The organism is Acidovorax sp. IB03, from assembly GCF_016406015.1.
Classification (GTDB): Bacteria; Pseudomonadota; Gammaproteobacteria; order Burkholderiales; family Burkholderiaceae_C; genus Acidovorax; species Acidovorax temperans.
Genome location: NZ_JAEFCH010000003.1, coordinates 1 through 56,331, shown reverse-complemented (window position 1 = coordinate 56,331; position 56,331 = coordinate 1). Strand labels below are relative to the sequence as shown.

53 protein-coding genes (1 of these 53 only partly in view) are annotated in these 56,331 nt (G+C 62.0%); 21 read left to right on the top strand and 32 right to left on the bottom strand.

Features of this window, described 5'->3' with window-relative positions; all coding sequences use genetic code 11:
• Nucleotides 1–93: the 3' end of a hypothetical protein gene (locus IHV84_RS20715; RefSeq protein WP_338071829.1), read on the top strand. 174 nt of this gene lie to the left of the window's left edge; only the last 93 of its 267 coding nucleotides appear in the window; the start codon falls outside the window, past its left edge; it ends in the stop codon at nt 91–93.
• 148 nt (nt 94–241) lie between these two features.
• On the top strand, nt 242–1,372 hold the full coding sequence (locus IHV84_RS02415) for a branched-chain amino acid ABC transporter substrate-binding protein (protein WP_044394799.1): 1,131 nt from the start codon (nt 242–244) through the stop codon (nt 1,370–1,372).
• Nucleotides 1,373–1,485: 113 nt separating this feature from the next.
• Here the strand turns inward: IHV84_RS02415 and IHV84_RS02410 are convergent, their stop codons facing one another.
• The 3 genes from IHV84_RS02410 to lexA all read right to left on the bottom strand — a co-directional run bounded on the left by IHV84_RS02410 (nt 1,486) and on the right by lexA (nt 3,908).
• Nucleotides 1,486–2,493, bottom strand: coding sequence for a D-2-hydroxyacid dehydrogenase family protein (locus tag IHV84_RS02410; protein ID WP_198845657.1), 1,008 nt, complete (start codon nt 2,491–2,493; stop codon nt 1,486–1,488).
• 122 nt (nt 2,494–2,615) lie between these two features.
• Nucleotides 2,616–3,104 (bottom strand): hypothetical protein, encoded by a 489-nt coding sequence (locus IHV84_RS02405; RefSeq protein WP_198845776.1) that lies wholly within the window; start codon nt 3,102–3,104, stop codon nt 2,616–2,618.
• Between the two features lie 129 nt (nt 3,105–3,233).
• Nucleotides 3,234–3,908: a transcriptional repressor LexA gene (gene lexA, locus IHV84_RS02400; RefSeq protein ID WP_198845656.1), complete on the bottom strand. Its 675-nt coding sequence runs from the start codon at nt 3,906–3,908 to the stop codon at nt 3,234–3,236.
• 84 nt (nt 3,909–3,992) lie between these two features.
• On the opposite strand from lexA, the gene IHV84_RS02395 reads away from it, so the two are divergent.
• Entirely contained in the window at nt 3,993–4,970 is a 978-nt protein-coding gene (locus IHV84_RS02395; RefSeq protein WP_198845655.1) for an asparaginase, read from the top strand.
• Nucleotides 4,971–5,180: 210 nt separating this feature from the next.
• Here IHV84_RS02395 and adk read toward each other — a convergent pair whose 3' ends face one another.
• The 6 genes from adk to IHV84_RS02365 all read right to left on the bottom strand — a co-directional run bounded on the left by adk (nt 5,181) and on the right by IHV84_RS02365 (nt 9,246).
• Complete coding sequence (gene adk, locus IHV84_RS02390; protein WP_044394792.1) at nt 5,181–5,837, bottom strand: adenylate kinase; 657 nt, start codon at nt 5,835–5,837, stop codon at nt 5,181–5,183.
• A 150-nt stretch (nt 5,838–5,987) separates the two neighbouring features.
• Nucleotides 5,988–6,830, bottom strand: coding sequence for a 3-deoxy-manno-octulosonate cytidylyltransferase (gene kdsB, locus IHV84_RS02385; RefSeq protein WP_066699384.1), 843 nt, complete (start codon nt 6,828–6,830; stop codon nt 5,988–5,990).
• Complete coding sequence (locus tag IHV84_RS02380; RefSeq protein ID WP_044394786.1) at nt 6,827–7,009, bottom strand: Trm112 family protein; 183 nt, start codon at nt 7,007–7,009, stop codon at nt 6,827–6,829. Before IHV84_RS02380 ends, kdsB begins: the two co-directional genes overlap by 4 nt.
• A gap of 36 nt (nt 7,010–7,045) precedes the next feature.
• Nucleotides 7,046–8,068, bottom strand: coding sequence for a tetraacyldisaccharide 4'-kinase (lpxK, locus tag IHV84_RS02375; protein ID WP_233099669.1), 1,023 nt, complete (start codon nt 8,066–8,068; stop codon nt 7,046–7,048).
• A gap of 92 nt (nt 8,069–8,160) precedes the next feature.
• Nucleotides 8,161–8,595 (bottom strand): biopolymer transporter ExbD, encoded by a 435-nt coding sequence (locus IHV84_RS02370; protein ID WP_044394781.1) that lies wholly within the window; start codon nt 8,593–8,595, stop codon nt 8,161–8,163.
• Nucleotides 8,596–8,613: 18 nt separating this feature from the next.
• Nucleotides 8,614–9,246, bottom strand: a complete 633-nt coding sequence (locus tag IHV84_RS02365; protein ID WP_044394778.1) for a MotA/TolQ/ExbB proton channel family protein — start codon at nt 9,244–9,246, stop codon at nt 8,614–8,616.
• A gap of 352 nt (nt 9,247–9,598) precedes the next feature.
• Here IHV84_RS02365 and xseA point away from each other — a divergent pair, with 352 nt between their 5' ends.
• Complete coding sequence (xseA, locus tag IHV84_RS02360) at nt 9,599–10,918, top strand: exodeoxyribonuclease VII large subunit (protein WP_198845653.1); 1,320 nt, start codon at nt 9,599–9,601, stop codon at nt 10,916–10,918.
• 188 nt (nt 10,919–11,106) lie between these two features.
• Nucleotides 11,107–11,688 carry a superoxide dismutase gene (locus IHV84_RS02355; protein ID WP_066690166.1) on the top strand — a complete coding sequence of 194 codons (582 nt, stop codon included), beginning with the start codon at nt 11,107–11,109 and terminating at the stop codon, nt 11,686–11,688.
• Nucleotides 11,689–11,772: 84 nt separating this feature from the next.
• On the opposite strand, the gene IHV84_RS02350 is transcribed toward IHV84_RS02355, so the two are convergent.
• Entirely contained in the window at nt 11,773–12,249 is a 477-nt protein-coding gene (locus tag IHV84_RS02350; protein WP_198845652.1) for a DUF192 domain-containing protein, read from the bottom strand.
• A 267-nt stretch (nt 12,250–12,516) separates the two neighbouring features.
• On the opposite strand from IHV84_RS02350, the gene icd reads away from it, so the two are divergent.
• Entirely contained in the window at nt 12,517–13,776 is a 1,260-nt protein-coding gene (icd, locus tag IHV84_RS02345; protein WP_198845651.1) for an NADP-dependent isocitrate dehydrogenase, read from the top strand.
• Nucleotides 13,777–13,953: 177 nt separating this feature from the next.
• On the opposite strand, the gene mmsB is transcribed toward icd, so the two are convergent.
• From mmsB to IHV84_RS02320, 5 genes are all read right to left on the bottom strand, one after another.
• On the bottom strand, nt 13,954–14,835 hold the full coding sequence (mmsB, locus tag IHV84_RS02340; RefSeq protein ID WP_198845650.1) for a 3-hydroxyisobutyrate dehydrogenase: 882 nt from the start codon (nt 14,833–14,835) through the stop codon (nt 13,954–13,956).
• 116 nt (nt 14,836–14,951) lie between these two features.
• Nucleotides 14,952–15,440: a TfoX/Sxy family protein gene (locus IHV84_RS02335; protein ID WP_198845649.1), complete on the bottom strand. Its 489-nt coding sequence runs from the start codon at nt 15,438–15,440 to the stop codon at nt 14,952–14,954.
• Between the two features lie 200 nt (nt 15,441–15,640).
• Nucleotides 15,641–16,807: an acyl-CoA dehydrogenase family protein gene (locus IHV84_RS02330; RefSeq protein ID WP_198845648.1), complete on the bottom strand. Its 1,167-nt coding sequence runs from the start codon at nt 16,805–16,807 to the stop codon at nt 15,641–15,643.
• Between the two features lie 53 nt (nt 16,808–16,860).
• Nucleotides 16,861–17,238, bottom strand: coding sequence for a lysozyme inhibitor LprI family protein (locus IHV84_RS02325; RefSeq protein WP_082758716.1), 378 nt, complete (start codon nt 17,236–17,238; stop codon nt 16,861–16,863).
• A 199-nt stretch (nt 17,239–17,437) separates the two neighbouring features.
• Nucleotides 17,438–18,961, bottom strand: coding sequence for a CoA-acylating methylmalonate-semialdehyde dehydrogenase (locus IHV84_RS02320; RefSeq protein ID WP_198845647.1), 1,524 nt, complete (start codon nt 18,959–18,961; stop codon nt 17,438–17,440).
• A 167-nt stretch (nt 18,962–19,128) separates the two neighbouring features.
• On the opposite strand from IHV84_RS02320, the gene IHV84_RS02315 reads away from it, so the two are divergent.
• Nucleotides 19,129–20,028, top strand: a complete 900-nt coding sequence (locus IHV84_RS02315; protein ID WP_066694741.1) for a LysR family transcriptional regulator — start codon at nt 19,129–19,131, stop codon at nt 20,026–20,028.
• Between the two features lie 40 nt (nt 20,029–20,068).
• Here the strand turns inward: IHV84_RS02315 and IHV84_RS02310 are convergent, their stop codons facing one another.
• The 7 genes from IHV84_RS02310 to dapC all read right to left on the bottom strand — a co-directional run bounded on the left by IHV84_RS02310 (nt 20,069) and on the right by dapC (nt 30,343).
• A complete protein-coding gene (locus IHV84_RS02310) occupies nt 20,069–21,787 on the bottom strand; it encodes a PAS domain-containing sensor histidine kinase (RefSeq protein ID WP_198845646.1) in 1,719 nt (572 codons plus the stop codon).
• An 871-nt stretch (nt 21,788–22,658) separates the two neighbouring features.
• Entirely contained in the window at nt 22,659–24,698 is a 2,040-nt protein-coding gene (locus tag IHV84_RS02305; RefSeq protein WP_198845645.1) for an ABC-F family ATP-binding cassette domain-containing protein, read from the bottom strand.
• 205 nt (nt 24,699–24,903) lie between these two features.
• Nucleotides 24,904–25,812, bottom strand: coding sequence for a 50S ribosomal protein L3 N(5)-glutamine methyltransferase (prmB, locus tag IHV84_RS02300; RefSeq protein ID WP_198845644.1), 909 nt, complete (start codon nt 25,810–25,812; stop codon nt 24,904–24,906).
• Complete coding sequence (dapE, locus tag IHV84_RS02295; protein ID WP_198845643.1) at nt 25,809–27,002, bottom strand: succinyl-diaminopimelate desuccinylase; 1,194 nt, start codon at nt 27,000–27,002, stop codon at nt 25,809–25,811. The genes prmB and dapE overlap by 4 nt, the downstream gene beginning before the upstream one ends.
• Before the next feature lie 39 nt (nt 27,003–27,041).
• A complete protein-coding gene (locus tag IHV84_RS02290) occupies nt 27,042–28,202 on the bottom strand; it encodes a PilT/PilU family type 4a pilus ATPase (protein ID WP_198845642.1) in 1,161 nt (386 codons plus the stop codon).
• Between the two features lie 96 nt (nt 28,203–28,298).
• Complete coding sequence (dapD, locus tag IHV84_RS02285) at nt 28,299–29,132, bottom strand: 2,3,4,5-tetrahydropyridine-2,6-dicarboxylate N-succinyltransferase (protein ID WP_142084204.1); 834 nt, start codon at nt 29,130–29,132, stop codon at nt 28,299–28,301.
• Between the two features lie 5 nt (nt 29,133–29,137).
• Complete coding sequence (dapC, locus tag IHV84_RS02280) at nt 29,138–30,343, bottom strand: succinyldiaminopimelate transaminase (protein ID WP_198845641.1); 1,206 nt, start codon at nt 30,341–30,343, stop codon at nt 29,138–29,140.
• Between the two features lie 167 nt (nt 30,344–30,510).
• Between dapC and IHV84_RS02275 the strand changes: the two genes are divergently transcribed.
• The gene (locus IHV84_RS02275) at nt 30,511–31,998 is read left to right on the top strand and encodes a methyl-accepting chemotaxis protein (protein WP_198845640.1); all 1,488 of its coding nucleotides are present in this window, start codon (nt 30,511–30,513) and stop codon (nt 31,996–31,998) included.
• An 84-nt stretch (nt 31,999–32,082) separates the two neighbouring features.
• Here the strand turns inward: IHV84_RS02275 and rsxB are convergent, their stop codons facing one another.
• The 3 genes from rsxB to IHV84_RS02260 all read right to left on the bottom strand — a co-directional run bounded on the left by rsxB (nt 32,083) and on the right by IHV84_RS02260 (nt 35,517).
• Complete coding sequence (rsxB, locus tag IHV84_RS02270; protein ID WP_198845766.1) at nt 32,083–32,745, bottom strand: electron transport complex subunit RsxB; 663 nt, start codon at nt 32,743–32,745, stop codon at nt 32,083–32,085.
• A 32-nt stretch (nt 32,746–32,777) separates the two neighbouring features.
• Nucleotides 32,778–34,178, bottom strand: a complete 1,401-nt coding sequence (locus IHV84_RS02265; RefSeq protein WP_198845639.1) for a polyhydroxyalkanoate depolymerase — start codon at nt 34,176–34,178, stop codon at nt 32,778–32,780.
• A gap of 265 nt (nt 34,179–34,443) precedes the next feature.
• The gene (locus IHV84_RS02260; RefSeq protein ID WP_198845638.1) at nt 34,444–35,517 is read right to left on the bottom strand and encodes a GTP pyrophosphokinase family protein; all 1,074 of its coding nucleotides are present in this window, start codon (nt 35,515–35,517) and stop codon (nt 34,444–34,446) included.
• 223 nt (nt 35,518–35,740) lie between these two features.
• Here IHV84_RS02260 and IHV84_RS02255 point away from each other — a divergent pair, with 223 nt between their 5' ends.
• Together IHV84_RS02255 and IHV84_RS02250 are read left to right on the top strand one after the other, a co-directional pair.
• Entirely contained in the window at nt 35,741–38,500 is a 2,760-nt protein-coding gene (locus IHV84_RS02255) for an EAL domain-containing protein (RefSeq protein WP_198845637.1), read from the top strand.
• A gap of 88 nt (nt 38,501–38,588) precedes the next feature.
• On the top strand, nt 38,589–39,473 hold the full coding sequence (locus IHV84_RS02250) for a MaoC family dehydratase N-terminal domain-containing protein (protein ID WP_198845636.1): 885 nt from the start codon (nt 38,589–38,591) through the stop codon (nt 39,471–39,473).
• 407 nt (nt 39,474–39,880) lie between these two features.
• On the opposite strand, the gene dusA is transcribed toward IHV84_RS02250, so the two are convergent.
• On the bottom strand, nt 39,881–40,852 hold the full coding sequence (gene dusA / locus IHV84_RS02245; RefSeq protein ID WP_233099668.1) for a tRNA dihydrouridine(20/20a) synthase DusA: 972 nt from the start codon (nt 40,850–40,852) through the stop codon (nt 39,881–39,883).
• A 328-nt stretch (nt 40,853–41,180) separates the two neighbouring features.
• Here dusA and IHV84_RS02240 point away from each other — a divergent pair, with 328 nt between their 5' ends.
• Nucleotides 41,181–41,768: a lysophospholipid acyltransferase family protein gene (locus tag IHV84_RS02240; RefSeq protein ID WP_198845635.1), complete on the top strand. Its 588-nt coding sequence runs from the start codon at nt 41,181–41,183 to the stop codon at nt 41,766–41,768.
• An 87-nt stretch (nt 41,769–41,855) separates the two neighbouring features.
• Here IHV84_RS02240 and IHV84_RS02235 read toward each other — a convergent pair whose 3' ends face one another.
• Nucleotides 41,856–42,308 (bottom strand): Lrp/AsnC family transcriptional regulator, encoded by a 453-nt coding sequence (locus IHV84_RS02235; protein WP_198845634.1) that lies wholly within the window; start codon nt 42,306–42,308, stop codon nt 41,856–41,858.
• Between the two features lie 168 nt (nt 42,309–42,476).
• On the opposite strand from IHV84_RS02235, the gene IHV84_RS02230 reads away from it, so the two are divergent.
• A complete protein-coding gene (locus IHV84_RS02230; protein ID WP_198845633.1) occupies nt 42,477–43,607 on the top strand; it encodes a saccharopine dehydrogenase family protein in 1,131 nt (376 codons plus the stop codon).
• Nucleotides 43,608–43,642: 35 nt separating this feature from the next.
• Here IHV84_RS02230 and IHV84_RS02225 read toward each other — a convergent pair whose 3' ends face one another.
• Nucleotides 43,643–44,278, bottom strand: coding sequence for a GntR family transcriptional regulator (locus tag IHV84_RS02225; protein ID WP_198845632.1), 636 nt, complete (start codon nt 44,276–44,278; stop codon nt 43,643–43,645).
• 131 nt (nt 44,279–44,409) lie between these two features.
• On the opposite strand from IHV84_RS02225, the gene scpA reads away from it, so the two are divergent.
• From scpA to bioB, 7 genes are all read left to right on the top strand, one after another.
• Nucleotides 44,410–46,578, top strand: a complete 2,169-nt coding sequence (scpA, locus tag IHV84_RS02220; RefSeq protein ID WP_198845631.1) for a methylmalonyl-CoA mutase — start codon at nt 44,410–44,412, stop codon at nt 46,576–46,578.
• Complete coding sequence (gene meaB / locus IHV84_RS02215; RefSeq protein WP_198845630.1) at nt 46,575–47,603, top strand: methylmalonyl Co-A mutase-associated GTPase MeaB; 1,029 nt, start codon at nt 46,575–46,577, stop codon at nt 47,601–47,603. The genes scpA and meaB overlap by 4 nt, the downstream gene beginning before the upstream one ends.
• A gap of 46 nt (nt 47,604–47,649) precedes the next feature.
• Nucleotides 47,650–49,182, top strand: a complete 1,533-nt coding sequence (locus IHV84_RS02210; RefSeq protein ID WP_198845629.1) for an acyl-CoA carboxylase subunit beta — start codon at nt 47,650–47,652, stop codon at nt 49,180–49,182.
• Between the two features lie 284 nt (nt 49,183–49,466).
• Nucleotides 49,467–51,515 (top strand): acetyl/propionyl/methylcrotonyl-CoA carboxylase subunit alpha, encoded by a 2,049-nt coding sequence (locus IHV84_RS02205; RefSeq protein ID WP_198845628.1) that lies wholly within the window; start codon nt 49,467–49,469, stop codon nt 51,513–51,515.
• Nucleotides 51,516–51,626: 111 nt separating this feature from the next.
• Nucleotides 51,627–52,097: a VOC family protein gene (locus tag IHV84_RS02200; RefSeq protein WP_198845627.1), complete on the top strand. Its 471-nt coding sequence runs from the start codon at nt 51,627–51,629 to the stop codon at nt 52,095–52,097.
• Between the two features lie 253 nt (nt 52,098–52,350).
• A complete protein-coding gene (locus IHV84_RS02195) occupies nt 52,351–52,554 on the top strand; it encodes a hypothetical protein (protein WP_198845626.1) in 204 nt (67 codons plus the stop codon).
• Complete coding sequence (bioB, locus tag IHV84_RS02190; RefSeq protein WP_198845625.1) at nt 52,551–53,588, top strand: biotin synthase BioB; 1,038 nt, start codon at nt 52,551–52,553, stop codon at nt 53,586–53,588. The genes IHV84_RS02195 and bioB overlap by 4 nt, the downstream gene beginning before the upstream one ends.
• A 54-nt stretch (nt 53,589–53,642) precedes the next feature.
• Here the strand turns inward: bioB and IHV84_RS02185 are convergent, their stop codons facing one another.
• From IHV84_RS02185 to IHV84_RS02170, 4 genes are all read right to left on the bottom strand, one after another.
• Nucleotides 53,643–53,798 carry a hypothetical protein gene (locus tag IHV84_RS02185; protein ID WP_233099659.1) on the bottom strand — a complete coding sequence of 52 codons (156 nt, stop codon included), beginning with the start codon at nt 53,796–53,798 and terminating at the stop codon, nt 53,643–53,645.
• A gap of 165 nt (nt 53,799–53,963) precedes the next feature.
• Nucleotides 53,964–54,317, bottom strand: a complete 354-nt coding sequence (locus IHV84_RS02180) for a carboxymuconolactone decarboxylase family protein (RefSeq protein WP_198845624.1) — start codon at nt 54,315–54,317, stop codon at nt 53,964–53,966.
• Between the two features lie 41 nt (nt 54,318–54,358).
• Nucleotides 54,359–54,550, bottom strand: a complete 192-nt coding sequence (locus IHV84_RS02175; protein ID WP_044394699.1) for a DUF2892 domain-containing protein — start codon at nt 54,548–54,550, stop codon at nt 54,359–54,361.
• Between the two features lie 82 nt (nt 54,551–54,632).
• On the bottom strand, nt 54,633–55,013 hold the full coding sequence (locus IHV84_RS02170; RefSeq protein WP_198845623.1) for a rhodanese-like domain-containing protein: 381 nt from the start codon (nt 55,011–55,013) through the stop codon (nt 54,633–54,635).
• A 103-nt stretch (nt 55,014–55,116) separates the two neighbouring features.
• Here IHV84_RS02170 and IHV84_RS02165 point away from each other — a divergent pair, with 103 nt between their 5' ends.
• Together IHV84_RS02165 and IHV84_RS02160 are read left to right on the top strand one after the other, a co-directional pair.
• Complete coding sequence (locus tag IHV84_RS02165; RefSeq protein ID WP_233099658.1) at nt 55,117–55,482, top strand: helix-turn-helix transcriptional regulator; 366 nt, start codon at nt 55,117–55,119, stop codon at nt 55,480–55,482.
• 102 nt (nt 55,483–55,584) lie between these two features.
• A complete protein-coding gene (locus tag IHV84_RS02160; protein WP_370541163.1) occupies nt 55,585–56,028 on the top strand; it encodes a response regulator transcription factor in 444 nt (147 codons plus the stop codon).
• The last annotated feature ends 303 nt before the right edge of the window (nt 56,029–56,331 follow it).

Sequence of the window (56,331 nt, the reverse complement as noted above, 5' to 3'; positions counted from 1 at the left end):
GTGCTTCCGCGCCTGCGCGAAGAAATCGAATCGGTGGTGCGCCACGCGGTGTACGAAGCCGTTGCAGACGAGCTGGCATCAGGTCAAAAGTGACTTGGCGCAACGGTAACAGGGTAATCCCCTGTGGTTTCGCGCTGCATTTAATCGTGTTCCCTAATGAGCTGGCCTGTAAATTGCGATATGTTTCACTGCGTTGAGACACAAGAACAATTCTCAGCGTTTACCTTTACTGGAGATTGATATGCAATTGAAGTTGAAACTGACCGTGGTTGCTGCTATCGCAGCTGTTGCCGGCGTTGCCTCTGCACAAGAGCAGGTGGTCAAGATCGGTCACGTGGCTCCTGTTTCCGGCGCCCAGGCTCACTACGGCAAAGACAACGAAAATGGCGCCCGCATGGCCATTGAAGAGTTGAACGCACAAGGTGTCACCATCGGCGGCAAGAAGATCAAGTTTGAACTGGTTGCTGAAGACGACGCTGCTGATCCGAAGCAAGGCACTGCCGCCGCTCAGAAACTGTGCGATGCCAAGGTTGCTGGCGTTGTGGGCCACTTGAACTCCGGTACCACCATCCCTGCATCCAAGGTTTACAACGACTGCGGCATTCCTCACGTCACCGGCGCGGCCACCAACCCCAACCTGACCAAGCCCGGCTACAAGACCACCTTCCGTATCATTGCCAACGACAACGCCCTGGGCGCTGGTCTGGCTTTCTACGCTGCTGACACCCTGAAGCTCAAGACTGTCGCCATCGTGGACGACCGTACTGCGTACGGCCAAGGCGTTGCTGACGTGTTCAAGAAGACCGCTGCAGCCAAGGGCATGAAAGTGGTTGACGAGCAGTTCACCACCGACAAGGCCACAGACTTCATGGCCATTCTGACTGCCATCAAGTCCAAGAACCCAGACGCCATCTTCTTCGGCGGTATGGATCCACAGGCTGGCCCTATGCTGCGCCAAATGGAACAGCTGGGCATGGGCAACGTGAAGTACTTCGGTGGTGATGGCGTCTGCACGTCCGAAATCGCCAAGCTCGCTGCCGGTGCCAAGACACTGGCCAACGTGGTTTGCGCCGAAGGCGGCTCTTCGCTGGACAAGATGCCTGGCGGCAAGGCTTGGAAGGCCAAGTACGACGCCAAGTACCCCAACCAGTTCCAGGTGTACAGCCCCTACACCTATGATGCGACCTTCCTGCTGGTTGACGCTATGAAGCGCGCCAATTCTTGGGATCCCAAGGTTTACACCCCTGAGCTGCTGAAGGCCAACTTCAAGGGCGTGACTTCCACGATCCAGTTTGAACCCAACGGCGAAATGAAGAACCCTGCTATCACCCTGTATGTTTACAAGGATGGCAAGAAGACTCCTCTGAACTAAAGCCTGTTCAGCGGTCTCGCTAAAAAGGCCTTCTGCTTGATGAAAGCAGAAGGCCTTTGTTCTTTGCGGTAACTGGTTTCAGTCCGCCACGCAGTGCCTCAGTAGCAGGGCATTTATCGGCGAACTTGCAAAGCCCCAGGGTTGACGATGTTGGTGGGCGTTCCCTTGATGAAGTTCACGACGTTGTCAAAAGCAGCGCCAAAGTACAACTCATAACTGTCTTGCTCAACGTAGCCGATATGCGGCGTGCAAATGCAGTTTTCCAGCCTGAGCAGCGCATGGCCCTGCAAAATCGGTTCACTCTCAAAGACGTCCACGGCGGCCATACCCGGGCGTCCGCGGTTCAGTGCCGCAATCAGGGCATCGGGCTCAATGAGTTCAGCGCGTGATGTATTCACCAGCAAAGACGTGGGCTTCATGCATGAAAGATCTTCGAGCGAGACGATGTTGCGGGTGTCATCATTCAAGCGCAGATGCAGGGAAATAACATCGCACTGGGCAAAAAACTCCTCACGGGTGCTGGCTGCCTGGTAACCATCGGTCAGCGCTTTCGCACGCGAGGCTTCGCGCCCCCAGATTCGGACGTTCATACCAAACGCCCGCCCGTAGCCAGCTACCAACTGACCGATACGGCCATAGCCCCAAATCCCCAGGGTCTTGCCTCGCAATACGCAGCCAATCCCAAAGTTGGGCGGCATGGACGCTGTTTTGAGGCCGGATTGCTGCCATGCTCCATGTTTGAGGTTGGCGATGTAATGGGGTAGGCGACGGCTGGCTGCCATGACCAGAGCCCAGGTCAGCTCGGCAGGCGCTACTGGTGAGCCCACACCTTCAGCGACCGCAATGCCCCGCTCGGTGCAAGCCGTGACATCCACATGACTGCCGATCTTCCCGGTCTGGGCGATCAGCTTGAGTCGAGGGAGTTTCTCTATCAGCTGCCGGGTGATTTGGGTTCGCTCCCGGATCAGCACAATGATGTCTGCGTCCTTCAGCCGTACCGAAAGTTGGCCCAGCCCTTTGACGGTGTTGGTGTAGACCTTGGCTGTGTAGGCGTCTAACCGCGAGGCGCAATGCAGCTTGCGTACCGCGTCTTGATAGTCGTCTAGGATAACGATATTCATCCCGGTATTGTGCCTCGTAGACGCCGCCAATTCCTTGCAGGATGTCGCTTCGCAAGCGCCATATGCAACGTGATGTAGCGGGTTGGCGGGCCATGGCGGCGTGCTCAGTCAGCGCGTTGGCGTCATCCGTACGCCAACGCGGCTTCTCTGGCGGCCATACGGTCCAGTTCGGCACATACGTCTGCCATTCGTCCGGAAATGACCAGCCTGCCGCCATCTTTGCCGCCGCGTGAGTGAACGATTCGAAGAGGCTTGAGGGTCTGCTTTGAGCCTGCGGGGGCATCTCGCTCCGAAGGAGTGGCAAAGAGGTCTGCAGTCTCGCCTTTTTGAATCGGTTTGCTTGCCGCAACGTACAAATGCCGACCTTTGGGTGGCGAAGTTTGCCTGCGGCGAGACACGGTGGTAGCCACAGCGCTTTGGGTGGCTAGGGTTAAGTGCACTTCCGCATGACCGGTGGCGAGTGTGGGCAATGGCTTGGGTGGCGCATCGCCATCAAGCTGCTTGGAAGCGATGCCGATGTGCCGTTTGCTGCCCTTGAGCGACGACAAAAAGCGCGTCACTGCGGCCAGTGGCTTATGGATGGATGCAAGGGGCGTGGTTCCAGTTCCCATGTGAATTCTCCGAAAATCGGTGGACGAACATAGGCAGGATTGAAAACAACAGAATGTCCCAGGGCTGGCGCAAACAAACTTGCTGCGCCAAACGCCCGCCACCTGGAACCTGTGCACTGACCTTGTGCGTTACATCAGCATGGTGTTGCGGATCAGACCTACCGCCAGCCCCTCAATTTCAAACACTTCGCCCGGCTGGACTGTGATGACGGGGTAATCTGGGTTTTCTGGCAGCAGTTCAACGCCTTTGGTGGTGCGCTTGAGCCTTTTCACGGTGACTTCATCGCCCAGACGCGCCACCACGATTTGACCGTTGCGCGCCTCTTTGGTCGCTTGCACTGCGAGCAAATCACCGTCCATGATCCCTGCATCGCGCATCGACATACCTCTGACTTTGAGGAGATAGTCAGGCTTGTGCTGGAACAGGCTGTTTTCCACGCAATAGGTTTGGTCCACATGTTCCTGCGCGAGAATGGGCGAGCCTGCGGCAACGCGTCCGATCAAGGGCAAAAACAATTGGGTTGTCTGCTGCAGGGGGTTGGCAAAGTGTTGCCCACGGGCTGCGTTGATGGCCCTGACGGTGTCATTGCGCAGGCGGATACCACGGGAGGTTCCACTGAGCAGTTCAATGACGCCTTTTCGGGCCAATGCTTGCAAATGCTCTTCAGCAGCGTTTGCGGATTTGAATCCAAGCTCTGTCGCAATTTCTGCCCGTGTGGGTGGGGCACCGGTTCGCGCTATTGCGTGCTGGATCAAGTCCAGAATCTGCTGCTGCCGGGCCGTGAGTTTGGGGTTGTCGAGCATGGCGGTGTGGATAAGGGCGAGGTGGTTGATTACTGTTTTTTAATCCAGTAACTGTATTTTTGACCAGTTTTTTGGAGTGCGCAAGTGAGTAAGCAAAAAATCGTCGTTTTTGGCACGGGTGGCACGATTGCCGGCAAGGCAGCTTCCATGTCTGACAACGTGGGCTACAAAGCTGGTGAGGTCGCGATAGGCGAGTTGTTGGCGAATATTCCCGGCATGCAGGCGGCGTTGCAAGGCCACGAACTGGTTGCACAGCAAGTGGCGCAGATCGATAGCAAGGACATGGGTTTTGACGTGTGGCGTGCACTGGCGATGGGCTGCCGGGATGCGATGGCAGACCCTGACGTGCGCGGTATTGTCATTACCCATGGCACAGACACGCTCGAAGAAACTGCCTGGTTTCTGCAGTGCATCTTGAGCCCCGAGAAGCCCGTGGTGTTGACCAGTGCCATGCGTCCTGCGACGGCTTTGTCGCCCGATGGGCCGCAAAACTTGCTGGACGCTGTGGCTGTCGCCTTGGAGCCAGATGCCAGGGGCGTGCTGGCAGTGGCTGCAGGCACCGTTCATGAAGCGCGCTGGGTTCACAAGGCGTTTCCCTACCGGGTCGATGCGTTCAGTTCTGGTGAGGCGGGGCCTTGCGGGTGGGTAGAAGAAGGCCAGGTGCGCTGGCTGCGGCGCCCCTCAACGCAGGCCAATTCAACCCACACAGCCCTGTTGAATGATCTGCCTGCGGCGCAGGGTTGGCCTTGGGTTGAGGTGGTGCTGAGCGCCGCAGGCTCCAGCGGCCGTGCGGTAGATGCATTGGTAGACGCGCAGGTGAAGGGCCTGGTGGTGGCTTCCACGGGCAATGGATCACTGCACCATGAATTGAAGGACGCGTTGCTGCGCGCAAGTGAGCGCGGTGTTCGCGTCGTCAAGGCAACCCGTTGCGGCCAGGGTCAGTCCTTGGTGGGGGATTTGGGGGACTTCCCCAGCTATGCCGGGCTCTCCCCCATCAAGGCAAGGGTGGCACTGTTGCTTGACTTGCTTGCAGAGCGGGGCGCTCAGAATTCCGGCGTTTGATCTCTGTCGTCACAGGCTGCGCTGTCTCGCTACCGCCTTGTATCTGCTGCTTCGATAGCCGAGGCACTGATGGCAAGAGCACACACCGATTGGGCTGGCTGAACGCAAAAAGCCCCGGCAGGCTGGGTGCCTACCGGGGCTTTTGAGGGGCGTAGTCCAGAGCAATGTGCAGAAGTGCCTGCTGCATCACGCCGGATGGCATGGCAGAACTCAGCTGCTCAGCGCTTCCAGGGCGCGCGCCGTGATTTCTTCGACGCTGCCGGTGCCGCTGATGGCACGGTACTTGGGAGCCAGCGATGGCTCGCTCTTGGCCCAGTTGCTGTAGTAATCCACCAGGGGGCGGGTCTGGTCGCTGTACACCTGCAGGCGCTTCTTGACGGTTTCTTCCTTGTCGTCTTCGCGCTGGATCAGGTCTTCACCGGTGACATCGTCTTTGCCTTCCACCTTCGGAGGATTGAACTTGACGTGGTAGGTGCGGCCACTGGCGGGGTGGGAGCGGCGGCCGCTCATGCGTTCGATGATGGCTTCGAAGGGCACATCAATTTCCAGCACGTAGTCCAGTTTGACGCCGGCAGCCTTCATGGCATCGGCCTGGGGAATGGTGCGGGGGAAACCGTCGAAGAGGAAACCCTTGGCGCAGTCGGGCTGGGCAATGCGCTCTTTGACCAGATTGATGATCAGTTCATCGCTGACCAGTGCACCGGCCTTCATCACGGCATCGGCCTGCAGGCCCAGTGGTGTACCTGCCTTGACTGCTGCGCGGAGCATATCGCCGGTAGAGATTTGCGGGATGCCGTACTTCTGGCAGATGAAGGTGGCTTGCGTGCCCTTTCCGGCGCCCGGCGCGCCCAGCAGAATCAGTCTCATGGAGGTCCTCAAGGTTAGAAATCGTGTGGCACGGCTAGCAGGGGCGCGGTGCGGCGTCCAGGATGCCGTGCTCTTGTGGCGGGCAAGGATAGCATGTGACAGCTTGGCTCTGGCTTACGCTTGGCACTTGCGCCACCCCTTGCACGCGGCTCAGTGGGCTTGGCCCTGCAACGCCAAAATAGCGCGAACTTTTTCGAGGTCTTCGGGGGTGTCCACACCGGGGCCAGGGGCCGAAGCGGCGATATGGACGGCAATGCGGTGGCCATGCCACAGGGCCCTGAGCTGCTCCAGTGCCTCGACAGCTTCCGTGGGCGCCGGGGGCAGCTGCGGAAACTGCCTCAGAAAACCGGCCCGGTAGCTGTAGATGCCGACGTGGCGCAGCGGTGCAAAGCTTGCAGAGGCGCTGCGCACGGCAGGTGCCATCTGTTCTTCATGCCACCAGGCCAGATCGGATTGGTCTCTGGACCACGGGATGGGTGCCCGGCTGAAATAGTGCGCCATGTTGCGGGCGTCCAGCACCACCTTCACCACGTTCGGGTTCAGGTAGTCGGCTTGCGAGGCGATGGCATGCGCGGCCGTGCCCATGCTGGCATCGGTGTGGGCCGACAGCAGCGCCGCCACTTCGTCGATCAACGCAGGATCCATCAGGGGTTCGTCGCCTTGCACGTTGACGACGATGTCGTCACCCTGCAAGCCCAGCTGGGCGCAGGCCTGGGCGAGGCGGTCGCTGCCGCTGGCGTGGTCTTTGTCCGTCAGCAGGGCTTGCACGCCGTGCTGCTGGCAGGCTTGCAGGATGAGTTCGTCGTCTGCCGCCACGACCACGCGCTCGGCCTTGCTTTGCTGTGCGCGTTGTGCCACGCGCACCACCATGGGCAGGCCGGCAATGTCTGCCAGGGGTTTGTTGGGCAGGCGCGTCGATGCCAAACGTGCCGGAATCAGCACGGTGAAAGCCGACGGGCTGGTGGATGCGGGCGGCTTTACGCCGTGGCTCATGCCTCCAGCTCCTCGTCAGTCAGGGTGCGTGCCTCGTTTTCGAGCAGCACGGGAATGCCATCGCGCACAGGGTAGGCCAGACGCGCGCTGCGGGAGATCAGCTCTTGGGTCTCCTTGGCATAGGTCAATGGGCCTTTGGTGACTGGGCATACCAACAGTTCGAGCAGCTTGGGGTCCATGGCGGGCAATTCAGAATCAGACAGGGGGCCATGCGCTCAGCGCGCAGGCGGGGTGGTCGATGATAGCGGCGCTGCAAGCGCCAGCAATTGATCTTTCAGGCCCTGCAAAAAACGCGCGTCCAGCGCTAACTCCAGCGGTACGGCCAGTGCGTCGGGGTGCTTTTTCCAGAGTTTGACGGCGTCTTTTTCAGTGCAAATCAGCACTTCGGCATTGCTGGATAAGCGCGACCAGCTATCAAAATCATAGTGATCTGGCAGGGCTTCTGCCTGTGCCAGCGTCAGGCCGGCTTCCTCCAGCATGGCAAAAAAGGCACCCGGTTGGCCAATCGCTGCCACGGCATGCAGGGGGCGGCCGCGCAGGGTGCTCAGCGCAACGGCTGTGCCGTCTGCCGCCACGGCATGGTCGGCCAGGCGGCGGTGGACGGGAAAGGCTGGAGCCTTTGAGCCGCCCTTGTTGCCACCAGTGGCGGCAGGCGGGGGAGGGGTGTCGCCCGCGTAAAGCACCCAGTCCACGGGGCGCGGCCAGGGTTCGCGCAAGGGGCCTGCGGGCAGTAAAAAGCCATTGCCCGTGCCTTGTGCGTTGAAGATGCAAATGTCGATGTCGCGTGCCAGGGCCAGGTGCTGCAGGCCATCGTCACATACCAGCACGTCGGTGTCCGGGTGCTGCGCCAGCAGCGCACGCGCCGCCTGAATGCGCTGGCGGGCCACGTACACCGGCACTTGGCATTGGGTAGCGATCAGCAAGGGTTCATCGCCGACTGCACTGGCCTCAGCATGGGGCAGCACAGCGCGGCAGTCCGTGGTGGTACGGCCGTAGCCGCGCGATATGACGCCGGGGCGCAGCCCCTGGCTCTGCAGGTAGCGCACCAAGGCCATCACCACCGGGGTTTTGCCCGACCCTCCCGCCACCACATTGCCCACCACGATGACCGGCTTGCCGGGATGCTGGGAACGGAGCGCGCCCATCTTGTAGAGCGCTGCACGCAAGGCGATCAGGGCGCGGTAGAGCTGGGACACGGGCCACAGCGTCCAGCTGCGCAGGTTGCGGTGCAGCCACATGGCTGGCCAGCCCTGCGGAGCACTGCCAGCGGCCTTGGTCTGCGCGGCCTGCCCGGTAGAAGGGGGCAAGGGCGGCTGCGTTGCCATGCCGCTCAGCGGCTGCCCGCGCGAGTGCCCGCGGTGGATTGCGTGGCGAAGGTGATCTGCGTCAGCCCCACGCGCCGGGCAGCTTCCATCACGGTGACCACGGACTGGTGGGGGGCCGTTGCATCTGCGCTGATGATCACGACGCTGTCTTTGCCGGCACTGGCAGCGCTGCGCAGCGCCAGGGCCACGGCGTCCACGCTTTTGCCTTCGACGCCGGTTTTGTTCACGGCATAGCGGCCATCTGCCGCCACTGCCACGATGACTTCCTTGGGGTGGTCACGCTGCTGCTCGGCGTCGGCCACGGGCAGGGTCAGCTGTAGCTCGGTGAATTTGCTGTAGGTGGTGGTCAGCATCAGAAAGATGAGGATCACCAGCAGCACGTCGATGAACGGGATCAGGTTGATCTCGGGCTCATCCTTCGCACGGGGGCGGAAGTTCATGGGCATACCCCGCGCTGCTTACTTGCGGTGGCGCAGGATGTGGCGCACAAACTGCTCGGACGCCAGCTCCAGGGTCAGCAGGTAGGCATCCACGCGGCCACGGAAGTAGCGCCAGAAGATCAGCGCAGGGATGGCGACAATCAGACCAAACGCCGTGTTGTACAGGGCAATAGAGATGCCGTGCGCCAGCTGCGCAGGGTTGCCGCTGCCCATGGCACCGGTTCCGCCCGTTTGCGAGCCAAAAATCTCGATCATGCCGATGACGGTGCCCAGCAAGCCCAACAAAGGCGCTGCAGAGGCGATGGTGCCCAGCGCGCTCAGGTACTTTTCAAGCCGGTGGGCCACGGCGCGGCCGCTGCCTTCCATGGTGGCGCGCAGGTCAGCCTCGCTGCACTGGGGGTTGTTGTTGAGTGCGCGCAGCCCGGAAGCCAGCACCTCACCCAGCGCAGAGCTTTGGGCCAGCTGGTTCACCACGTCGGGCGTGGGCAGCGAACGCGACGAAACGGTGATGGCTTCATCCAGCAGCTTCGGGGGCGCGATGCGCGCTGTTTTCAGAGAGATGAAGCGCTCGCAAATCAAGGCCAGCGCCAGGACAGAGCAGGCAATAAGGGGCCAGATGGGCCAGCCTGCGGCTTGTATGATGGACAGCAATTCTCTCTCCGCTCGGATGTAGTCAGCCGGCAATTATGGCCCACGTGGCTGGCGCTTTGAGGTCACAAACCGTTACGAGAAATCTGCCAGTCTGGCATGTGCCACTCGCTCACAAAATCTGTGGATAACTTTGTGGGTAAGCGGGTGGGTATCCCACTTGAACCCGCGCCAATCCGTGCTTGGAACAGATTGCTGAAAAATTGAACAGCAAAAATGTCTTATAAATCAATAACTTGTACGTGTCTGCTTGTTTTGCACGGTGTGGGTGTCTCGGGTCCATGTTGCACTGCTGCACGCCCCCGGTTGTGGAGTACTGACCCCGCAGGCGCTCTGTCAACCCCAGGGCTGGGCTATGTTTGAGTCGCCACAGCCCGCAGCGGCGCCGCGAATCTGGGAAGTTGGCGCGCTGTGCCGCGCCATTGCTGATGCGCTGGAGGCCCGGTTCAATCCTGTCGCGGTGCGCGGCGAGATCACCGGCTTCTCACGCGCATCCAGCGGGCATTGCTACTTTTCGATCAAGGACGCCAACGGCCAGTTGCGCTGTGCCATGTTCCGCCGGGCGGCAGGCCTGCTTGACTTTTCGCCGCGCGATGGGGAACTGGTGGAAGTGCGCGGGCGCCTGGGGGTGTACGAGGCCCGGGGCGATCTGCAGTTCATCGTTGAAAGCATGCAGCGCGCGGGGCAGGGCGCTTTGTTCGAGCAGTTCCTGCGCCTCAAAGCCCAGCTGGAAGGCGAAGGCCTGTTCGACCCGCGCCGCAAACGCCCGCTGCCGGTGCAGCCACGGGGCATCGGTTTGATCACCTCACTGGGCGCAGCCGCCTTGCACGATGTGGTGACAGCCCTGCGGCGCCGCGTGCCGCACATCCCGGTGGTGCTCATCCCTGCGCAGGTGCAGGGCGCCGCAGCGCCCCAATCCATGGTGACCGCCCTGCGGCAGATGTACGCATTGGCTGAAGGCGAAGCCCCGGCAGACGGCGAAACAACCCCGGTGGTGGATGTGATCTTGCTGGTGCGCGGTGGTGGGTCGATGGAGGACTTGTGGGCCTTCAACGACGAGCAACTGGCGCGCACCATTGTGCAAAGCCCGGTGCCGCTGGTCAGCGGGGTGGGGCACGAGACCGATTTCACCATTGCCGACTTTTGCGCCGACCTGCGCGCGCCCACCCCCACGGCAGCCGCCGAACTGGTGGCCCAGCCGCGCGAGGTGTGGCTGGGCGCCCTTGATTTGCTGGCCGACCGGCTGGAGAGCGCCGTGCAACGCCAGATCGACCTGCGCCACCAGCGGCTGGACCAGGCTGCGCAGCGGCTGGGGCGCCCATCGGGCCTGGCTGCGCGCGAGCAGTTGCGCCTGGCCCGCTGCGCGCAGCGCCTGCGGCACGGAATGCTATTGAATTTAGAGCGGCTAACGCTTAAGCACAAAGCGCTGGAGGCCGATTTCGCTCAAAAAACGGCGCGCCACATCGCCCTGCAGTCTGACCGGCTGGAACGCGCCCGCATGCAGTTGGAGCTGCTGAACCCGCACCTGGTGCTGCAGCGCGGCTATGCCCTGCTGACCGACAGCCACGGCCACGCGGTGACCAGTGTGGGCCAGGCCCGCCTGGGCGATGCCTTGCGCGCCACGCTGGCAGACGGGGTGCTGGACGTGACCGTAGACCAGCCCCGCCTGCTGTAACGCGCTGCGGCGGTGGTAGCGCCGTGCGTTACGGGCGAATGACCGTCGCCTGATCGCCACTTCTCAGCACAGGGCTATGGATCTTTCTACAATGCCAAGTCGCGTCAAACTGCGCGCCAGCGCGGCGGCCCGCTGCCAGCAGACGGCTGCCGCTCTTCCTGCATTGCAAACCACGAGGAATCACCACCATGGAACATACCCTGCCCCCGCTGCCCTACGCCATCGACGCACTGGCCCCTCACTACAGCCAGGAAACGCTGGAGTTCCACCATGGCAAGCACCACAACGCCTATGTGGTGAACCTGAACAACCTGCAAAAGGGCACCGAGTTTGAATCGATGACTCTGGAAGAGATCATCAAGAAGTCCTCCGGCGGCATCTACAACAACGCAGCCCAAATCTGGAACCACACCTTCTTCTGGAACTGCATGGCCCCCAACGGCGGCGGCGAACCCACGGGCGCCCTGGCTGAAGCCATCAACGCCAAGTTCGGCTCTTATGCCGCTTTCAAGGAAGCCTTCGTCAAGAGCGCCGTGGGCAACTTCGGCTCGGGCTGGACATGGCTGGTGAAGAAGGCTGACGGCAGCGTGGACATCGTCAACACCGGCGCTGCTGGCACGCCCCTGACCACCGCCGACAAGGCCCTGCTGACCGTGGACGTGTGGGAACACGCCTACTACATCGACTACCGCAACCTGCGTCCCAAGTTCGTGGAAACCTTCCTGGACAAGCTGGTCAACTGGAAGTTTGCCGAAGCCAACTTCGCCTGATGACTGGTTTCACCAGAGCATAAAAAAACGGCCGCAAGGCCGTTTTTTTATGGGCGCAGCCCGCGCGGATAGCGGGTCAGCGACTCATTTCTTGGCGTTGAACACGACTGCATTCACCAGCTTGCTCCCCGGCTTGATACCCTTTTGCGCAAACCAGCCCTGGTTCATCTCCAACACGTAGCGCACGGGCTTGGCAGAGCAGTGCGAGTCTTCGGTTTGTGGCTTCATGTCGGCCAGGTTCACGATGGTGCCGTCATCGGCCACAAAGGCCGCAGTCAGTGGCAGCAGCGTGTTCCTCATCCAGAAGCACTGCGTGGCGGGCTGTTCAAACACGAACAACATGCCTTCATGTGCGGGCATTTCCTTGCGGTGCATCAGGCCGGTTTGGCGCTCCTGGGGCGATGCCGCCACCTGCGCCTCAATGCGGTGCATGCCCGCCGTGATTTCGATGCGCGGCAAGTTCATTTGGGGTTGGCCTTGGGCGGCGGCGGGGGCTGTGCTGGCCAGGGCAATCAGGCTGGTGGCAAGCAGCCGGGCGGTGGCGGGTGAAAGGCGGGGCATGGTGGCTTTCAGGAAAGGTTGCTGGGTTGCGCGCTGCGCGACTGGCCCGCATTTTCATCGAACTCTGGCGGGCGCCGCCGCGGGTTTGGAGGCTTGTGTTTGGAGGCTTGCCCTGGGTGCAGGTTCCGCGTTGTGCGCCGGGCCGAACAACAGGCCCTAAAATGAAAAAGTTTGCCGCCTGGCCGGGCGCTTGCCGCCCGCAGGCCATCCCGCTAACCCCTGATTCACCGGTTGAACCCTGTTTAGCCGCTACGGAGACCCTTGCCCATGACCACTTTCCAGCACATCCAGGTTCCTGCCGAGGGGCAGAAGATCACCGTCAACGCCGACATGTCGCTGAACGTGCCCGATCAGCCCATCATCCCGTTCATTGAAGGCGATGGCGTGGGCCGCGACATCACGCCCGTGATGATCAAGGTGGTGGATGCTGCCGTGGCCAAGGCCTACGGCGGTAAGCGCAAGATCCAGTGGATGGAAGTGTTTGCGGGCGAGAAGGCCACCCGCATCTATGGCCCCGATGTGTGGCTGCCCGACGAAACCCTGCAGGCCGTGCGCGACTACGTGGTGTCCATCAAGGGGCCGCTCACCACGCCCGTGGGCGGCGGCATCCGCTCGCTGAACGTGGCCCTGCGTCAGGAGCTGGATTTGTACGTGTGCCTGCGCCCCGTGCAGTACTTCAAGGGCGTGCCATCGCCGCTGAAAGAGCCTGAAAAGACCAACATGGTCATCTTCCGCGAGAACTCGGAAGACATCTACGCGGGCATTGAATTCCCCGCCGAGTCCGACAAGGCCAAGAAGCTCATCGCGTTTTTGCAGAATGAACTGGGCGCCACCAAGATCCGCTTCCCCAACACCTCGGGCATCGGCATCAAGCCCGTCTCGCGTGAAGGCACCGAGCGTCTGATCCGCAAGGCCATTCAATACGCCATTGACCACAACAAGCCCAGCGTGACCATCGTGCACAAGGGCAACATCATGAAGTACACCGAAGGCAGCTTCCGCGACTGGGCCTACGCCCTGGCGCAAAAGGAGTTTGGCGCCGAGCTGATCGACGGCGGCCCATGGTGCAAGTTTGCCAACCCCAAGACGGGCAAGGAAATCATCATCAAGGACAGCATTGCCGATGCCTTCCTGCAGCAGATCTTGCTGCGCCCCGCCGAGTACTCGGTGGTGGCCACGCTCAACCTGAACGGCGACTACATCTCTGACGCGCTGGCCGCACAGGTGGGCGGCATCGGCATCGCGCCGGGCGCCAACATGTCCGACTCGGTGGCCTGCTTTGAAGCCACCCACGGCACCGCGCCCAAATATGCGGGCAAGGACTATGTGAACCCCGGCTCTGAAATCCTCTCCGCCGAGATGATGCTGCGCCACATGGGCTGGAAGGAAGCGGCCGACCTGATCCTGACTTCACTGGAAAAAGCCATTGGCAGCAAGAAGGTGACCTACGACTTTGCCCGACTGATGGACGGTGCAACCCAGGTGAGCTGCTCGGGCTTTGGTCAGGTGATGATCGACCAGATGTGAGCCGCGTCACTGCAGGTCGGTGCACCACCCATCTGCCATCCCTGGCGTTGAGGCTCTTCGCTAGGGGTTGATGTAAAAAAGCTGCTAGCGCTTATGTAAAAAGCGCTAGCAGCTATTTTTTTGATAGTGAACTTGCGGATGCGGTAGTCGCCCACCACATCGGATCACTTCAGCGGCTTACTTCAATACCGTCTTGATGATGCTTGAGAAGTCCAGCGCACCATTGCCGGCGATCGAGTGCATGGCATACAGGTTGCGCGCCAAGCCGCCCAGTGGGGTGCTGGCCTTCACTGCTGCAGCGTTCTCTTGTGCCAGGCCCAAGTCCTTGAGCATCAGGTCCGTGCCAAAACCGCCCGCGTAGCCTTTGCTGGCAGGCGCGGTTTCCATCACGCCGGGGTAGGGGTTGTACTTCTCCAACGCCCAGTTGCCGCCCGAGCTGCGGCGCATGATTTCGCTCAGCACCTTGGGGTCCAGGCCGTTGGCTACGCCCAGGGCAATGGCTTCGCTGGTGCCTGCCATCAAGATGCCCAGCAGCATGTTGTTGCAGATCTTGGCCGTCTGGCCTGCGCCCACGGCGCCTGCGTGGAAGATGTTGGCGCCCATTTTTTCGAGGATGGGGCGGGCGCGTTCCAGGTCGGCTGTGTCGCCGCCCACCATGAAGGTGAGGGTGCCTGCGATGGCGCCGCCGGTGCCGCCGGACACAGGGGCGTCGATAAAGGCCACGCCCTTGGCTTGGGCGGCTTCGGCCACCTTGCGGGAGGTGGCGGCAGCGATGGTGGAGCAGTCGATGATCAGCGTGCCTGCGGGTAGCTGGGCCAGCAGCTCGCCCGCGCCTAAAAACAGGCCTTCCACATGCTGGCTGGCGGGCAGCATGGTGATGACGACTTCGGCGCCTTGCACGGCGGCTTTGGCGTCGGCGGCGATGGGCACGCCGTCTGCGGCCAGCTTGTCGCGGGCGGGTTGGGACAGGTCAAACGCGCGCACTTCGTGGCCTGCCTTGTGCAGGTTGTGTGCCATGGGGCCGCCCATGTTGCCGAGGCCGATGAATGCGATTTTCATGTGTTGTCTCCTGTGGTCGGTCTAAGGTGAAGTGAAAAGTGATTGCTATTGAATTGGTAGCTGCTGGCGCTTGTTGGATAAGCGCTGTAGGCCTTTTTGACTGTGATTGCTCTGCATCAGTCGTCCTCGTCAAAAATGCTGTGCCGTTTGCCTGCGTTGCCTGCTTTTCCTGATGGCCCCTTCGGCGCGGTGGCTGACTTTTTGGCCGCTGCCTTGGGCGCAGTGTTGGCTACTGTTTTCGCTAGCGTGGGCTTGCGGCGCGGCGATGCCTTGGCCCGCGGGTTGTAGGCCAGGGCTTCGTCCAGCCAAAAGCGCCACTGCGCCCGCGTGGCGTAGCCGTTGGGCTCCACCCAGAAGTAGCCTTGCATGCAGCCGCCGGGCGAGAGTTCGCGGGTGTTCTGCATCTCTTGAAATTCGCCATGGCGATCTGGCGGCAGGCGCACCAGCAACTCTTCGCCCTTCACGCCCATGCACAGCTTGCCGTCTACAAAGAAGCAGTAGCAGCCAAACATGGTGCGCTCGTCCACATCGCTGCGCTGCGCTAGGGCCGTGCGCAGGGCACCGATGAGGTGCAGGGTTTCGTCGCTGAGTGGGCGGGTGGCCATGGCCTTGAGTGAAATAGGGCTCTTCTAGCGAATAGTAGTGATGGAAATCGCCGCACGTCTGTAAACGACGATTTCGACGTACGACATTTATCGAGTGCATCACTAGCATTCGCTAGAAGAGCCTGAAATAGGCCGCTAGCGCTTGATGGGTAAGCGCAGGCAGCTATCAAAAACAGCGCGTTCAGGCGAGCGCTGGGGCATCAGCGAATCACCTCCGGCGCATCGCCATCGAGCATGCGGCGGGCGATGATGACGCGCATGATTTCGTTGGTGCCTTCCAGAATCTGGTGCACGCGGGCGTCGCGCAGCAGGCGCTCCAGCGGGTATTCGCGGATGTAGCCGTAGCCGCCGTGCAGCTGCAGGGCCTCGTTCACCACGGTAAAGCCTGCATCGGTGGCAAAGCGCTTGGCCATGGCGCAGTAGGTGGTGGCGTCGCGCGCCCCGGCGTCGAGCTTGCTGGCGGCCAGGCGCACCATTTGGCGGGCGGCGACCAGCTCGGTAGCCATGTCGGCCAGCTTGAACTGCAGGGCCTGAAAGCTGGCGATGCTTTTGCCAAACTGCTTGCGGTCTTGCATGTATTGCTGCGCCTGGGTGAGCGCGCCCTGGGCAGCGCCGACGGAGCAGGTGGCGATGTTGATGCGCCCGCCGTCCAGCCCCTTCATGGCGATCTTGAAGCCTTCGCCTTCTTGCCCCAGCAAGTGGTTGGCGGGGATGCGCACGTTGTCAAAGCTGATGGTGCGGGTGGGCTGGCTGTTCCAGCCCATCTTGTGTTCTTTTTTGCCGTAGGTGATGCCGGGCGCATCGGCGGGCACGGCAAAGGCGCTGATGCCGCTGGCGCCGGATCGCGCATCACCGGTGCGGGCCATGAGCACCAGCACATCGGTGCTGCCTGCGCCGCTGATGAAGGCCTTGCTGCCGTTGATGACGTATTCGTTGCCCACCAGCTCGGCGCGGGTTTTGAGCGATGCGGCGTCAGAGCCCGCGCCGGGCTCGGTCAGGCAGTAGCTGGCGAGCTTTTGCCCGGTGGTGAGCAGCGGGCCCCAGTGGTCGCGCACGGCGGGCTGGGCCCAGGTGCCCAGCATCCAGGTGGCCATGTTGTGGATGGTGATGAAGGCGGTGGTGCTGGGGTCAACCGCCGCCATTTCTTCAAACACCAGCGTGGCATCCAGGCGGGGCAGGGCGAGGCCGCCTGCGGCTTCAGGCGCATACAGGCCGCAAAAGCCCAGTTCGCCCGCCTTGGCGATGGCGTCTTTGGGGAAGATGCCTTCGGCGTCCCACTCGGCCGCGTGCGGGGCCAGTTCGGCCAGGGCAAAGTCGCGGGCGGTTTGGGCAAAGGCGCGTTGTTCTTCGGTCAGCTCAAAGTCCATGGCGTTGTCTCTTGTGTTGTTGTGGGGCTTTGGGTGAATGGGGCGTCAAGGCCTCAGGGCTTGGCTGGGCTGTCGTTGCTCAGCCAGCGCATCAGGCCTTTGCGCCGCTCTTGCGTCTTGCGCGTGAGGCACTGGTGGTACAGGCGCGGGCCTTCGGGCTGGGTTTCGGTGGCTTGGGTTTCGCGCTTGCATTGCACCGTGCGCTGGCGCACCCAGGCGGAATGTTCTTGCCGCAGTTGCGGGCGTTCGTGGGCCGACAGAGCGCGCATCACGTCTTCGTACAGGATCTGGATGGTGGTGTCTGCGGCTTGAAAGTCTTGCACCGCGCAGGCATTGACTTCGGCAACCGTGCCGCCGGGTTGGCAGGCAGCGCCAGCCTGGGCGAGGGCCAGGCTACCCATCTGCATCACGCACGCAGTACCGAAGACCATGGCCCATCTCCGCATCGTCGTTGTCTGAAAAGTTTGCATGCGCTGCTTTTACCACCGCCTGCAGTGCTCGAAACCGGCGCTGCCCAGGCCAGTGCCACCGTGCAAGAGCCGCCATCCAGAGGTTCAGGCACGGGTGGCGTCCCCCTTCCCGCGCAAAGCGCGAGAGAAGGGGGAAGGCGCGCAGCGCCTCAGGGGGATGTCACTTCAAGCTGATCGTGGTGTTCACGCCCTGGCTCACGGTGCTGTCGTCAAACCAGCGTGCAGTCACCGTCTTGGTCTGTGTGTAGAACATCACGACTTGCTTGCCGTAGGGGCCCAGGTCGCCCAGCTTGGAAGCGCGCGAACCGGTGAACGAGAAGATTGGCACGGGCACAGGAATTGGCACGTTGATGCCGACCTGGCCCACGTCGATCTCTTCCTGGAACTTGCGCGCTGCTGCGCCGCTTTGCGTGAAGATGGCCGTGCCGTTGCCGTTGGGGTTGGCGTTGATGAATTCAATGGCTTCGTCCAGCGTGTCGGCAGCGGCCAGGCACAGCACGGGGCCAAAGATTTCCTGGCCGTAGATGGACATGCCGGGCTTGACGCCGCTGAAAATCGTTGGGCCCACGAAGTTGCCCTTTTCGTAGCCGGGCACGCTGGGGTTGCGGCCGTCCAGTTCCAGGGTGGCGCCGTCGGCAATGCCGCGCTCGATCAGGCCCACCACGCGGTCGCGGGCGGCGCAGGAGATCAGTGGGCCTACGTCGGTGCCTTTTTCCGTGCCGCCGCTCACCTTCAGGGTCTTGGCCTTGGCCACCAGTTCCGGAATCCACTTCTGCGATTCGCCCACCAGAATGACGACCGACAGGGCCATGCAGCGCTGGCCTGCGGCGCCAAAGGCGGCACCGGCCAGGGCGTTCAGGGTTTGTTCCTTGTTCGCGTCGGGCACCACGATGGCGTGGTTCTTCGCGCCCATCATGCACTGCACACGCTTGCCGTTGAGGCTGGCGCGGTTGTACACATGGGTGCCGACCTTGGTGGATCCTACGAAGCTGATGGCTTTGATATCAGCGTGGTCGCAAATGGCGTTCACGGCGTCTTCACCGCCATGCACCACGTTGAGCACGCCTGGGGGGGTACCGGCTTCAAGCGCCAGTTCGCACAGGCGCATGGTCACCATGGGGTCTTGCTCAGAGGGCTTGAGCACAAAGGTGTTGCCCGTGGCAATGGCCATGGGGAACATCCACAGCGGGATCATGGCGGGGAAGTTGAAGGGGGTGATGCCCGCGCACACGCCCAGGGGCTGCAGCACGGTGTAGGTGTCCACGCCATTGGCCACGTTGTTGGCCAGCTCGCCCAGTTGCAGGTTGCCAATGCCAGCGGCGTGTTCAACCACTTCCAGGCCGCGGAAGACATCGCCTTCTGCGTCGGGCAGGGTCTTGCCTTGCTCGGCCGTGAGCAGTGCGGCCAGCTCGCTCATGTTTTCACGGATCAGCTGCTGCAGCTTCAGGAAGATGCGCGAGCGGGTGCCGATGGGGGTCTTCTTCCAGGTCTTGAACGCTTCCTTGGCGCTGGCCACGGCGGCGTTGATTTCTTCGGGCGTAGCGAAGGGCACGCGGGCCAGCACTTCTTGCGTGGCGGGATTCACCACGTTGCGCCACTGCGTGGTTTGGGATTCAACAAACTGGCCGCCAATGAGCAGCTTGACGGTGGGGGCCAGGACGGCCGTGGATGTAGGTGCGTTCATGTTGTCTCCTCAAAGGGGTGCTTCAGGACAGCAGTGCAGTAGCAAAGCCAGCTGCCGCATGGTATGTGTGCAAAAAACAAATAACAATATGAATTTGTGCACTTTTGATCTGCAAAAATGCACATCGTATGCGGCGCATGAAACGGCCGCGAGAGAGGACGACTGGTATGGATTGGGACAACCTGCGCTATTTTCTGGAGCTGGCCCGTGCGGGCACGCTGGCCGCGGCGGCCCGGCGCCTGGCGGTGGAGCACACCACCGTGTCGCGCCGCATCCAGGCGCTGGAAAAGCAGATGGGCGCAGCGCTGTTTGCGCGCGAGGCCGGAGGGCACCGGCTGACCGAGGCCGGGCGCCAGTTGCTGCCGGTGGTGGAGGCGATGGAATCTGCAGTGATGGGCGCAGAACGCGCCGCACCAGCATCGCACGAGGGGCCCTCAGGCCTGGTGCGGGTGGGCGCGACCGAGGGGTTTGGCACGCTGATTTTGGCTCCACACCTGGCACAGCTCACGCGCAAGCACCCGCATTTGTCGATTGACCTGCTGGCGCTGCCGCGCATGCTGCACCTGTCGCGGCGCGAGGCGGACATCGTGATATCGCTGGAGCGGCCCACACGCGGCTCGGTCATCGTGAGCCGGCTTTCTGACTACAGCCTGTATCTGTACGGCCAGCGCGAGTATCTGGCCCGCAAGCCGCTGGTGGCCACGCGCGAAGACCTGCGCCACCATGCGTTCGTGAGCTATGTGGACGATTTGCTGTTCACCAAAGAGCTGCAGTTTCTGGACGCTTTGCACCAGCCCGAGCGCTTCGCGTTTCGCAGCACCAGCATCACGGCGCAATACGAAGCCGTGCGCGCGGGGGCAGGCCTGGCGGTGTTGCCTGCGTTTCTGGCTGACCGCGACCCGGTGCTCACGCGCGTCTTGCCGCAAGAAGGGCAGTTCACCCGCACGTTCTGGATGAGCATGCCGTCGGAATCCAAACACCTGGCACGTATGCAGGTAACCTGGGCATTTCTGCGCGAAACCGTGGCCGCGCAGCAAGAGTTGCTCAAGCCCAAGGCTGTACGTTAGGCGAGCGCTGGTGCCCCCCCCCCTGCGACCCGGCTGAGGATTAAGCGGGAGTAAGACCTGTTGGAGGAGTAGCGTCGCCCTGGCTCGGCGCGCTTGGCAAGGTCAACTCAACCCAGAAGCAGCTGCCCTTGCCCAATTCGCTCTCCACGCCCACGCGTCCGCCCATGCCTTCTACCAAGCGCTTGCAAAGCGCCAGCCCCAGCCCGGCGCCTTCAAAAGAGCGCGTCGCCGATCCGTCCATTTGCTCAAAGATCGTGAACAGCCGGGGTTGGTCTGCGGCGGCAATACCAATGCCCTGATCGATGACCCGCAACGACCATGTGGTGCGCCCGCCCGCTTCCTGGGCATGGATCTCCAGGCGGATGGCGCCGCTGTGGCTGAACTTCACGGCGTTGTCGAGCAGGTTCAGCAGCACTTGCTGGATGCGTTCTGCGTCACCCAGATGCCACTGTGCGGGCAGGCCTGATGCGGGCACGAGTTCCAGCGACAAGCCTTTTTGTGCCGCAAGCGGGGCGATCAGCCTTACCGAGCTGGCAGCCACCTCGGGCACAGACAAAGGCTCTTGCTGGAAGGGGACCTGGTGTGCCTCCAGCGCCGCCAGGTCGATCAGATCGTTGAGCAGCACCATGAGCTTTTTCGCGGCCGTTTGCACTTCTTGCAGCATGGGTCGCACATCGGCCACGGCCGCACGCTTCAGTGCCAGTTCCGTCATCCCCATGATGAGCGTCATGGGCGTGCGCAGCTCGTGCCCCATATTCGCCAGGAACACGGTTTTGGTGCGCAATGCGGCTTCAGCCGCCTGCTTGGCCACAGACAGAGCAGACGTGCGCTCCTTGACCCGCTCTTCCAGCAATTGCCGCTCTTGCTGCAGCACGCTCTCCAGGCGCACACGCTCTGTCACATCGCAGCCAATGCTGTGGTACCCAGCGGGCCGGCCACGGGCGTCGAAATAGGCCCGGCCAGTCATTTCAAACCAGCGAATTTCGCCGTTCTTGCAAGGCAGCGGCAGGATGGCTAGGCGTTCTTTCTGGCGAAGGGCCTGGTCCAGGCGCTGTGCGCCCTCGGCCGTCAAGATGGCGGAGATGGGCCGCCCAATCACTTCATGCGCAGGCACGCCGCGCAGTCGCTCGTCGGCAGAACTCACATCTGCCACCGTCATGTCTGGGTTGATGCGCCAGATCACGTCCTCGGCCCCTTCAGTGAGCAGCCGGTACTGCTGCTCGCGCTTGGACAGGTGCTTGTACAGGCGCTCGCCATGCGAAACGAAGATATGAAAACACATGCTGCACAACAGCGTTGCCAGCGTGAAAACGATCAGCGCGTGCTGCGTGTAAGGGTGGGGTTGGATGCTGTTGGTACCCAGCACCAGTGCCAGACTGGCAAACGTGTAAGCAATACCCGCTCGCTTGCCCAGCAGGATGTAACCAGTGCCTACCCCCGTGAGGAACCAGAGGGCTCGCAGCTCATTGGCCTGAGATTTCGTGAGTGCATAGGTGAACAGCAACAGCGCCGCCACCGTCATCACGACAGAGACCGCGACGTAGTGCTGGGGGGCTGTCCGCACAATCGCCCACAACGCCAGCATGAGCAATATGCCCCCCATCAGCACCTGGCTCCAATAGGGCGGCGGCACGATGAGCGGCGTCAGCCCCAGAACTAGCAGAACCAGGCTGAACCCCACATTGGCCAGCAGTATCCAGTTGAGCAGGCGTATCTGGAACGCACGCATGCTGATGACGCTGGGCAGGGAGATGGGCATGGTGCTCGCCACTTTGAGATGAAGTCTATATTTTATGTTTTTATCATAAATTTTTTTCAAATAAATCAAATTTTATGATTGCAAGCCGCGGCACATTTGGCTTGGTGCTGGGAAGAAGCAGCGCGCTGCCCCGGTGTCGCACTGTGTGTGCGTGGGGGTCTGCCCAGCTTTCCACTGCGGTGGGCTTGCAGGCGGCGCCATGAAAAAAGGGAACGTGACAATCACGTTCCCTTGGTAATTTGGGTGTATCGGCGGTAGGAGATTCAGCGTTTTTCTACACCTAGGGTGAGCATTTCATGGGGCTAAAAAAGACCCACATACCGAATGCTCAACATGCCAATCAAAGCGCTGCCGGTGCGCGTTTGCGGTCACGTTCGTCGTCGGGCCAAGCGTTCAAAATTGCGGTGTTCATGGGAAAAGCTCCTGAGATAGTCAGTCAACGCACTTAGCAGATGGGTGGTTGACAGCATCGCCTTCACAAACACAAAAACTTGCACCGGTTTCGGTCAGAGATGGAGGGGGCTGCGCCACCTTCCAGAAACTCGCAGGCAGAAAAAAGCCCCGGAGTCCGGGGCTTTGAAAGAGGAACCTTGAGATGCGACGCCAATGTCGCCTGTTGCTCAGCAGCGGGCAGGAGAGCGTTTGCGATCGCGTTCGTCGTCGGGCCAAGCGTTCAACATGTGGGTGGTGTTCATACTGGAAAACTCCTGTGATGGAACCACAACGTGTGCCGTGCATGCCCGGTTGACACCATGATCCAAAAAATTTCTGTTTTTTGTATGGCTTGATTTGCTCCTGAATTGATAGCTGCTAGCGCTTTCTGGGTAAGCGCTAAGCCCAGAAATCGTCAGCAGTAGCCGGTGATGCTCATTCAAGCAGGGCTGCTGGCACCCATGTCTTCCAGGGCCGCAGAAATCTCCAGCCACCGCTCTTCCAACTTCTCCGTTTCGTCCTGCCCTTGCTTGAGTCGTTTGCCGCAGTCGGCAATTTCCGCAGGGGGCAGGGGCTGGGTGAGCCGGGTTTCCAGTTCAGAACGCTCGGCCGCCAAGGTGGCCAAGCGTTTGTCGATCTGCTCCAGCTCTTTCTTGAGCGGGCGGGCTTTGTCTGCCAGTTGCTGGCGCGCCTGGGCATCCAGGCGGCGCTGTTCTTTGCTGTCCTTGATCTGAGGCGCGGGGGCCGCAGCCGCAGATGGAGGAGGCGCCGTTTCTGGCGCGGGGGTGGCTGGGGCTGCTGCTGCGATGCGGGCGGCGGCCTCGTCCTGGCGCGTTTGCTCGCGCAGGCGCTTGGATTCTTCCAGCAGGTAGCGCTGGTAGTCGTCCAGATCCCCGTCGAAGGGGCCGACCACGCCACGCCCGACCAGCCAGAATTCGTCGCACACCGCGCGCAGCAGGGCCCGGTCATGGCTGACCAGCATCACGGTGCCCTCGAATTCGTTGAGAGCCATCGACAGGGCCTCGCGTGTGGCCAGGTCGAGGTGGTTGGTAGGCTCGTCCAACAGCAGCAGGTTGGGGCGTTGCCAGACCATCATGGCCAGCACCAGGCGGGCTTTTTCGCCGCCGCTCATGGTGCCCACGGCCTGCTTGACCATGTCGCCGCTGAAGTTGAAGCTGCCCAGAAAGCTGCGCAGGTCCTGTTCGCGGGTGGATTCGCGGGCATTGGCGCCCATCTCGCGGGCCAGGCGGATCATGTGCTCCAGCGGATTTTCGCCAGGGCGCAGCACGTCCAGTTCCTGCTGGGCGAAGTAGCCGATGGACAGGCCCTTGCCCTCCGTCACCGTGCCAGCCAGTGGCGCCATTTCGCGGGCGATGGTTTTCACCAGCGTGGATTTGCCCTGGCCATTCGCACCCAGGATGCCGATGCGTTGCCCGGCCAGAACCGAGCGGTTGACGCCTTGCAGAATGGTTTTGTTGCCGTCGTCGGTCTGGTAGCCAAACGAAGCATCGCTGATGGCAAGCATCGGGTTGGGCAGGTTGACCGGTTCCTTGAACTCGAAGGTGAACTCGGCCTCGGCCAGCAGGGGCGCGACGCGTTCCATGCGTTCCAGCGCCTTGACGCGGCTTTGCGCCTGCTTGGCTTTACTGGCTTTGGCCTTGAAGCGGTCAATGAACTTCTGCAGGTGCGCAATCTTGTCCTGCTGCTTGGCGTAGGCGGCCTGTTGCAGCTCCATTTGCTGGGCACGCAGTTCTTCAAACTTGCTGTAGTTGCCGCCGTAGCGCGTTAGCTTGGCGCTGTCGATTTGCAGCGTGACGTTGGTGACGGCATCCAGAAACTCGCGGTCATGGCTGATGACGATCATCGTGCCGGCGTATTTTTTGAGCCAGGCTTCGAGCCACACCAGCGCATCCAAGTCCAAGTGGTTGGTGGGCTCGTCCAGCAGCAGTAAGTCAGAAGGGCACATCAGCGCGCGTGCGAGCTGCAGCCGCATACGCCAGCCGCCCGAGAAGCTGTTGACCGGGCGGTCAAGCTCATGCGCCTGAAAGCCCAGCCCCAGGATCAGCGCCTGGGCGCGCGGCTCTGCATCGTGGTCGCCTGCGTCAGCCAGGTCGGTGTAGACCTGGGCAATGGCCATGCCGTGTTCTGGGTCGTCGTAGCTGGCGTCGCTGTTCTCGAGTTGCAGGCGCTGGGCGTGCAGCTCTGCCAGCCGGGTGTCGCCCGCCAGCACGAAAGCCGTGGCGGTTTCGTCGGTTTCCGGCATGTTCTGGGCCACCTGGGCCATGCGCCATTGCCTGGGAATGGAGAAATCGCCGCCGTCTTCGTGCAGCGTGCCATTGAGCAGGGCAAACAGGGTGGATTTGCCTGCGCCATTGCGCCCCACCAAGCCGACTTTTTCACCGGGGTTGAGTGTGACGGAGACGTTGTCCAGCAGCACCTTGGTGCCCCGGCGCAGGACGATATTTTTGAGAGTGATCATGAGAATGCGGGCAGGGCGGGGGCTGCGCAGTGCGTTGCCCCGTCCACCCTGTGTAGGGTAGGCCCCTGGCCCATCAACGCGGCACACGGTGAGTGTGTGCGGTGGGCTGGAGGCAGCCTTCTATTATCGGGGTTTCAGTGACCGGGTGGTCTGGGCCCGGTTTCGGGAAGAGGGCGAAAGCGCAGGAAGCGCCGCCCACCTGCCGTCAGCCTTGTCCCAGCAAGGCTTGGCGGGTGACCAGCAGCACTTGGTCTTCACCGGCGCTGGTTTCGATCCAGAACACGGGCAATGTCGGGAAGGCAGCTTCAAAAAATTCCCGTTCGTTGCCGATTTCCAGCACCAACACGGCGTGTTCGCTCATGCGTGCGGGCGCATCGCGCAGCAGCTTGCGAATGAAATCCATGCCATCGGTGCCGCCTGCCAGGGCCAGTTCAGGCTCTGCCCGGTATTCGGCAGGCAGGTTCGACATGCTTTGCGCGTTGACGTAGGGCGGGTTACACAGAATCAAGTCCCACGGGCCGGGTAGCGACTCCATGCCGTCCGAGATTTGTAACTGCACGCGCTGCGCCAAGCCGTGCTTGTCCACGTTGATGCGCGCAACGGCGAGCGCATCGGCAGAAATGTCAGCGCCCGTGACTTCTACTTCCGGGTACGCCATGGCGGCCAGGATGGCCAGGCTGCCATTGCCGGTGCACAAATCGAGCACACGGCGGGTGTGTTCCCCCAAAAAGTCGTCAATGCTGCCGTCGGCCAGCAGTTCAGCGATGAAGCTGCGGGGCACGATGGCGCGCTCGTCCACGTAGAACGGCACGCCTTGCAGCCAGGCCTCATGCGTAAGGTAGGCCGCAGGTTTGCGCGTCTGGATGCGCTGGTCGATCAACGCATCGACCGCAGCCGCTTCTTCTGCAGTCACGTTGCGGTGGGCGGTGGAATCTGGCGCGTCAGACAGGTCGCTGTCCAGGGGCAGTCCCAGGCGCCACAACACCAGCCATGCGGCTTCGTCTTCGGCGTTGGTCGTGCCGTGGCCAAAAGCCAGTCCGGCAGAAGACAACCGCTGAGCAGCCCGTGCGACGGCGGCAGCGACGGTCAGGGGTTGGGTGGGGGTGTGGCTCATGCTGCCACCGCCATGCGTTCCAGCGCTTGCTGACGCAGGTTTTCCAGCGTGCGGCGATAAATGTTCTTCAGCGGTTCAATGTCGGCCACCACCACATACTCATCGATCTTGTGGATCGTGGCGTTGGGCGGGCCCAGTTCAATGACCTGGGGGCAGATCTGGGCGATGAAACGCCCGTCGCTGGTGCCGCCCGTGGTGGACAGTTCGGTGGAAAGCCCCGTTTCGCCGGCAATGGCTTGTTGCACTGCGGTGACCAGCTCTCCAGGCGTAGTCAGGAAGGGCTGGCCGCCCAGCGTCCAGCGCAGGTCGTATTCCAGCCCATGGCGGTCGAGCACGGCGTGCACCCGCTGCTGCAGGCTTTCGGCTGTGGATTCTGTGCAGAACCGGAAGTTGAAGTCCACCACCACATCGCCGGGGATGATGTTGGTGGCGCCCGTGCCCCCGTGGATGTTGCTGATCTGCCAGCTGGTGGGCGGGAAGAAGGCGTTGCCTTGGTCCCATACGGTGGCTGCCAGTTCGGCTAGCGCAGGCAGGGCCTGGTGGATGGGGTTGCGGGCGAGCTGGGGATAGGCGATGTGGCCCTGGATGCCGCGCACGGTGAGCTTGCCGCTCAAGGTGCCGCGGCGGCCGTTCTTGATCATGTCGCCCGTGCGTTCGACCGAGGTGGGCTCGCCCACGATGCAATAGTCGAGAGGCTCACCCCGCGCGCGGAGTTGCTCCACCACCACCTTCGTGCCATCTACGGAAGGGCCTTCTTCGTCGCTGGTCAGCAAGAAAGCGATGTTGAGCGGTGCATCAGGGTAGGCAGCCAGAAATTCTTCCACGGCCACCACAAACGCGGCAATGGACGTCTTCATGTCGCTGGCACCACGCCCGTACAGCTTGCCGTTCTTGTGGGTGGGGGTGAACGGGTCACTGCTCCACTGGGCCAACGGGCCTGTGGGCACCACGTCGGTATGGCCTGCAAATACTATGGTTTTGATAGCTGATAGCGCTTGTCCAGATTGCGCTGCAGGCCTTTTTGCCCACAAGTTGCTGACACGGAAATCGGCAGGCCCGCTGTCCAGCCGTTCGCACACAAATCCCAGGGGTTGAAGGCGCTGCGCGAGCAGTTCCAGGCATCCTTCGTCCAGCGGCGTGATGGAGGGCAGGGCGATCAGTTGTTCAGCAAGGTGCAGGGTACGGGTCATTGGCAATCACAGGTTTCAAGCGCGCTGGGCCCAACGGGCTCAGCTGCCTTTGACGTCCAGCACGATCTCGGTGAACGAGGGCTGGTCGTCGGGGGTGTCGCGGGCTTCTTTTTGCGCTTTCGCGGCATTGGCGGCCTGGGCAAAGTCGTTTTGCAGGCGCCACATCAGGTTGGTGGGCGAATCGGCATAGGCCATGCCTTCTTTGCGGTCGATCTTCTTTTCCATGATCAGGCGCGCAAGGGCTTCTTCAAAGGTTTGTGAACCTTCGGCCATGGACTTTTCCATGGCGTCTTTGACGCCGGAAAAGTCGCCTTTTTCCACCAGATCAGCCACCAGCTTGGTGTTGAGCATGACTTCCACGGCAGGAACGCGTGCGCCTTCCACCGTGCGCACCAGGCGTTGCGAGACGATGGCTTTGAGGGACGAAGCCAGGTCGCCGAGCATGGTGGGCCGCACCTCGGCAGGGTAGAAGCTCAGAATGCGGTTGAGCGCCTGGTAACTGTTGTTGCCGTGCAAGGTAGCCAGGCACAAGTGGCCCGACTGCGCATAGGCGATGGCCGAGGACATGGTTTCCCGGTCACGGATTTCGCCGATCAGAATCACGTCAGGGGCCTGGCGCAGGGCGTTCTTGAGGGCGGTCTGCAGCGATTGGGTGTCACTGCCGATCTCGCGCTGGTTCACGATCGATTTCTTGTTGCGGAACTGGTATTCCACCGGGTCTTCGATGGTGAGAATGTGCCCGGACATCAAGGTGTTGCGCGTGTCGATCATGGAGGCCAGGGTGGTGCTTTTGCCAGAGCCCGTAGCGCCTACCACCAGGATCAGGCCGCGCTTTTCCAGAATCAGCTCCGTCAGAACGGGCGGCAGGTTCAGCGATTCAAAATCGGGCACCTGCTGCGAGATGAAGCGAACCACCACGGCATAGCTGCCGCGCTGGCGCATGGCGCTGATACGGAAGCGCCCGACGCCGGAGAGCGGCACGCCCATGTTCAGCTCGCCGGTTTCCTCCAGCTCTTCAATGCGCTCGGCGGGGACGATTTCAGACAGCAGGTTGCGTGGAGCGTCTGGCGGCAGCACCTGGTTGTTGATCGGTATGCACTCGCCGTTGATCTTGATCAGCGCCGGGGCGTTGGCAGACAGGTAAACGTCTGACGCTTTCTTTTCGCTCATCAGGCGAAGAATCCGCTCCATCGTACTCATGGGTATCTCCCTCTCGTTCTGGGTCTGCCAGCGGCCTAGGCGGCTCTTTTCAAGGCAGGCCGGCGCGGCGTGCGCGCCAGCCCTGGGCCTGCGCGATCAGTCGCGCAGCAGATCGTTGATGCTGGTCTTGGAGCGCGTTTGCGCATCCACTTGCTTGACGATGATGGCGGCATACATGCTGTAAGGCGCGCCGTTAGCGGCCGTCTTGGGCAGGTTGCCGCTGACCACCACAGAGCCTGCAGGCACACGGCCGTAGCTGATTTCGCCGGTAGCGCGGTTGAAGATGGGAGTGCTTTGGCCCAGGTACACGCCCATGCCCAGAACCGAGTTTTCTTCCACCACCACGCCTTCGACGACTTCGGAGCGCGCACCGATGAAGCAGTTGTCTTCAATGATGGTGGGGCCCGCTTGCAGCGGCTCCAGCACGCCGCCAATGCCCACGCCGCCAGACAGGTGCACGCCAGCGCCGATCTGTGCGCAGGAGCCCACGGTGGCCCAGGTGTCCACCATGGTGCCTTCGCCCACATAGGCGCCGATGTTGACGTAAGAGGGCATCAGGATGGCGCCCTTGGCGATATAGCTGCCGCGGCGGGCCACGGCTGGAGGCACCACGCGCACGCCGGTCGCCTTGAGTTCATCAGCGCTCAGGTGGGCAAACTTGGTTTGCACCTTGTCGTAGAAAGTCAGGTCGCCCGACTGGATGACGTCGTTGTCCTTGAGGCGGAAGGACAGCAGCACGGCCTTCTTGATCCACTGGTGCACCGTCCATTGGCCCACAGCCTCACGCGTAGCCACGCGCAGCGTGCCGTTGTTCAGCTCGGCAATCACTTGCTCCACAGCGTCCACCACTTCCTTGGGGGCAGAGGCGGGGGACAGGTTGGCGCGGTTTTCCCAGGCGGTTTCGATGGTGTTTTGCAGTTGTTGGCTCATGTTGTTCAAGCAGTACGGGATTGGATGAATTGGACGATGCGCAGGGCGGCTTCCACGCATTCTTCGGTGTCGGCCACCAGGGCCATGCGCACGCGCTGGGCGCCGGGGTTGCTGCCCTGCGCCTCGCGGGCCAGATAGCTGCCGGGCAGCACGGTGACATTGTATTGAGCCAAAAGGGCCTTCGCGAACTCGGCATCGGTCATGCCCAGTGCATCGGGCACCTTGGCCCAGAGGTAAAAACCTGCATCGGGCAAGGCCACATCCATCACGCCTGCCAGCAAAGGGGTGACTTGTGCGAACTTCTTGCGGTACAGGGCCCGGTTTTGCGCCACATGTTCCTCATCGCCCCAGGCCGCGATGCTGGCCTCTTGCACGATGGGGCTCATGGCGCTGCCGTGGTAGGTGCGGTAGAGCAGGAAGTTCTTGATCAAGGCTGCGTCGCCAGCCACGAAGCCGCTGCGCAGGCCGGGCACGTTGCTGCGCTTGGACAGGCTGGTGAAGGAGATCAGGTTCTTGAAATCGTGCCGCCCCAGCTTCTTGGCCGCTTCCAGGCCGCCCAGCGGTGGCTCGTCGCGGAAGTAAATTTCGCTGTAGCACTCGTCCGATGCGATGACAAAGCCGTAACGGTCGCTCAGGGCAAACAGCTTGTGCCACTCGTTCAGCGGCATGACGGCACCCGTGGGATTGCCGGGGGAGCACACAAAGATCAACTGGGTGCGCTGCCATACGTCCAGCGGCACGCTGTCCCAGTCCACCGCGAAGTTGCGGGCCGGGTCGCTGGGGGCGTAATAAGGCTTGGCGCCCGCCAGCAGGGTTGCGCCTTCGTAGATTTGATAGAACGGGTTGGGGCAGACCACCATGGGGTCTGGCTGGGCCGCGTCAATGACTGTTTGGGCAAATGCGAACAGTGCTTCGCGAGAGCCGTTGATCGGGAGCACCTGCGTGGCGGGGTTCAGGTCGAGCTGATAGCGGCGCTGAATCCACTCGGTGAAAGCGGTGCGCAAGCGGATGTCCCCTGCGGTGGCCGGGTAGCTGGCCAATCCCTCCAGGTGGCTGCAAAGCGTATCTTTGATGAACTGGGGTGTGGGATGGCGGGGTTCGCCCATGCCCAGGCTGATCGCGGAATAGTTGGCCGGGAGCGTCACCTCGGCAAACAGTTGCTTCAACCGCTCAAAAGGGTAGGGCTGCAGGAGAGAAAGCAGGGAATTCATGGGGTTGCATTATGGTGGATGCCTGTACTACCGTGGGCTACCAAAGCACGGGTGCAACCGACGCTTTCGACTGGGTGGTTACCCTGAATGTCAGCCTGTCGTCAACGCAGCGTAAGAGCCGGCCCCTAGCATGGGTTAGATACAAATAGAAACAGGAGACAAGAGACATGGTGGCGTTTTCACCTTTGCGGCCGGGGGCATGGCTGATGAGGCGGCTCAAGCTGCCCGGAAAACTCGGCTGGTGCGCTGCCCAGTCGCTGGTGGCCGTGGTGCTTGCCGTGATGGCGGCGCCCTGGTGGCTCACTGCGGTGGCTTGCGTTCTGATGCTGTATGTGCAGCTGGTGTTGTGGTTGACTCTGTCGCACGACATGGCTTTGGTGGCGCGGTCGATGCAGCAAACCACGCAGGGTGATCTGACCGTGCACGCCAGCCTGCAGGGGCATGACGAAATGGCCGAGATGGCCCGTTCGCTGGACCAGATGGTCTACAAGCTCTCTGCCATGGTGGCTGACATTCGCAGCAACGCAGCCCTGGTGGCCCATGCCGGCCAGAGCCTGGCGCATGGCAATCGGGCGTTGGCCGACCGGACTGAGCAGCAGGCAGCCAACCTGGAGGAGACGGCCGCCAGCGTGGAAGAGCTTTCGTCCACCGTGCAAAACAATGCCCACACAGCCTTGAGTGCAGACCAGAAAGCCGCACAAGTGCGGCAGGCAGCGGACACCGGCGCGCAGGCCATGGCCCGTGCGGTGCAGTCGGTGGAAGCCATTCAGCAAGGCGCGCGGCGCATGAGCGAAATCATTGGCGTGATCGATGGCATCGCCTTTCAAACCAATATCCTGGCGCTCAATGCCGCAGTCGAGGCAGCCCGGGCGGGTGAGCAAGGCCGGGGGTTTGCCGTGGTGGCATCCGAGGTTCGCATGCTGGCGCAGCGCTCTGGCGAGGCGGCCCGCGAGATTCGCGATCTGATCCAGACGTCCGTGGGGCAGGTTGAATCCAGTGCCAGCCTGATCCGCTCTGCAGGCGATGGCATTTCGGCGATGGCCGGAGGCATCCACAGCGTGGCCGCCAGCATGAGCGAGATCGCCAGTTCCAGCAACGAGCAGAGCACGGGCCTCAAAGAAATCAGCGGCGCGGTGCAGCAGCTTGACCAGATCACACAGGACAACGCCCAGATGGTGGGGCTGGCCGTGCAGCAGGCCGAAGCTCTTGAGCAGCGAGCCAGCACGTTGAACCGCGCGGTGGCCGCATTCCGGTTGCAACAGGGCACCGCGGAAGAAGCTGTGGCCCTGGTGCGCAAGGCGGTTGAGTTGCACCGCTCCACATCCCGAGAACAGTTTTTGGGTCGCATTACCGACAAGGCGGGCGGTTTTCATGACCGAGATATGTACGTGTTCGTACTCGACGAAACCGGTCGCTACCTGGCATTTGGTGGCAACCCCTCCAAGGTGGGCACCCGTGTGCAGGACATTCCGGGAATCGCAGGCGATCAACTGGTGCACGACATCGTGGCGCAGGCGCAGCATGGGCCTGGCTGGGTGGAATATGACATCACCAACCCTTCTACCGGCGTGGTGCAAACCAAGATGTCTTTTGTGAGCCAGGTGGATGCGGGATATGTGGGTTGCGGCGTCTACAAGACGCTTGCTGCGCGCTGAGAGGTACTAGGCAAGGCTCTGCACGCACAAGCCCCAAGCGCCCGTCAGCCCAACCGCTGGGCTTGCGTTGCGGGCTTGGAAGGCTTAGCTTCGCGCCCGCAATTGTCTGGCGCGCTCCATGGCGGCGGCGATGGCGGCGCGGCGGGCCTCCGCAGCGTCTGTCGCCGGTGCAGAAGCGGCCGGCTCTTGTGTTGCGCTGGCAGGTTCCGGGTCGCAGAGCGTTGCTACATCTTCGTCTGCTTCTGGGGCCGTGCGCTCCCGCCGCAGGGTTCGGGCGGCATAACGTCGTCTGGCTTCGTCGGCTTGCTCTGCACTCCAGGCGGCCCAGCCAGTGCGCGAGCCTGTGGCGTTCTCCAGCTGAATGCAGTCGACGGGGCACACCGGCACGCACAACTCGCAGCCGGTGCAGTGTGATTCCATCACCGTGTGCATCAGCTTGTTGGCGCCCACGATGGCATCGGTGGGGCAGGCCTTGATGCACAACGTGCAGCCTATGCACCAGTTTTCATCAATGAACGCCCCGGCGCGCGGTGACTCGACGCCGTGTTCTGGGTTGAGCGCCACCACGGGCAGGCCGGTGATGACCGACAGCCGCGCGACGCCTTCAGCGCCGCCTGGGGGGCACTGGTTGATGCCTGCTTCGCCAGCCGCGACAGCGCGCGCGTAGGCCGCGCAATCAGGGTAGCCGCAGCGGGTGCACTGCGTTTGCGGTAGGGCTGCGTCGATCCTGCGCGCCAAATCGCTCATCGGGGTGCCCGCTGTGGCGGGCACGTCAGGGCTCAAGCCTTGCGCGCCGAGGATCGGCGCGGGCGCTGCGCGGGGCTGGCTGACACGTTGGCCGCAGCCATGGCGTCTGTATCCGATGGAGCCACCTCGGCAGCAGCGCCCGATTTACCAGCAGCTGCCGGTTTCAAGCCTGCCTGGTGTTCCAGAATGAAGGCCTTCACCTGCGGGTACACCAGTTCGCGCCAGCGGCGGCCACTGAAGATGCCGTAGTGCCCGGCACCCTTGGCTTCCAGGTGGCGCTGTTCCTTGCTCACAATGCCGGTGCACAGGTCGTGGGCGGCCTTGGTTTGGCCCGAGCCTGAAATATCGTCCAGTTCACCTTCCACGGTGAACAGCGCCGTGGTGGTGATGTCCTGGGGACGCACGCGCTCGATCTTGCCTTCGGGCGAGCGCACATCCCAGGTGCCGTGCACCAGCTTGTATTCCTGGAACACCGTCTTGATGGTTTCCAGGTAGTAGTCGGCGTCCATGTCGAGCACCGCGTTGTACTCGTCGTAGAACTTGCGGTGGGCTTCGGCGCTGGCGTCGTCGCCCTTGATCAGGTTCTTGAAATAGTCATAGTGGCTGGTGGCGTGCCGGTCAGGGTTCATTGCCACAAAGCCCGTGTGCTGCAGAAAGCCTGGGTACACACGCCGGCCAGCGCCGGGGAAGTTGTCTGGCACGCGGTAGATCACATTGTTTTCAAACCACTCAAAGCTGCGGTTCATGGCCAGGTTGTTCACGGCCGTGGGCGATCTGCGCGCGTCAATGGGGCCACCCATCATGGTCATGGTCAGCGGGGTGGTTTCACCACGGCTGGCCATCAACGACACCGCCGCCAGCACTGGCACTGTGGGCTGGCACACGCTGATGACGTGGCAGTTGCCGTACACGCCCTGCAGGTAGCGAATGAACTCCTGCACGTAGTTGATGTAGTCATCCAGGTGGAACTCACCTTCGGACAGCGGCACCAGGCGGGCGTTTTTCCAGTCGGTGATGTAGACCTTGTGGTCCTTGAGCATGGTGCGCACGGTGTCGCGCAGCAACGTGGCGTAGTGCCCGGAAAGCGGTGCCACCACCAGCACCACTGGCTGGTTCTTGATCTTGGTCAGCGTGGCGGGATCGTCGGAAAATCGTTTGAAACGGCGCAATTCGCAAAAGGGCTTGTCCAGCTCCACCCGTTCATGGATGGCCACGCCCACGCCGTCCACTTCCACACTGGGGATGTCAAAGGTGGGCTTTTCGTAGTCCTTGCCCAGCCGGTACAGCAGGTCGTACCCCGCAGAAATACGCTGTGCCATCGGGATCTGGTTGAATGGCGACAGGGGGTTGCTGAACAATTTGGACGCGGCTTGCGCGAAGTCAGCAAAAGGCTCCATCAAGGAGCGCTGGGTTTCGTAAATCTGGTAGAGCATGGGGCGAAACTCCGTTATGTTGCAGTGCAATATAGCAGTACTCCGTAACAAAAGAATGGAGTAGAACCACCAATCTGCAGTCGCCTTGGAGACAGGTTGGGTGCGTTCGACGGCACTGGCTTTGACATCTCAAAGCCTTTGAAAACAACTGATTTGCTATCAATAGAATAGCTGCTGGCGCTTTCTGAAAGGGCGCTAGAGCTGATTTTTACTCTATTTTCTGCCAGGTCCGCAAAGGCGCTTCGGCATTGCAGTCAGAAGCCCATCAAACCTGATTTTCTGCCAGCCAGGCTTCAAAGGCCTGGCGGGCCACGTTGCGCAGCGCGGTACGGAACAGCTTTTTGTCCCCCAGGTACAGGCAATGCCGAATCACGGTGAAGGGGTTGAAGGACGCGTCAGGGTTTTGTTCCTCGAAGTGCAGCTTGTACTTCTTGACCGTGCCAATCGTGTGGCGCAACAGCTCATTGAGCTGGGCGCGTGTCATGCCCGGCTGCCACTGGTGGATGTCGGCCACAAAGCTGTCTACCTTGGAAGGCTCGAACTCGAAGTCCTTGAAAAAGTGGTTGGCAATCTTGAGGAAGGTGAACGCGTTGAGCTCGCTGCCCAGGCTGGGGGATTTGGTGGGCTCCAGCGGATCGGTCTGCGTTTCTGGTGCGGGCTCGGCGGTTTCGTCCGGGGCCTTGAGCAGCTCGGCAGCGGTGGCGTCGCGAATCTGCAAAAACTCCCGGTCAGCCAGCTCGAACAGGGCAGACAGCACATTGATACGGCGTTTGAGCTGCCCGGGAATGGATTTCTTGTACTTGATCTTGTGGTCCAGCACGCTCCACGAATCCTGGATGATGGTGCGGATCTGCAGCTCAAAAGGCCATGGGGCTTCTGCTGCGTGTTCGGGCGTCGCCCGTTGCACATTGTTCCAGCGCAGGTCCAGGTGCAGGCCTTTGTAGCCAAATTCCGCTTCGGTGGACTCAACGGCTGCCACCTTGTCGGTCACTTCAATCACATCAAAGTGAGATTGCAGGAGGTGGGCCACCTTCTCGATTTCGTCTTCGTACAGGCAGACCACGCGCACACCGATCAGGTCCGTGATCCAGTGCTGGATCTCGTAGGGCGTGTTGCGCTCTTCCAGGGCTGCGCGGTATTTGCGGCGGAATTTGCGAATGCACTCTTCCACGTCCTTGACGCGGCCCTCGACCTTGGAGATCTCCAGCCCCGGCGCAGCCTCGACCAGTGCCCGAACCGTGCTCACGACCCGCGCGCACGCGGCTTGCAGTTGCGTAAGGTGGTCGGCGTAGAAGTGGCGGAACTGGGTTTCTTCCAGCTCCAGGGGGATCTGGGCCATGGGTGTTTACAGGGTAGTGCAGCTGGGGATTTGCCGCCCGAGGGGGCGGTACCAGGCGTGGATTGTCCACCACACCCCAGGTGTCAGGCGCAGAAAAAGGTGTTGTGCGGGCGCCGTCACGGGGCTTGAAAATCGTTAAAAAGCATGTCGCACACCGTTTCCCCCGTTGATAATGGCCCTCGCTCGTGTGCCACCCGTGGGGTGGGCACGCCCTGAATGCACGATGTCTGTCCCTGACGTTCCTTCCGCACCGCCAGCATCTGCCGGACTGTTACAGCGCCGGTGGGGATGGCTGTTGGCGCCCGTTCTGTCGCTGGTGATGCTCAGCCTCACGTTCGCCCACTGGCGCAGTGAAGAACGGGCGAGCAGCGAGCGGCGCGAAATTGACCTGCGGGTGGCTGCAGATCGCATGGCCTACAACCTGGCAGACCGCATGGCGTCGTACGAGCTGGTACTGCGCGGTTTGCGGGGGTACTTCGAAGGCTCCGAGCGCATTGACCGCGAGGAGTTTCAGACCTACGTGCGCTCTTTGCAGCTGCAAGAGGTACGGCCGGGCCTGCGGGGCATTTCACTGATTCTCAAGTTATCGCAGGAAGAGCTGCCCGCGCACATCCAGGACATGCGCCAGCGCGGCTTTTCTGACTACACCGTCCGCCCACCCGGGGTGCGGCCCCTGTATGCGGCCGTGACGCACATTGAACCCCTGGATGCTGACAACCAGCGTGCGCTGGGGCTGGATGCCTACGCCATCCCAACGGCCCGAGATGCCCTGGAGCGTGCTGCCGACACAGGTGTGCTGGCAGTATCGGGAATGCTGGCCCTGGAGCAAGACACTTCTGCCGCACCCAAGGGACTGGTGATGTACCTGCCTATCTATGCCAAGGGTGCTGCGCCGGAAAGCGCCGAGCAGCGCCGCAACGCTTTGCGCGGCTGGGTGTCGGCCCCGTTTTACATGGCCGATGTCATCGCCGGGCTCTCGCGCGAATTTGAACCTGACATTGCCCTGGATGTGATCGACGGCTCGGCCCCTGAAGGCCTGCAGCAGCTTTTTGCCGACCCGCGGGTGCAGTCCGTCAACACTCCACGCCAGCTGTTTCGCCAAGTGCAGTTTGGTGGCCGCACCTGGACGCTGCGCATGAGGCCACTGCCAGCCTTTGAAGACCGCTACGAGTACGAAACGCACCATATCTCTGCGTTGTTTGGCGTGGTGCTCAGCATCGTACTGGGCTGGTTTGCGTGGTTGCTGGCCACTGGCCGCACCCGGGCTGAAGCCCTTGCTTACCGCATGACGGCCGAGCTGCGCGGTACGCGCGACGAACTGGCCAGCACCCTCAACGCCATTCCCGATCTGTTGATGGAAATCGACGAGGAAGGCCGCATTCTTCACTGCCGTAGCGGCCACCAGGCTTTGCTGGCCGAGGTGGCAGACAGTTTTGTGGGCCAGCGGCTGCAAGACATCGTGGCGCCGGAAGCCGTTGCGGGCTGCCGCGCCACGCTGCAGGCGGCCAGCGCCACAGGGTATTCAGCAGGGCACCAGTTCGCGTTGAGCCTGCAGGGGCGTCCGTACTGGTTTGAACTCTCGATTGCCAGAAAGTCCGGGCCGAGCGAGTCGATCCAGCGCTTCATCGCGCTGTCGCGGGACATCACCGAGCGCAAGCAGGCCGAGGCGCGCTCGCACCATCTGGCGTATTTCGACGCGCTCACGCAGTTGCCCAACCGCCGCATGCTGCTCGACCGCACAGAGCAAGCGGTGGCCGGTGCCCGCAAGTCGGGGCAAATCGGCGCCTTGCTGTTTGTGGATCTGGACAACTTCAAGCAAATCAACGACGCACGCGGCCATGCCGTGGGCGACGCCATGCTCAAGCAGGTCGCGCAGCGCCTGCTGGATTTGCAGCGCCCAGGGGACACGGTGGCCCGGCTGGGGGGCGATGAATTTGTGATGCTGATTGGCCAGCTGGGGCTGGAGATGGAGAGTGCAGGGCGCACTGCGCTGCTGGCGGCTGAAGCCATCCGCACCGCGCTGGATGTGCCCTACAACATCCAGAACCACCACTACAGCAACACCTGCAGCATCGGCATCACTCTGTTCCCCAAGCAACAGGAAGGGGCCGAAGACCTGCTGCGCGAGGCCGACACCGCCATGTACCGCGCCAAGGACATGGGACGCAACCGCATTCGCTTCTATGAAGCAGCCATGGCCGCTGTGCAGGAGCGCCTGGCGCTGGAGCAGGATCTGAAAAAAGCCAGCGCCGAAGGCCAGCTGGCCGTGTTCGTGCAGTCGCAAGTGGATGCGCGCGGCGCAGTGGTGGGCGGCGAGTTGCTGATGCGCTGGAACCACCCCGAGCGTGGCAATGTGCCGCCCAGCCGCTTCATCCCGGTGGCCGAAGCCTCGGGCCTCATCCTGCGCATGGGCGACTGGATGATTGGCCAGGCCTGCGAGGCCTTGGCCCAGCTGCAGGCGCAGGGGCTGGAATACACCATCTCCGTCAACGTGAGCGAGCGCCAGTTCCGGCAAGAAGATTTCGTGGAGCGCATCCGCAACGTGCTCTCGGCCACTGGAGCGAAGGCAGAGTTGCTGATTCTGGAGGTGACCGAGAGCCTGCTGATTGAAAACCTCTCCGACACCATCGCCCGCATGACCGAGCTGGTGCACCTGGGCGTGCGCTTCTCCATTGATGACTTTGGCACCGGCTATTCCAGCCTGGCCTATCTCAAACGCCTGCCGCTGTACGAGCTGAAAATCGACAAGAGCTTTGTGCAGGACGCGCCGGACGACCCGAGCGACACGGCCATCGTGCAGTCCATCCTGGCGGTGGCCAACCACCTCAAGCTGCGCGTGGTGGCCGAAGGGGTGGAGACACAGGCCCAGGCAGATTTCCTCATCCAGAACCATTGCGAATGCCTGCAGGGCTATCTTTACAGCCGCCCGCAACCGCTGCAGGGATGGTTGAGCGCGCAAATTGCTGCCGCTGGGCCTCGTTGAGCCTGTTTTGTCTTGTCGGTGCACAAGGCCCAGCCTTTGGCAGCACCCTGTATTAACCATTGCGACCACTTGCCGGACAGCGCCGCCCATGACCGAAGAACTCCGCACCGTTGACGCCGCCTTGCTGAGCCATCTGCAAACCTGGCAGGGCAGGGCCGAAACCCTGCACGACACCATCACCAGTGCCCCCGTCAGCGGCCTGTCGGCCACGCTGGACCGGGAAGATCCCGCTCCTGTGCCCGGCACTGCGCTGCCGCCGTTGTGGCACTGGCTCTATTTTTTGCCCCAGGTGCGCCAAAGCGGTCTGGGGCCCGACGGCCACCCGGCGCGCGGCGGCTTTCTGCCCCCGGTGCCTCTGCCGCGCCGCATGTGGGCTGGCGGGCGTTTGAGGTGGGAAGAGCACAACCCCCTCTTGGTGGGCGATGCGGTACAGCGCACCTCGCGCATCGAATCCATCACGCACAAGGCGGGCCGGACGGGTGATTTGGTGTTTGTGCTGGTCAAGCACGAGATTTCCAATGCCAAGGGCCTTGCGCTGACCGAAGAGCACGACATCGTCTACCGCGCTGCTCCCCAGCCGGGTGACCCAGTGCCAGCGCCGATCGCTGCAGAAACTGGCGCGCCCTGGTGCCGCAGCATCACGCCTGACGATGTGCTGCTGTTCCGCTATTCCGCGCTCACCTTCAATGGCCATCGCATCCACTACGACCGGCGCTACGTCACGGAAGTCGAGGGCTATCCAGGCCTCATCGTCCATGGGCCGCTGATTGCCACGCTGCTCATTGACCTGCTGCGCCGCCAGTGCCCCAGCGCCCGCGTAAAGAGTTTTCACTTCAAAGCCGTGCGGCCCACGTTTGACCTGCACCCGTTTGGCTTGAATGGCGCGCCATCGGCCGATGGGAAATCTGTGCGCCTCTGGAGCAATGACCATGAAGGCTGGCTCACCCTGCAGGGCACGGCCGAGCTTTTTTGAGTTTCGTCTGGTGCAAGCCCAGGATACGGGTCACCCGGCTGGCGTGTTGCAGGCGATTCACGGCACTGTCTGCGTGAACCCTATGGCTTGCCCCGGCCACCACTGGGGTTCGCTACCGCAAGGCGAGGGTGGATTGATTTGCTATTGAATCAATAGCTGCTCCCGCTGATGGCGTTTGGCCTGGATGCCGATTGGGCTTCAATTCAGGTGAAAAATCACCCAACCCGTCAGCATCGTTTGCGCAGATGAAATCAAAGGCAAATCAGGCTGCAGCGCCCACCCCGCAAGCGCCAGCAGCTATGCTTTTTGAAGTGATTGGCCTCAAAGGCCCAGGCGTTTGCGGATCGGCGGATCGGCGGACCAGCGCGGTCGGTGGAAGTGACTCCTGCCGACCAGCGCTTGGCGCCTCAATGTTCCTGGTGATTGGCCAGCGACTCGGCCACGGCCTGCTGCGCCAGGTGGTACACCTCGCGGGCGGGGCGGTCTTTGAGCAGGTGGTTGCTCCACACCTGCCGCCAGATGCGCGCACCTGCCAGGCTGTGGCGCAGGCCCAGCATGTGGCGCGCAATGTGCGCCCAGGGCGTGCCGTACTGGGCGGCTTCGCGCTCCATGTACTCCACCATCGCCAGTTCCACCTCTTCACGTGTCAGGGGGCAGGGCTCCCCACCTTGTTCGCCGTAGTAGAGCGCGTCCCAGCGTGCCAGCCACCAGGGGTTGTGGTACGCCTCGCGGCCCACCATCACGCCGTCCAGGTGCTGCAACTGTTCCTGCACCGCCTCGTCGGTGGTGAAGCCGCCGTTGATGGCGAAAGTGAACTGCGGAAAGTCGGCCTTCAGCTGGCGCACCACCTCGTAGCGCAGGGGCGGAATGTCGCGGTTTTCCTTCGGGCTCAGGCCCTGCAGCCAGGCATTGCGCGCGTGCACGATGAACACGGTGCACCCCGCATCTGCCACCGTGCCCACAAAGTCGCGCACAAAGCTGTAGCTTTCTTCCTTGTCGATGCCAATGCGGTGCTTCACCGTCACGGGCACATCCACCACATCGCGCATGGCTTTCACGCAGTCGGCTACCAGTTGGGGCGCCTTCATCAGGCTGGCGCCAAAGGCTCCGCGCTGCACGCGGTCACTGGGGCAGCCGCAGTTCAGGTTGATTTCGTCATAGCCCCACTGGGCGCCCAGCCGTGCGGCCTGGGCCAGGTTGGCGGGCTCGCTGCCGCCCAGCTGCAAGGCCACAGGGTGCTCTTCGGCATTGAAGCGCAGGTGGCGCTCTGTGCCCCCATGGATGATGGCGCCTGCGTTCACCATTTCGGTGTACAGCAGGGTGTGCCGTGTCAGCAGGCGGTGAAAGTAGCGGCAATGCCTATCAGTCCAGTCCATCATCGGGGCGATGGACATACGCCAGGGGCTTGTGGGGGAGGGCACGGGTTGTAGGGTAAGGAAAAGGGTGGGCGGGGCAAGCGGCTGGCATGGGCCTGCGGCCTTGCGGGGGTGGGATTATCCCATTGGCGCCCTGAACGCGTCGTGTAGCGGGCTTGCCCACCGCGCGGCCTGGGGCGATGGGCCGAGCTCGATTTGATAGCGAACATGTGCAGGGTTCATTTTTTGCATTTCTTGCCGAGGTTTCTTGATTTTTTGGGCAAAATGTAGCGAAACGTTTCTGTTGCTTTTCTCGCCGCCCCCTGTTCTGGCGTCTTCCTCGCCCCTTCCCATGCACCGCACCATTTTTGACACACGGGTGGTCAACACCTTCCTGCGCGCGTTTTCGCGAATCACTTTGCGCCTGACGGGGTGGACGGTGGAGGGCCAGTTGCCCGACAAGGCAACCAAGAGCGTGCTGATTGCCGCGCCCCACACCAGCAACTGGGATTTGCCATACACGCTGATGCTGGCCTTTGTGCTGCGCCTGCGCGTCTACTGGATGGGCAAGCACAGCCTGTTCAAAGGCCCGCTGGGGCCGGTGATGCGCTGGCTGGGGGGCATTCCGGTGAAACGTGAGCAGGCCAACAACCTGGTGGCCTCGTCGGCAGAGGCCATGCGCCTGGCCACCGGGCCCATGCAGCTGATCGTGCCGCCCGAGGGCACGCGCGGCAAAACCAAGCGCTGGAAAACGGGCTTTTATTTCATTGCCCAGCAGGCGGGTGTGCCCATCGTGCTGGCGTTTGTCGATTACGGCCGCAAGGTGGGGGGCCTCGGGCCGGTGTTTGAGCCCACTGGCGACCAGGAGCTGGACATGGCTGCCATCAAGGCTTTCTACGCACCCATTCGCGGCAAGAACCCGACACAGTTCGAGGTGTGAGTCGGTTTGGCATCAAAACAGGCTCTAACGCCCGAAAGATAAGCGCAGGCAGCTCCTTTTTCAGGAGCAAATTGTTCGCACGCCGTCTTACCCGTCCACACTGCGCCGGTCGATTTTGCGGCTGAGCACGATGCTGGTCTGGGTCTGGTGCACCCCTTCGAGCTGGCCTACCTGATCGAGCAGGCGGTCTAGCTGCTCATGGCTGGTGCAACGCAAGAACACCAGGTAGTCGAACGGCCCGCTCACGGCCGACACTTCTTCCACCTCGGGCATCGCGCCCAGCGCCCGCAGCACGGCGGGGCCTGCCTTGGGCATGACGCTCAGGCTGCACCAGGCGCGCACGGTACTGGCGTCCAGCCGCGCGCCCAGGCGCACCCCGTAACCCGCCACCACGCCCGACCGTTCCAGCCGCGCAATGCGGGCCACCACCGTGGTGCGCGCCAGGCCCAGCTTGCGCGCCAGCAGGGCTGTGCCCTCGCGGGCATTGGTCTGCAGCAGGCTGAGCAATTGGCGGTCAATCTCGTCCAGAGAGGTTTTCATGGCAGGGCGCAGAAGGCTGGTTTGGTCGTATCGATGCAGGCATTCGACGGTTCGGCAGATATTAGCTCTGCTTTCGACGATTTACTCACTACACATTGACAGAGCCCTTGCCTACGATGGCGGCACCGAATCGACACCGTGCCTGCCATACCTACAAGGAGACTTCACATGACCACCCGACACCCCGCCCACGCCTCTGCCGACCTGGCTGTCACCATTCTCGGCGCAGGCCACATCGGCTTTGCCATTGCCTTGCTGCTCAAGCAGGCCGGCGGTTACCGCCTGACGGTGGCCGACCGGGACCCGTCGCGCCTGGCCGAGGCCGCAGCCCTGGGTGTGCACACCCAGTTGCTGTCAGACGAGCCCAGCCTGCAAGCGGCGGTGCAGGGCCGCTTTGCTGTCCTCAACGCCCTGCCGTACCACCGCGCGGTGGCGGTGGCCACGATGTGCGTGCAGGCAGGCGTGCATTACTTTGACTTGACGGAAGACGTGCAAAGCACCCACGCCATCCGCCGCCTGGCGGTGGAGGGCAGGGCGGGTGGTGCGGCGCAAAGTGTGCTGATGCCCCAGTGCGGGCTGGCCCCTGGGTTCATCGGCATCGTGGGGCAAGATCTGGCTTCGCGCTTTGACACGCTGCGCATGCGCGTGGGTGCCTTGCCGCGCTACCCTCAGGGCGCCCTGCGCTACAACCTGACTTGGAACACTGAAGGGCTGATCAACGAGTACTGCAACCCCTGCGAAGCCATTGTGGACGGCGTGCGCACCCCGGTGCCTGCGCTGGAAGGGTTGGAAACCTTTGCGCTGGATGGGGTCGAGTACGAGGCTTTCAATACTTCGGGCGGGCTGGGCACACTCACCGAAACGCTGGCGGGCAAGGCCCGGCAGGTGGATTACCAGTCCATTCGCTACCCCGGCCACTGCGCCATCTTGAAACTGCTGCTGAATGACCTGCGCCTGCGCGACCGGCGCGACTTGCTCAAAGACCTGCTGGAAACCGCCATTCCCACCACCGACCAGGACGTGATCGTGGTGTTTGCCAGCGCATCCGGGCTGCGCGGCGGGCGGCTGGTGCAGCATTCGTATTCAGCACGCATCGTGGGCGCGCCGGTGGCGGGCCATACGCTCAGCGCCATCCAGCTCACCACGGCGGCAGGCATTTGCACGGCGCTGGACCTGGTGGCCCAGGGCCGTTTGCCGCAAAAAGGGTTTGTGGGGCAGGAAGCCGTGCCGCTGGCCGACTTTTTGGACAACCGTTTTGGCGTGGCCTACGCTGGGGGCGCTGTGGCGGTGGTGGCTTAACGCGGCGGTGTGCCTCCGCCACTTGGAACAGGTTTCTAGGTGGCGGCTTGCAGCCCCTGCGCGAAGTGCGCCTGCATGGCGCGCCGCGTGCCTTCGGGGTCGCGGGCGAGCATGGCGTCCAGAATGGCGCGGTGCTCGCTCAGCGAATCTTCAATCCGCCCTTGCTTGAACAGCGAGTTGTGGCGGTTGAGCTTCATTACCTTGCGCAGGTCAGCCACCATCTGGCTGCGCCAGCGGTTGTCGGCCATGTCGAGCAAGGCCATGTGAAAACGCTCGTTCACTGAGAAGAAGGCTTCCCGGTTGCCAGCAGCCGATTCCAGCTCGGCGTGCAAATCGCGCAGGGTTTGCTGCTGCTCGGGCGTGGCGCGCTCGGCCACCACGCCTGCGGCGTCGCTCTCCAGCAGGCTGAGCAGGTGGTACACGTCGCGCAGGTCTTTTTCGCTCATCTCCGTCACATAGGCGCCACGTCGCACCTTCATCGTGACGAGGCCCTCGGCGGCCAGCACCTTCAGTGCTTCGCGCAGCGGCGTGCGGCTGATGCCGAATTCTTCCGCAATCTTGAGTTCATCGATCCAGCTGCCGGGCTCTAGCTCGCGGCGGAAGATGCGCTGGCGCAATTGCTCGGCAACTTCTTCGTACAGGGCTTTGGGCGTGAGGGTGATGGCTGACATGGGTCGGATTGTAAGCTGCGCGGAATATTTTGAATGAATAATTATGAATGATGTAAACTTGCCGCCACATCGGTAACAGCCGAGCGTCGCGTGCGACGACCCCCAACGCCATCTTCGGAGAAGCCTTCGCCATGAGTGACACCCCCCAGAACAACGCCCCCGAGTTCGCACCTGCCTCGCTAGAGGCCTGGGCCAAGGCAGCGGCCAAATCGGCCCCCGGTGGCGATGTCAATGCGCTGAACTGGGTCACTCCCGATGGCATCACCGTCAAACCGCTCTACACCGCGGCAGACACCAAAGACCTGCCTTACGCCGACACGCTGCCCGGTTTCGAGCCCTTCCTGCGCGGCCCGCAGGCCACCATGTATGCAGTGCGCCCCTGGACGATTCGCCAGTACGCAGGCTTTTCGACCGCCGAAGAATCCAACGCCTTCTACCGCAAGGCCCTGGCTGCGGGCGGGCAGGGCGTGTCGGTCGCGTTTGACCTGGCTACCCACCGTGGCTATGACTCTGACCACCCCCGCGTGACGGGCGATGTGGGCAAAGCCGGTGTAGCGATTGACTCGGTGGAGGACATGAAGATCCTCTTCAACGAGATTCCGCTCGACAAGGTGTCGGTCTCGATGACCATGAACGGCGCGGTGCTGCCCGTGCTGGCGGGCTACGTGGTGGCGGCAGAAGAGCAGGGCGTGTCGCAAGACAAGCTCAGCGGAACCATTCAGAACGACATTCTGAAAGAGTTCATGGTGCGCAACACCTACATCTACCCGCCCAAGCCGTCGATGAAGATCATTGGCGACATCATCGAGTACACGGCCAAGAACATGCCGAAGTTCAACTCGATCTCGATTTCGGGCTACCACATGCAGGAAGCCGGGGCCAACCAAGCACTGGAGCTGGCCTTCACCCTGGCCGACGGCAAGGAATATGTGAAGACCGCTATTGCCAAGGGCATGGACGTGGACGACTTTGCTGGTCGCCTGTCCTTCTTCTGGGCCATCGGCATGAACTTCTATCTGGAAGTGGCCAAGATGCGCGCCGCGCGCCTCTTGTGGTGCCGCATCATGAAGGGCTTCAACGCCAAGAACCCCAAGAGCCTGATGCTGCGCACGCACTGTCAGACCTCGGGCTGGTCTCTGACTGAGCAAGACCCCTACAACAACGTGGTGCGCACCACCATCGAGGCCATGGCAGCCGTGTTTGGTGGCACGCAATCGCTGCACACCAATGCGCTGGATGAAGCCATTGCACTGCCCACCGAGTTCAGCGCCCGCATTGCGCGCAACACGCAGCTCATCATCCAGGAAGAGACACACATCACCAACGTGATCGACCCCTGGGCTGGCAGCTACATGATGGAGAAGCTGACGCAGGACATGGCGGATGCTGCCTGGAAGATCATCGAAGAGGTCGAAGCCATGGGTGGCATGACCCAGGCCGTGGACAGCGGCTGGGCCAAGCTCAAGATCGAAGCCGCCGCCGCCGAAAAGCAGGCGCGCATCGACAGTGGCAAGGACGTGATCGTCGGCGTCAACAAGTACAAGCTGGCCAAGGAAGACAAGGTCGATATCCTCGAAATCGACAACGTGAAGGTGCGCGACGGCCAGATTGCCCGCCTGCAAGAAATCAAGGCAAAACGCGATGCAGCCAAGGTGCAGCAAGCGCTGGATGCTCTCACTTCTGCAGCAGAGTCCGGCGAGGGCAACCTGCTCGAGCTGTCCATCCAGGCCGTGCGCCTGCGCGCCACGGTGGGCGAGGTGTCTGATGCGCTGGAAAAGGTTTTCGGGCGCCACCGCGCAGATACGCAAAAGGTGACCGGTGTGTACGCAGCTGCCTATGACTCAGCCGAAGGCTGGGAAAAACTCAAGACCGAAATCAACGCTTTCGCTGAAGACCAGGGCCGCCGCCCCCGGGTCATGATTGCCAAGCTGGGCCAGGACGGGCACGACCGCGGAGCCAAGGTGGTGGCCACCGCCTTTGCAGACCTGGGCTTTGATGTGGACATGGGCCCGCTGTTCCAGACCCCCGAGGAATGCGCCCGCCAGGCGATTGAAAACGACGTGCACGCCGTGGGCGTGAGCACCCTGGCCGCTGGCCACAAGACGCTGGTGCCCGCCATCATTGCCGAGCTGAAGAAGCAGGGCGCTCATGAAATCATCGTGTTCGTGGGCGGCGTGATCCCTGCGCAGGACTATGACTTCTTGTACGAGTCGGGCGTCAAGGGCGTCTACGGCCCCGGCACGCCCATCCCGGCCAGCGCCAAGGATGTGCTGGAGCAGATTCGCAAGGCGGTGGCGTGACACCTGCGGCGCTTCTTGACGGGGTGGTGCAGGGCACAGCGGCGGTGCAACGAAGGGCCATGTCCAAAGCCATCACGCTGCTCGAATCAACGCGGGCGGACCACCGCTCCCAGGCCGACGAGCTGCTGACCCAGCTGCTCCCGCACACCGGCAAGGCCTTCCGCCTCGGCATCAGCGGCGTACCCGGCGTGGGCAAATCCACCTTCATCGAAGCCCTGGGCCTGTACCTGATCGGCCAGGGCCACCGCGTGGCCGTGCTCACCATCGACCCGTCCAGCACCGTCTCGGGCGGCTCCATCCTGGGCGACAAGACGCGCATGGAACACCTGTCGGTGCATGAAAAGGCCTACATCCGCCCCAGCCCCAGCAGCGGCACGCTGGGCGGCGTGGCCGAGAAGACGCGCGAGGCATTACTGGTGTGCGAGGCCGCTGGCTACGACGTGGTCATCATCGAAACCGTGGGCGTGGGCCAGTCCGAGACTGCGGTGGCGGGCATGACGGACATGTTTGTCCTCATGCAGCTGCCCAATGCGGGCGACGACCTGCAGGCCATCAAAAAGGGCGTGATGGAAATTGCCGATCTGGTGGTCATCAACAAGGCTGACATCGACAAGAACGCCGCCACCCGGGCCGAGGCGCAGATCACCTCCAGCCTGCGGCTGCTGGGCCAGCACGGCAACCCCGAAAACGCCCACCACAACGAAGCTCAGTGGCACCCCAAGGTGGTGCAGATCAGTGCGCTGCTGGGGCAGGGCGTGGATGGATTCTGGGCCGCAGTGAGCGAATACCAAAGGCTGCAAACCGCTAACGGCCGCCTCGCCCAGCGCCGCGAAAAGCAGGCTCTGGCCTGGATGTGGGAACGGATTGAGGCGGGCCTCAAGCTCGCCTTCCGCCAGCACCCGCAGGTGCGCGCGCTGCTGCCGCAGTTGCAGCAAGACGTGGTGGCGGGGCGCATCGCGGCTTCCACCGCAGCAAGAAATCTGCTGCTGGCGCAATCTGGGCAAGCGCCAGTAGCTATCGAATAAATAGCAAATTCATTCCAACGAGACAGCATTTCACCGAAGGACGACCATGCAAGACATCCTGGATCAACTGGAGAAAAAGCGTGCGCTGGCACGCCTGGGCGGCGGGCAAAAGCGCATTGATGCGCAGCACGCCAAGGGCAAGCTCACCGCGCGCGAGCGCATCGAGCTGCTGCTGGACGACGGCACCTTTGAAGAATGGGACATGTTCGTGGAGCACCGCTGCACGGACTTTGGCATGCAGGACAACAAGGTGCCGGGCGACGGCGTGGTCACCGGCTACGGCATGATCAACGGCCGCCTGGTGTTCGTGTTCAGCCAGGACTTTACGGTGTTCGGCGGCGCGCTGTCCGAGACCCACGCCGAGAAGATCTGCAAGGTCATGGACCAGGCCATGAAGGTCGGTGCGCCGGTGATCGGCCTGAACGACTCGGGCGGCGCGCGCATCCAGGAGGGTGTGGCTTCCCTGGGTGGCTATGCCGACGTGTTCCAGAAGAATGTGCTGGCGTCCGGCGTGATCCCGCAGATCAGCATGATCATGGGCCCCTGCGCGGGTGGAGCGGTATACAGCCCGGCCATGACCGACTTCATCTTCATGGTCAAGGACAGCTCGTACATGTTCGTGACCGGCCCCGAAGTGGTCAAGACCGTGACGCACGAAGAAGTCACGGCCGAAGAACTGGGCGGCGCCATCACCCACACCACCAAGAGCGGTGTGGCCGACATGGCATTTGAGAACGACGTGGAGGCGCTGATGATGCTGCGCCGCCTGTACAACTACCTGCCGCTCAACAACCGCGAAAAAGCCCCGGTGCGCCCCAGCAACGACCCGGCCGACCGCATGGACATGAGTCTGGACACGCTGGTGCCCGACAACCCCAACAAGCCCTACGACATGAAGGAGCTGATCCTCAAGACGGTGGACGACGGGGACTTCTTCGAGCTGCAGCCCGAGTACGCCAAGAACATCATCATCGGTTTTGCCCGCATGGAAGGCCAGGTGGTGGGCATCGTGGCCAATCAGCCGCTGGTGCTGGCCGGTTGCCTGGACATTAAGTCGAGCATCAAGGCCGCGCGCTTCGTGCGCTTTTGCGATGCGTTCAACATCCCCGTGGTCACGTTTGTGGACGTGCCCGGCTTCATGCCAGGTACTTCTCAAGAGTACGGCGGCATCATCAAGCACGGCGCCAAGCTGCTCTACGCATACGCTGAGTGCACCGTGCCGAAGATCACCGTCATCACCCGCAAGGCCTACGGCGGCGCGTATGACGTGATGGCCTCCAAGCACCTGCGCGGCGACGTGAACCTGGCCTGGCCCAACGCTGAAATTGCGGTGATGGGCGCCAAGGGCGCTGTGGAAATCATCTTCCGCGAAGACAAGAACGACCCCGTGAAGCTGGCTGCCCGCGAGGCGGAATACAAGCAGCGCTTTGCCAACCCGTTTGTGGCCGGTGCGCGCGGCTTTATCGACGACGTGATCCTGCCGCACGAAACCCGCAAGCGCATCTGCCGCTCGCTGGTGATGCTGCAAAACAAGAAGATCGAGAACCCCTGGCGCAAGCACGGGAACATTCCCCTTTGAGCGGCACTGCCACAGCCCTTGGGGCGTCGTTACCGGACCTTGTCGTAGCGCTGCTACTGCCTGCGGCCCGGCGCCTAGCCCCAACCGCTTCGCTGGGCTGTGCCAGCACCTAACCCAATACGTTTCGGGTAAGAGCCCTTGGAAAGAGACAAAACATGTTCACCAAAATCCTGATCGCCAACCGTGGCGAAAACGGCCGCACAGCGGACGTTTCGACAAATTGCCTGCCGCAGACCGCACAGCGGGCTGCTACACGCCATCCCATCGCCTGAGGAGTGAAGAGAATGTTTACAAAAATCCTGATCGCGAACCGTGGCGAGATTGCGTGTAGGGTCATCGCTACCGCCCGCAAGATGGGCATCAAGACGGTGGCCGTTTACTCCGACGCCGACAAGGAAGCGCGCCACGTCAAGCTGGCCGACGAGGCCGTGCACATCGGCGCCGCGCCTTCGCGCGAGTCGTACCTGCTGGCCGACAAGATCATTGCCGCTGCCAAGCAGACGGGCGCACAGGCCATCCACCCTGGCTACGGCTTCCTCTCTGAGAACGAGGCCTTTGCCCAGCGCTGCGAAGACGAAGGCATCGCCTTCATCGGCCCCAAGGCGCATTCGATTGCGGCCATGGGCGACAAGATCGCCTCCAAGAAGCTGGCCAACGAAGCCAAGGTCAACACCATTCCTGGCTACAACGACGCCATTGCCGGCCCCGAGCAGGCGGTGGAAATTGCCAAGGGTATTGGCTACCCCGTGATGATCAAGGCCAGCGCGGGCGGCGGTGGCAAGGGCCTGCGCGTGGCCTACAACGACAAAGAGGCGTTTGAAGGCTTTGCCAGCTGCCAGAACGAAGCCCGCAATAGCTTTGGCGACGACCGCATCTTCATCGAGAAGTTTGTGCAGGAGCCGCGCCACATCGAGATCCAGATCCTGGGCGACAGCCATGGCAATGTGATTTACCTGAACGAGCGCGAGTGCTCCATCCAGCGCCGCCACCAGAAGGTGATTGAAGAGGCGCCATCGCCCTTCATCAGCGATGCCACCCGCAAAGCCATGGGCGAACAGGCCGTGGCGCTGGCCAAGGCGGTGAAGTACCAGTCTGCAGGTACGGTGGAGTTTGTGGTCGGCAAGGACCAGGACTTCTACTTTTTGGAGATGAACACCCGCCTGCAGGTGGAGCACCCGGTGACGGAGTGCATCACTGGCCTGGACCTGGTGGAGCTGATGATCCGCGTCGCCGCTGGCGAAAAGCTGCCGTTGACGCAAGCCGACGTGAAGCGCGACGGCTGGGCCATTGAGTGCCGCATCAACGCCGAAGACCCGTTCCGCAACTTCCTGCCTTCCACTGGCCGCCTGGTGCGCTTCCAGCCGCCGGAGGAAAGCATGTTCCAGTCCGACACCAGCAAAAAGCTGGGTGTGCGGGTGGACACGGGCGTGTACGAAGGTGGCGAGATCCCCATGTACTACGACTCGATGATCGCCAAGCTCATCGTGCACGGCACCGACCGCAACGACGCGATTGCCAAGATGCGCGCGGCGCTCAACGGCTTTGTGATCCGCGGCATCAGCAGCAACATCCCATTCCAGGCCGCGCTGCTGGCACACCCCAAGTTTGTGTCGGGCCAGTTCAACACAGGCTTCATTGCCGAGCACTACGGCAAGGGCTTTGCGGCCGAAGATGTGCCGCACGACGACCCGCTGTTCCTGGTGGCCCTGGCCGCGTTCATGAACCGCCGCTACCGCGCGCGCGCCTCGGGCATCAGCGGCCAGCTGGCAGGCCACGAGGTGAAGGTGGGTGAACAGTTCGTGGTGGTGGTTTTGGGGGCCGAAGGGCAGAACCAGCACCACGAGGTGACGGTGTCTGACTTTGAAGACAAATCGGGCTCCAGCGCAGTCATGGTAAGCGGCAAGAGCTATCAAATCAGTAGCACTGCCACGCTGGGCCAGATCCGCGTGCAGGGCGCCTGCAACGGCCAGGGCTTTACCGCCCAGGTCGAGCGCGGCGCGGGCAAGAACCCGCTGGCCTTGCGCATCGCGCACAACGGCACGCAGATCGAAGCCATGGTGCTCTCGCCCTTGGGCGCGCGCCTGCACCGGCTGATGCCTTACAAGGCACCGCCAGACCTGTCCAAGTTCCTGCTCTCGCCCATGCCCGGCCTGCTGGTGGATGTGGCGGTGCAGCCTGGCCAGAAGGTGCAGGCGGGCGAAAAGCTGGCCGTGATCGAAGCCATGAAGATGGAGAACATCCTCTTTGCCGCGCAAGATGGCGTGGTGGGCAAGATCGTGGCGGGTAAGGGCGAATCGCTGGCGGTAGACCAGGTGATCCTGGAATTCCAGTGATCTGCCGCTTGGTTTGCCAGGCATTCCAGAGGGGCCTTGTGCCCCTTTTAGTCTTTTTGGCCTCTGGCGCTTGATGGATAAGCGCTGGCAGCTATCAAATCAGGAGTAATCATGAGCACAAACCAACGCCCCTTCAAAGTCCTGGGCATCCAGCAAGTCGCCATTGGCGGCACCGACAAGCAACGCATGAAGACCCTGTGGGTGGACATGCTCGGGCTGGAGCAGACCGGCACCTTCCAGAGCGAACGCGAGAACGTCGATGAAGACATCCTGGCCATGGGCAAGGGCGCCTTCAAGGTGGAGGTGGACATCATGCAACCGCTGGACATCGAGAAAAAGCCCGCCGTGCACACCACGCCGCTCAACCACATTGGCCTGTGGATTGACGACCTGCCCAAGGCCGTGGAATGGCTCACCGCCAAGGGCGTGCGCTTTGCCCCCGGTGGCATCCGCAAGGGCGCTGCCGGCTACGACATCACGTTTTTGCACCCCAAGAGCAATGACGAGTTTCCGATTGCGGGGGAGGGCGTGCTGATTGAACTGGTGCAGGCACCTGCCGATGTGATTGCGGCGCTGGGCTGAACCACCGCCCTGGGACAGGGTCCCAACGGCAGACAGGGGGATTGAGCAGACGCCCCGAAACAGCCAACCCTTGAGGTTGGCTTTTTTTCGCCTGCATGGCGCAGATGTCTGCCGTTAAAAGCGCTCATTTTTGGAAGACTGGCGCGGGAGTTTGCCGGCAATAGACAGCAGATGAGGGCAGGTTGCGTGTGGCAGAAAAAGTGACTTTTCAGATGCTTTCAAGTTCGTCTAAAAAACATCAAAAACTTTCTAAGTGCTTCTAAATATTCTTCAATTTGCCGTCTTTTGCTGCACCATTTTTATGACGGTTTTTATGGCCTTGAAGGCTGGATTTGTGCAATTTTCTGGACCAGAATCCGCCCTATTGCAAGCCCAGCGGCCCGGCACCACACATGGCGTGGTGACCGCCAAGGCCCAGGGGCGATTTCCACAAACACCATTCAAGGAGCAAGCATGAACCCCGGCACGACGTCCCAAACCGTCCACATCCACCGCCCCTCGTCGCCTCCGGCTCGCCAGGCGGGCCCGTGGTCTGTCGACGCCATCCAGCAATTGCTCGACAAGCCTTTGCTGGAGCTGGTTTTCGAGGCCCAGACGGTGCACCGCCAGCACTGGCCTGCGGGCGACATTGAACTGGCCACACTGCTGTCGGTGAAAACCGGTGGCTGCCCTGAAAACTGCGGCTACTGCCCGCAGGCGGCCGAGTTCGACACCGGCGTGAAGGCCGAAAAGCTCATGGAAGTGGAGGAGGTAGTGCGCGCCGCCCAGGCCGCCAAGGACGCAGGCGCCACCCGCTTTTGCATGGGCGCCGCCTGGCGCGCGCCCAAGGACCGCGACATTGAAAAAGTCAGCGCCCTGATTGGCGCCGTGAAAGGCCTGGGCCTGCAGACCTGCGCCACGCTGGGCATGCTCGAGCCGCACCAGGCACAGACATTGAAGGACGCTGGGCTGGACTACTACAACCACAACCTGGACACCGCGCCCGAGTACTACACCGACGTGGTGAGCACCCGCGCTTATCAGGACCGGCTGGACACGTTGCAGAACGTGCGCGCTGCAGGCATCAGCGTGTGCTGCGGCGGCATTGTGGGCATGGGCGAGGCGCCGGTGCACCGTGCGGGCCTGATTGCGCAGCTGGCCAACCTGCAGCCATACCCTGAATCTGTGCCCATCAACAGCCTGGTGCGCGTGCCCGGCACGCCGCTGGCCGACAGCGAACCTATCGACCCGTTTGACTTTGTGCGCGTGATTGCGGTGGCCCGCATCACCATGCCAAGGGCGCGCGTACGCCTGTCGGCCGGGCGCCAGCAAATGGGCGAGGCAGTGCAGGCGCTGTGCTTCATGGCCGGAGCCAACTCGATTTTTTACGGCGACAAGCTGCTGGTGACGGGCAACCCCGACGTGGATGCTGATGTGCAGTTGCTGGCCAAGCTGGGACTGAACGGCCACCGAACCACAATCACCGAAGGCGACCACGCCCTCGCTGCCTGAGGCGCACCCCTGCCGCGGCGCGCGTTGCCACTGCAGCTGGCCGCGCTGGGTGCGTCAAAGCGGCTCGTCGCGCGATGTCAGCTCAATACGCTCGATGGGCAGATCGGCGGCCAGGCGGTCTACCTCGGACAGCCTTGCGGGTTCTGCGTCGGCAAACTCCTGGGCGATGCGCCGGAAGTCTTCGGACAGGGCGAGGAAGGAATCCGCCAAAGGCGTTACCAGAGGAGGTCGGCACACGATGGGCCATGAGCCGAGGGATAAGGACGCGGGGGAGGGTGCTGGGATGAAGGTTTCTTGCGCGCGGCCCTTTGTGGCGCCGCGTGCTTTTGCTGCGTCAGGCCGGAGAGGATTCGTCGCTCCCCGGTGGCATGAAAATCAAGCGGCGGCTGCGGCCATGGTGTCCCAGGCCTTCAAAGCCTCGGCCGTGTACATCAGTGCTGGGCCGCCGCCCATGTAGACGCACACGGCTAGCATCTCTTCCAGCTCGGTGCGGGTAGCGCCCAGCTTTTGCAGTGCCTTGACGTGAAAACCGATGCAGCCAGAGCAGCGCTGGGTGACGCCGATGGCAAGGGCAATCAATTCCTTGTGCTTGCTGCTCAACTCGCCCTCGGCCATCGAGGCCTGCGCCAGTTGTGAAAAGCCTCGCATGGTCTCAGGCTGGGCCTTGCGGAAAGTAGCCAGGCTCTCGTTGATGCCCTGGATCAGGCCTGCGTGGTCAAAAGTACTCATTGCATGTTCCTCGCGGTGCGCGCGGCAGTGCCGCGCTGGGGTTACTTCTTCAGTGGGCAGGTGTTGATGCCCAGCAGGGTGTACGCGGGGCAGAACCTAAACAGCCCGGTGGCAAGAGGTATGACCCCCAGCCAGCCCCACCACCCTACGGTGCCGGTCGCGGCCAGGGCGATGAGCACGAGACCGGCAACGATCCGCAATACGCGATCTATGGTTCCGACGTTGAATTTCATGGTTCCTCCAGAGAGTTGTGGTGCCCCACCATGAGGCACCTTTGGGACAAGGGAAAATTAGGTGGCGTGGACGGCCTGTGGGTTATTCAAACGATGGCTGCTCTGGCTGCGCTACCGACTTGCCGGCAGCCACCCATGCATCAAATCCGCCAGCAATGGACTGCACGTTCAAGTAGCCCATGCTTTGCAGCGCGCAGGCTGCCAGCGCGGCGCGGCCGCTCGTCTTGCAATACAGCGTGATTCGGGTGTCGCGCGCTGCCAGAGCAGGGGTACCGCTGAGTTTGAATTCCAGCACGCCGCGCGACATGTGCACAGCACCCGGAATGTGCCCAGCCATGTACTCTTCGGCTTCACGCACATCGATCAGAACGTCCGCCTGCTGAATGGCTTTTTCCGCCAGGTCCAGCGGCACCTCCTGCACGCGCAGCTTGGCGTCTTGCACGAGGTCATGGGCATTTTTCATGGATGTTTCCTCAAAGATGAGTAGCGGGACGGGATTGATCGGGCTGAATGAACTGACACATAGTATGTTGACTTATATATTGTCAGTCAATAGACTATAGTCAATGAAATTGAATATGGAGTCGATGGAAATGGACGTTGACGGCACCACTGCCATGGACTTGGCAACCATGCGGCGTTCGGCAGATACGGCTTGCAGGCTGATGAAGGCGTTGTCCAACCCCGACCGTTTGCTTTTGCTGTGCCAACTCACCGAGGGCGAGAAGCGGGTAGGGGAGCTGGAGGAGCTGGTCGGCATTGGTCAGCCTACGCTGTCGCAGCAATTGGGGGTCTTGCGCGAAGAAGGCTTGGTCAGTACCCGCCGTGAGGGCAAAAACATCTATTACCAGATCGCCAGCCCCCAGGCCCTGGCCGTCATGGGCGTGCTGTTTCAGCAGTTTTGTGTGCCTGAAATCAGTGAGATCGCGTAGGCTTCGCTTGGAGCCTTGGGCCGATTGCTTTGGCGGGGTGCCGAAGTGCCGCCAGGGTCTCTTGCCAAGTCACTTCCCATCGAGGAAAACCGCAAAGTCTTCTTGAATCGCACCTTGATGAAGGTGCTTTTTCTTTTTCCTCGGCAGGCAAAAAATAAATACACGATGAGCGCACGCATTCTGATCGTCGAAGATCATGCCGACCTCCGCCATTTGATTCGAATGATGCTGGAGTTCGATGGCTATGAAATCTATGAGGCTTCAGATGCGTCTGAAGGTTTGGAGATGGTTCACCGAGTGCGTCCGCATCTACTGGTGCTGGACATCATGCTTCCGGGGGGCATGAACGGCTTGGACTTGTGTCGTCTCTTGAAAACCAATCCTGCTCTGGGACTGCCTGCGGTGGTGTTGGTGACAGCGCGTGGTAAGCCCCGAGATATTGAAGCGGGGCTTGCTGCTGGCGCTGATGCCTATCTTGTGAAACCCTTCAATTCCATGAAGCTTCTGGAAATCGTGAAGCGTCTCTGTGAAAAGTCCGCACATTAATGTGTTGGGTCGGCTGACAAGAAATTTTGCCGTCCAACACATTCGTTGAAGCGTCCTGCAGATCGGTACGTTGCCAGTTCCGGCAGTCAGCTCGGCGCTGGCCCTAGAGACCGGCATCCAATCAGGGGCAGTTGATGCCGGGCAGGCACACGGCGTATCTCCACCAAGCGTCTAATTCTTTTCGATGGTTGTCGTTCAGTTATTTAACATAATATACATCGTATCTAGTGTGGTGTCTCAAAAGTAATCATCAAATAATGGTACTCGCTGCCCGCGCCACAGATGCCAAGATGGTGTCCGCAC

Coding starts and splice junctions, on each gene's coding strand:
- IHV84_RS02165 (WP_233099658.1), top strand. CDS start 55,117: ATGAAATTGAATATGGAGTCGATGGAAATGGACGTTGACGGCACCACT.
- IHV84_RS02290 (WP_198845642.1), bottom strand. CDS start 28,202: ATGAGTACGATGGAGCGGATTCTTCGCCTGATGAGCGAAAAGAAAGCG.
- IHV84_RS02170 (WP_198845623.1), bottom strand. CDS start 55,013: ATGAAAAATGCCCATGACCTCGTGCAAGACGCCAAGCTGCGCGTGCAG.
- xseA (WP_198845653.1), top strand. CDS start 9,599: ATGTTTGAGTCGCCACAGCCCGCAGCGGCGCCGCGAATCTGGGAAGTT.
- mmsB (WP_198845650.1), bottom strand. CDS start 14,835: ATGAAAATCGCATTCATCGGCCTCGGCAACATGGGCGGCCCCATGGCA.
- kdsB (WP_066699384.1), bottom strand. CDS start 6,830: ATGAGCCACGGCGTAAAGCCGCCCGCATCCACCAGCCCGTCGGCTTTC.
- IHV84_RS02380 (WP_044394786.1), bottom strand. CDS start 7,009: ATGGACCCCAAGCTGCTCGAACTGTTGGTATGCCCAGTCACCAAAGGC.
- dapE (WP_198845643.1), bottom strand. CDS start 27,002: ATGACCCGTACCCTGCACCTTGCTGAACAACTGATCGCCCTGCCCTCC.
- lexA (WP_198845656.1), bottom strand. CDS start 3,908: ATGCTCGACAACCCCAAACTCACGGCCCGGCAGCAGCAGATTCTGGAC.
- scpA (WP_198845631.1), top strand. CDS start 44,410: ATGAGTGACACCCCCCAGAACAACGCCCCCGAGTTCGCACCTGCCTCG.
- IHV84_RS02370 (WP_044394781.1), bottom strand. CDS start 8,595: ATGAACTTCCGCCCCCGTGCGAAGGATGAGCCCGAGATCAACCTGATC.
- dapC (WP_198845641.1), bottom strand. CDS start 30,343: ATGAATTCCCTGCTTTCTCTCCTGCAGCCCTACCCTTTTGAGCGGTTG.
- IHV84_RS02335 (WP_198845649.1), bottom strand. CDS start 15,440: ATGGCCACCCGCCCACTCAGCGACGAAACCCTGCACCTCATCGGTGCC.
- IHV84_RS02275 (WP_198845640.1), top strand. CDS start 30,511: ATGGTGGCGTTTTCACCTTTGCGGCCGGGGGCATGGCTGATGAGGCGG.
- IHV84_RS02205 (WP_198845628.1), top strand. CDS start 49,467: ATGTTTACAAAAATCCTGATCGCGAACCGTGGCGAGATTGCGTGTAGG.
- icd (WP_198845651.1), top strand. CDS start 12,517: ATGACCACTTTCCAGCACATCCAGGTTCCTGCCGAGGGGCAGAAGATC.
- IHV84_RS02350 (WP_198845652.1), bottom strand. CDS start 12,249: ATGCCCCGCCTTTCACCCGCCACCGCCCGGCTGCTTGCCACCAGCCTG.
- IHV84_RS02260 (WP_198845638.1), bottom strand. CDS start 35,517: ATGGCCCAGATCCCCCTGGAGCTGGAAGAAACCCAGTTCCGCCACTTC.
- adk (WP_044394792.1), bottom strand. CDS start 5,837: ATGAGACTGATTCTGCTGGGCGCGCCGGGCGCCGGAAAGGGCACGCAA.
- IHV84_RS02225 (WP_198845632.1), bottom strand. CDS start 44,278: ATGTCAGCCATCACCCTCACGCCCAAAGCCCTGTACGAAGAAGTTGCC.
- rsxB (WP_198845766.1), bottom strand. CDS start 32,745: ATGAGCGATTTGGCGCGCAGGATCGACGCAGCCCTACCGCAAACGCAG.
- IHV84_RS02255 (WP_198845637.1), top strand. CDS start 35,741: ATGTCTGTCCCTGACGTTCCTTCCGCACCGCCAGCATCTGCCGGACTG.
- IHV84_RS02240 (WP_198845635.1), top strand. CDS start 41,181: ATGCACCGCACCATTTTTGACACACGGGTGGTCAACACCTTCCTGCGC.
- dusA (WP_233099668.1), bottom strand. CDS start 40,852: ATGATGGACTGGACTGATAGGCATTGCCGCTACTTTCACCGCCTGCTG.
- IHV84_RS02175 (WP_044394699.1), bottom strand. CDS start 54,550: ATGAAATTCAACGTCGGAACCATAGATCGCGTATTGCGGATCGTTGCC.
- IHV84_RS02265 (WP_198845639.1), bottom strand. CDS start 34,178: ATGCTCTACCAGATTTACGAAACCCAGCGCTCCTTGATGGAGCCTTTT.
- IHV84_RS02180 (WP_198845624.1), bottom strand. CDS start 54,317: ATGAGTACTTTTGACCACGCAGGCCTGATCCAGGGCATCAACGAGAGC.
- bioB (WP_198845625.1), top strand. CDS start 52,551: ATGAACCCCGGCACGACGTCCCAAACCGTCCACATCCACCGCCCCTCG.
- IHV84_RS02415 (WP_044394799.1), top strand. CDS start 242: ATGCAATTGAAGTTGAAACTGACCGTGGTTGCTGCTATCGCAGCTGTT.
- IHV84_RS02325 (WP_082758716.1), bottom strand. CDS start 17,238: ATGGTCTTCGGTACTGCGTGCGTGATGCAGATGGGTAGCCTGGCCCTC.
- IHV84_RS02330 (WP_198845648.1), bottom strand. CDS start 16,807: ATGGACTTTGAGCTGACCGAAGAACAACGCGCCTTTGCCCAAACCGCC.
- prmB (WP_198845644.1), bottom strand. CDS start 25,812: ATGAGCCACACCCCCACCCAACCCCTGACCGTCGCTGCCGCCGTCGCA.
- IHV84_RS02235 (WP_198845634.1), bottom strand. CDS start 42,308: ATGAAAACCTCTCTGGACGAGATTGACCGCCAATTGCTCAGCCTGCTG.
- dapD (WP_142084204.1), bottom strand. CDS start 29,132: ATGAGCCAACAACTGCAAAACACCATCGAAACCGCCTGGGAAAACCGC.
- IHV84_RS02230 (WP_198845633.1), top strand. CDS start 42,477: ATGACCACCCGACACCCCGCCCACGCCTCTGCCGACCTGGCTGTCACC.
- IHV84_RS02305 (WP_198845645.1), bottom strand. CDS start 24,698: ATGATCACTCTCAAAAATATCGTCCTGCGCCGGGGCACCAAGGTGCTG.
- IHV84_RS02250 (WP_198845636.1), top strand. CDS start 38,589: ATGACCGAAGAACTCCGCACCGTTGACGCCGCCTTGCTGAGCCATCTG.
- IHV84_RS02200 (WP_198845627.1), top strand. CDS start 51,627: ATGAGCACAAACCAACGCCCCTTCAAAGTCCTGGGCATCCAGCAAGTC.
- IHV84_RS02320 (WP_198845647.1), bottom strand. CDS start 18,961: ATGAACGCACCTACATCCACGGCCGTCCTGGCCCCCACCGTCAAGCTG.
- IHV84_RS02355 (WP_066690166.1), top strand. CDS start 11,107: ATGGAACATACCCTGCCCCCGCTGCCCTACGCCATCGACGCACTGGCC.
- lpxK (WP_233099669.1), bottom strand. CDS start 8,068: ATGTGGCTGCACCGCAACCTGCGCAGCTGGACGCTGTGGCCCGTGTCC.
- IHV84_RS02315 (WP_066694741.1), top strand. CDS start 19,129: ATGGATTGGGACAACCTGCGCTATTTTCTGGAGCTGGCCCGTGCGGGC.
- IHV84_RS02310 (WP_198845646.1), bottom strand. CDS start 21,787: ATGCCCATCTCCCTGCCCAGCGTCATCAGCATGCGTGCGTTCCAGATA.
- IHV84_RS02405 (WP_198845776.1), bottom strand. CDS start 3,104: ATGGGAACTGGAACCACGCCCCTTGCATCCATCCATAAGCCACTGGCC.
- IHV84_RS02410 (WP_198845657.1), bottom strand. CDS start 2,493: ATGAATATCGTTATCCTAGACGACTATCAAGACGCGGTACGCAAGCTG.
- IHV84_RS02210 (WP_198845629.1), top strand. CDS start 47,650: ATGCAAGACATCCTGGATCAACTGGAGAAAAAGCGTGCGCTGGCACGC.